At 44.4% G+C, this 57531-nt stretch carries 59 protein-coding genes (1 of these 59 running past the window's edge); 9 read left to right on the top strand and 50 right to left on the bottom strand.

The genetic code is table 11. From position 1 onward, the window contains the following. From sodA to MHB63_15575, 3 genes are all read right to left on the bottom strand, one after another. Window positions 1-61, bottom strand: partial view of a superoxide dismutase SodA gene (gene sodA, locus MHB63_15585; protein MEK3807943.1) — the start only. It extends 548 nt beyond the left edge of the window; 61 of the gene's 609 nt are visible here — the first part of the coding sequence; the start codon lies at window positions 59-61; the stop codon falls past the left edge of the window. 117 nt (window positions 62-178) lie between these two features. Then, window positions 179-661, bottom strand: a complete 483-nt coding sequence (locus tag MHB63_15580; GenBank protein MEK3807942.1) for a DUF456 family protein — start codon at window positions 659-661, stop codon at window positions 179-181. Between the two features lie 96 nt (window positions 662-757). Beyond that, window positions 758-2395 carry a Na/Pi cotransporter family protein gene (locus tag MHB63_15575; GenBank protein MEK3807941.1) on the bottom strand — a complete coding sequence of 546 codons (1638 nt, stop codon included), beginning with the start codon at window positions 2393-2395 and terminating at the stop codon, window positions 758-760. A gap of 207 nt (window positions 2396-2602) precedes the next feature. Here MHB63_15575 and MHB63_15570 point away from each other — a divergent pair, with 207 nt between their 5' ends. After that, window positions 2603-3376 carry a DUF1189 domain-containing protein gene (locus MHB63_15570; GenBank protein MEK3807940.1) on the top strand — a complete coding sequence of 258 codons (774 nt, stop codon included), beginning with the start codon at window positions 2603-2605 and terminating at the stop codon, window positions 3374-3376. Between the two features lie 57 nt (window positions 3377-3433). On the opposite strand, the gene MHB63_15565 is transcribed toward MHB63_15570, so the two are convergent. Further along, window positions 3434-5101 (bottom strand): methyl-accepting chemotaxis protein, encoded by a 1668-nt coding sequence (locus MHB63_15565; GenBank protein MEK3807939.1) that lies wholly within the window; start codon window positions 5099-5101, stop codon window positions 3434-3436. Window positions 5102-5396: 295 nt separating this feature from the next. Between MHB63_15565 and MHB63_15560 the strand changes: the two genes are divergently transcribed. Both MHB63_15560 and ispG read left to right on the top strand, forming a co-directional pair. After that, complete coding sequence (locus MHB63_15560) at window positions 5397-5729, top strand: hypothetical protein (protein ID MEK3807938.1); 333 nt, start codon at window positions 5397-5399, stop codon at window positions 5727-5729. 141 nt (window positions 5730-5870) lie between these two features. Next, a complete protein-coding gene (ispG, locus tag MHB63_15555; GenBank protein ID MEK3807937.1) occupies window positions 5871-6974 on the top strand; it encodes a flavodoxin-dependent (E)-4-hydroxy-3-methylbut-2-enyl-diphosphate synthase in 1104 nt (367 codons plus the stop codon). 46 nt (window positions 6975-7020) lie between these two features. Here ispG and MHB63_15550 read toward each other — a convergent pair whose 3' ends face one another. Further along, entirely contained in the window at window positions 7021-7407 is a 387-nt protein-coding gene (locus tag MHB63_15550) for a DUF308 domain-containing protein (GenBank protein MEK3807936.1), read from the bottom strand. 188 nt (window positions 7408-7595) lie between these two features. Here MHB63_15550 and MHB63_15545 point away from each other — a divergent pair, with 188 nt between their 5' ends. Then, window positions 7596-8177 (top strand): hypothetical protein, encoded by a 582-nt coding sequence (locus MHB63_15545; protein ID MEK3807935.1) that lies wholly within the window; start codon window positions 7596-7598, stop codon window positions 8175-8177. 39 nt (window positions 8178-8216) lie between these two features. Here the strand turns inward: MHB63_15545 and MHB63_15540 are convergent, their stop codons facing one another. From MHB63_15540 to MHB63_15525, 4 genes are all read right to left on the bottom strand, one after another. Further along, window positions 8217-8639, bottom strand: a complete 423-nt coding sequence (locus MHB63_15540; protein MEK3807934.1) for a Fur family transcriptional regulator — start codon at window positions 8637-8639, stop codon at window positions 8217-8219. 2 nt (window positions 8640-8641) lie between these two features. Further along, window positions 8642-9478, bottom strand: coding sequence for a metal ABC transporter permease (locus MHB63_15535; GenBank protein ID MEK3807933.1), 837 nt, complete (start codon window positions 9476-9478; stop codon window positions 8642-8644). A gap of 2 nt (window positions 9479-9480) precedes the next feature. After that, on the bottom strand, window positions 9481-10254 hold the full coding sequence (locus tag MHB63_15530) for a metal ABC transporter ATP-binding protein (protein MEK3807932.1): 774 nt from the start codon (window positions 10252-10254) through the stop codon (window positions 9481-9483). Window positions 10255-10377: 123 nt separating this feature from the next. Continuing rightward, window positions 10378-11262 (bottom strand): YitT family protein, encoded by an 885-nt coding sequence (locus MHB63_15525; GenBank protein MEK3807931.1) that lies wholly within the window; start codon window positions 11260-11262, stop codon window positions 10378-10380. 123 nt (window positions 11263-11385) lie between these two features. Between MHB63_15525 and MHB63_15520 the strand changes: the two genes are divergently transcribed. Beyond that, window positions 11386-11640, top strand: a complete 255-nt coding sequence (locus MHB63_15520) for a DUF2624 domain-containing protein (protein ID MEK3807930.1) — start codon at window positions 11386-11388, stop codon at window positions 11638-11640. A gap of 33 nt (window positions 11641-11673) precedes the next feature. Here the strand turns inward: MHB63_15520 and MHB63_15515 are convergent, their stop codons facing one another. Both MHB63_15515 and MHB63_15510 read right to left on the bottom strand, forming a co-directional pair. Continuing rightward, the gene (locus tag MHB63_15515) at window positions 11674-12570 is read right to left on the bottom strand and encodes a deoxyribonuclease IV (protein MEK3807929.1); all 897 of its coding nucleotides are present in this window, start codon (window positions 12568-12570) and stop codon (window positions 11674-11676) included. Window positions 12571-12581: 11 nt separating this feature from the next. Then, the gene (locus MHB63_15510) at window positions 12582-13898 is read right to left on the bottom strand and encodes a DEAD/DEAH box helicase (GenBank protein ID MEK3807928.1); all 1317 of its coding nucleotides are present in this window, start codon (window positions 13896-13898) and stop codon (window positions 12582-12584) included. A 243-nt stretch (window positions 13899-14141) separates the two neighbouring features. Between MHB63_15510 and vrrA the strand changes: the two genes are divergently transcribed. Both vrrA and MHB63_15500 read left to right on the top strand, forming a co-directional pair. After that, entirely contained in the window at window positions 14142-14873 is a 732-nt protein-coding gene (vrrA, locus tag MHB63_15505) for a VrrA/YqfQ family protein (protein ID MEK3807927.1), read from the top strand. 125 nt (window positions 14874-14998) lie between these two features. Then, window positions 14999-15940, top strand: coding sequence for a 4-hydroxy-3-methylbut-2-enyl diphosphate reductase (locus tag MHB63_15500; GenBank protein ID MEK3807926.1), 942 nt, complete (start codon window positions 14999-15001; stop codon window positions 15938-15940). Window positions 15941-15980: 40 nt separating this feature from the next. Here MHB63_15500 and MHB63_15495 read toward each other — a convergent pair whose 3' ends face one another. The 26 genes from MHB63_15495 to rpsU all read right to left on the bottom strand — a co-directional run bounded on the left by MHB63_15495 (window position 15981) and on the right by rpsU (window position 40390). Then, window positions 15981-17102, bottom strand: coding sequence for a Nif3-like dinuclear metal center hexameric protein (locus tag MHB63_15495; protein ID MEK3807925.1), 1122 nt, complete (start codon window positions 17100-17102; stop codon window positions 15981-15983). Beyond that, on the bottom strand, window positions 17099-17812 hold the full coding sequence (locus MHB63_15490) for a tRNA (adenine(22)-N(1))-methyltransferase TrmK (GenBank protein ID MEK3807924.1): 714 nt from the start codon (window positions 17810-17812) through the stop codon (window positions 17099-17101). Before MHB63_15490 ends, MHB63_15495 begins: the two co-directional genes overlap by 4 nt. 135 nt (window positions 17813-17947) lie before the next feature. After that, entirely contained in the window at window positions 17948-18310 is a 363-nt protein-coding gene (gene cccA, locus MHB63_15485; GenBank protein MEK3807923.1) for a cytochrome c550, read from the bottom strand. Between the two features lie 179 nt (window positions 18311-18489). Continuing rightward, window positions 18490-19629 carry an acyl-CoA dehydrogenase family protein gene (locus MHB63_15480; protein ID MEK3807922.1) on the bottom strand — a complete coding sequence of 380 codons (1140 nt, stop codon included), beginning with the start codon at window positions 19627-19629 and terminating at the stop codon, window positions 18490-18492. A gap of 357 nt (window positions 19630-19986) precedes the next feature. Then, complete coding sequence (gene rpoD, locus MHB63_15475) at window positions 19987-21099, bottom strand: RNA polymerase sigma factor RpoD (GenBank protein MEK3807921.1); 1113 nt, start codon at window positions 21097-21099, stop codon at window positions 19987-19989. Between the two features lie 99 nt (window positions 21100-21198). Further along, window positions 21199-23010: a DNA primase gene (gene dnaG / locus MHB63_15470; GenBank protein ID MEK3807920.1), complete on the bottom strand. Its 1812-nt coding sequence runs from the start codon at window positions 23008-23010 to the stop codon at window positions 21199-21201. A 32-nt stretch (window positions 23011-23042) separates the two neighbouring features. Next, a complete protein-coding gene (locus MHB63_15465; GenBank protein MEK3807919.1) occupies window positions 23043-23495 on the bottom strand; it encodes a YaiI/YqxD family protein in 453 nt (150 codons plus the stop codon). Window positions 23496-23810: 315 nt separating this feature from the next. Further along, window positions 23811-24623: a pyruvate, water dikinase regulatory protein gene (locus tag MHB63_15460; protein MEK3807918.1), complete on the bottom strand. Its 813-nt coding sequence runs from the start codon at window positions 24621-24623 to the stop codon at window positions 23811-23813. A gap of 19 nt (window positions 24624-24642) precedes the next feature. Beyond that, window positions 24643-25281 (bottom strand): helix-turn-helix transcriptional regulator, encoded by a 639-nt coding sequence (locus MHB63_15455; protein MEK3807917.1) that lies wholly within the window; start codon window positions 25279-25281, stop codon window positions 24643-24645. Window positions 25282-25461: 180 nt separating this feature from the next. Then, window positions 25462-27522 (bottom strand): glycine--tRNA ligase subunit beta, encoded by a 2061-nt coding sequence (gene glyS / locus MHB63_15450; protein ID MEK3807916.1) that lies wholly within the window; start codon window positions 27520-27522, stop codon window positions 25462-25464. Continuing rightward, on the bottom strand, window positions 27515-28405 hold the full coding sequence (gene glyQ / locus MHB63_15445) for a glycine--tRNA ligase subunit alpha (GenBank protein MEK3807915.1): 891 nt from the start codon (window positions 28403-28405) through the stop codon (window positions 27515-27517). The genes glyS and glyQ overlap by 8 nt, the downstream gene beginning before the upstream one ends. Window positions 28406-28716: 311 nt before the next feature. Further along, complete coding sequence (recO, locus tag MHB63_15440) at window positions 28717-29475, bottom strand: DNA repair protein RecO (protein MEK3807914.1); 759 nt, start codon at window positions 29473-29475, stop codon at window positions 28717-28719. A 32-nt stretch (window positions 29476-29507) separates the two neighbouring features. Then, a complete protein-coding gene (locus MHB63_15435; protein ID MEK3807913.1) occupies window positions 29508-29651 on the bottom strand; it encodes a YqzL family protein in 144 nt (47 codons plus the stop codon). A 117-nt stretch (window positions 29652-29768) separates the two neighbouring features. Further along, the gene (gene era / locus MHB63_15430; GenBank protein ID MEK3807912.1) at window positions 29769-30677 is read right to left on the bottom strand and encodes a GTPase Era; all 909 of its coding nucleotides are present in this window, start codon (window positions 30675-30677) and stop codon (window positions 29769-29771) included. Further along, window positions 30670-31074: a cytidine deaminase gene (locus MHB63_15425; protein ID MEK3807911.1), complete on the bottom strand. Its 405-nt coding sequence runs from the start codon at window positions 31072-31074 to the stop codon at window positions 30670-30672. Before MHB63_15425 ends, era begins: the two co-directional genes overlap by 8 nt. 106 nt (window positions 31075-31180) lie before the next feature. Continuing rightward, the gene (locus MHB63_15420; protein MEK3807910.1) at window positions 31181-31558 is read right to left on the bottom strand and encodes a diacylglycerol kinase family protein; all 378 of its coding nucleotides are present in this window, start codon (window positions 31556-31558) and stop codon (window positions 31181-31183) included. Beyond that, window positions 31530-32012 carry an rRNA maturation RNase YbeY gene (ybeY, locus tag MHB63_15415; protein ID MEK3807909.1) on the bottom strand — a complete coding sequence of 161 codons (483 nt, stop codon included), beginning with the start codon at window positions 32010-32012 and terminating at the stop codon, window positions 31530-31532. Before ybeY ends, MHB63_15420 begins: the two co-directional genes overlap by 29 nt. Then, window positions 32009-34186, bottom strand: coding sequence for an HD family phosphohydrolase (locus tag MHB63_15410; GenBank protein ID MEK3807908.1), 2178 nt, complete (start codon window positions 34184-34186; stop codon window positions 32009-32011). Before MHB63_15410 ends, ybeY begins: the two co-directional genes overlap by 4 nt. Window positions 34187-34248: 62 nt before the next feature. Next, window positions 34249-35208 carry a PhoH family protein gene (locus MHB63_15405; protein MEK3807907.1) on the bottom strand — a complete coding sequence of 320 codons (960 nt, stop codon included), beginning with the start codon at window positions 35206-35208 and terminating at the stop codon, window positions 34249-34251. A gap of 3 nt (window positions 35209-35211) precedes the next feature. Then, the gene (yqfD, locus tag MHB63_15400; protein ID MEK3807906.1) at window positions 35212-36396 is read right to left on the bottom strand and encodes a sporulation protein YqfD; all 1185 of its coding nucleotides are present in this window, start codon (window positions 36394-36396) and stop codon (window positions 35212-35214) included. Window positions 36397-36412: 16 nt separating this feature from the next. After that, complete coding sequence (yqfC, locus tag MHB63_15395; protein ID MEK3807905.1) at window positions 36413-36700, bottom strand: sporulation protein YqfC; 288 nt, start codon at window positions 36698-36700, stop codon at window positions 36413-36415. Window positions 36701-36760: 60 nt separating this feature from the next. Continuing rightward, on the bottom strand, window positions 36761-37252 hold the full coding sequence (locus MHB63_15390) for a hypothetical protein (GenBank protein MEK3807904.1): 492 nt from the start codon (window positions 37250-37252) through the stop codon (window positions 36761-36763). A gap of 30 nt (window positions 37253-37282) precedes the next feature. Next, window positions 37283-38272: a flotillin-like protein FloA gene (gene floA, locus MHB63_15385; protein ID MEK3807903.1), complete on the bottom strand. Its 990-nt coding sequence runs from the start codon at window positions 38270-38272 to the stop codon at window positions 37283-37285. Between the two features lie 16 nt (window positions 38273-38288). Then, window positions 38289-39539, bottom strand: a complete 1251-nt coding sequence (locus MHB63_15380) for a nodulation protein NfeD (protein ID MEK3807902.1) — start codon at window positions 39537-39539, stop codon at window positions 38289-38291. Window positions 39540-39756: 217 nt separating this feature from the next. After that, complete coding sequence (locus MHB63_15375) at window positions 39757-40203, bottom strand: GatB/YqeY domain-containing protein (protein ID MEK3807901.1); 447 nt, start codon at window positions 40201-40203, stop codon at window positions 39757-39759. A gap of 13 nt (window positions 40204-40216) precedes the next feature. Then, the gene (gene rpsU, locus MHB63_15370) at window positions 40217-40390 is read right to left on the bottom strand and encodes a 30S ribosomal protein S21 (GenBank protein MEK3807900.1); all 174 of its coding nucleotides are present in this window, start codon (window positions 40388-40390) and stop codon (window positions 40217-40219) included. Window positions 40391-40596: 206 nt separating this feature from the next. Between rpsU and MHB63_15365 the strand changes: the two genes are divergently transcribed. Next, entirely contained in the window at window positions 40597-41544 is a 948-nt protein-coding gene (locus MHB63_15365; GenBank protein ID MEK3807899.1) for a Na/Pi symporter, read from the top strand. Window positions 41545-41575: 31 nt separating this feature from the next. Here MHB63_15365 and deoC read toward each other — a convergent pair whose 3' ends face one another. The 10 genes from deoC to lepA all read right to left on the bottom strand — a co-directional run bounded on the left by deoC (window position 41576) and on the right by lepA (window position 54106). After that, window positions 41576-42247: a deoxyribose-phosphate aldolase gene (gene deoC, locus MHB63_15360; protein ID MEK3807898.1), complete on the bottom strand. Its 672-nt coding sequence runs from the start codon at window positions 42245-42247 to the stop codon at window positions 41576-41578. 405 nt (window positions 42248-42652) lie between these two features. Continuing rightward, window positions 42653-44011, bottom strand: coding sequence for a tRNA (N(6)-L-threonylcarbamoyladenosine(37)-C(2))-methylthiotransferase MtaB (gene mtaB, locus MHB63_15355; GenBank protein ID MEK3807897.1), 1359 nt, complete (start codon window positions 44009-44011; stop codon window positions 42653-42655). A gap of 5 nt (window positions 44012-44016) precedes the next feature. Then, a complete protein-coding gene (locus tag MHB63_15350) occupies window positions 44017-44772 on the bottom strand; it encodes a 16S rRNA (uracil(1498)-N(3))-methyltransferase (GenBank protein ID MEK3807896.1) in 756 nt (251 codons plus the stop codon). 13 nt (window positions 44773-44785) lie between these two features. Then, window positions 44786-45724 (bottom strand): 50S ribosomal protein L11 methyltransferase, encoded by a 939-nt coding sequence (gene prmA / locus MHB63_15345; GenBank protein ID MEK3807895.1) that lies wholly within the window; start codon window positions 45722-45724, stop codon window positions 44786-44788. A 20-nt stretch (window positions 45725-45744) separates the two neighbouring features. Further along, complete coding sequence (gene dnaJ, locus MHB63_15340; protein ID MEK3807894.1) at window positions 45745-46860, bottom strand: molecular chaperone DnaJ; 1116 nt, start codon at window positions 46858-46860, stop codon at window positions 45745-45747. A 453-nt stretch (window positions 46861-47313) separates the two neighbouring features. Next, window positions 47314-49143, bottom strand: coding sequence for a molecular chaperone DnaK (dnaK, locus tag MHB63_15335; GenBank protein ID MEK3807893.1), 1830 nt, complete (start codon window positions 49141-49143; stop codon window positions 47314-47316). Window positions 49144-49168: 25 nt separating this feature from the next. Further along, on the bottom strand, window positions 49169-49768 hold the full coding sequence (grpE, locus tag MHB63_15330) for a nucleotide exchange factor GrpE (GenBank protein MEK3807892.1): 600 nt from the start codon (window positions 49766-49768) through the stop codon (window positions 49169-49171). Between the two features lie 85 nt (window positions 49769-49853). Beyond that, window positions 49854-50882 (bottom strand): heat-inducible transcriptional repressor HrcA, encoded by a 1029-nt coding sequence (gene hrcA / locus MHB63_15325; protein ID MEK3807891.1) that lies wholly within the window; start codon window positions 50880-50882, stop codon window positions 49854-49856. Between the two features lie 143 nt (window positions 50883-51025). Further along, the gene (hemW, locus tag MHB63_15320; GenBank protein ID MEK3807890.1) at window positions 51026-52183 is read right to left on the bottom strand and encodes a radical SAM family heme chaperone HemW; all 1158 of its coding nucleotides are present in this window, start codon (window positions 52181-52183) and stop codon (window positions 51026-51028) included. Window positions 52184-52279: 96 nt separating this feature from the next. Continuing rightward, on the bottom strand, window positions 52280-54106 hold the full coding sequence (lepA, locus tag MHB63_15315; protein ID MEK3807889.1) for a translation elongation factor 4: 1827 nt from the start codon (window positions 54104-54106) through the stop codon (window positions 52280-52282). Between the two features lie 428 nt (window positions 54107-54534). Between lepA and MHB63_15310 the strand changes: the two genes are divergently transcribed. Then, window positions 54535-54771: a hypothetical protein gene (locus MHB63_15310; GenBank protein ID MEK3807888.1), complete on the top strand. Its 237-nt coding sequence runs from the start codon at window positions 54535-54537 to the stop codon at window positions 54769-54771. Here MHB63_15310 and MHB63_15305 read toward each other — a convergent pair. The 3 genes from MHB63_15305 to gpr form a co-directional block, all read right to left on the bottom strand. Beyond that, window positions 54765-55106 carry a YqxA family protein gene (locus MHB63_15305; protein ID MEK3807887.1) on the bottom strand — a complete coding sequence of 114 codons (342 nt, stop codon included), beginning with the start codon at window positions 55104-55106 and terminating at the stop codon, window positions 54765-54767. The genes MHB63_15310 and MHB63_15305 overlap by 7 nt on opposite strands. Window positions 55107-55130: 24 nt before the next feature. Next, the gene (locus MHB63_15300) at window positions 55131-56330 is read right to left on the bottom strand and encodes a stage II sporulation protein P (protein MEK3807886.1); all 1200 of its coding nucleotides are present in this window, start codon (window positions 56328-56330) and stop codon (window positions 55131-55133) included. Window positions 56331-56398: 68 nt separating this feature from the next. After that, a complete protein-coding gene (gpr, locus tag MHB63_15295; protein MEK3807885.1) occupies window positions 56399-57517 on the bottom strand; it encodes a GPR endopeptidase in 1119 nt (372 codons plus the stop codon). Window positions 57518-57531: the final 14 nt, after the last annotated feature.

Raw genomic sequence — 57531 nt, 5'->3', positions numbered from 1 at the left:
TATCGATATGCGGTTCAAGTGCATCATATGCGTAAGGCAGTTGCGGTAGTTCGTAAGCCATTTAAATCTCCTCCTCGAATGGTATGTAGTTGCTAAGCCTAAGCTTGTCACATTAAGATTACCAAAATTGACCGATTGTTTCAATTTATATGCACGGCTTTTTGGAATGTTCTGCACGTCAGAGAACGGTATACAGGAAATAACCGATCATAACGAGCTGAATAATCGTTTTGGCAAAAACCCCGGATATAAATCCAATAAGAGATCCCAGGCCGACTTTTACAGATTCATTAAAGTCTTTTTTGTGAACGAGGAGCTCTGCAAGCACTGCACCGACAAACGGGCCAATAATGATTCCCGCTATCGGGATAATAAATGGACCGATCAAAAGTCCAATCGTGCTTCCCCAAATGGCAGCCTTGCTTCCCCCGACTCTTTTGACCCCCATCAAATTTGCCACATAGTCCGCGGCAAATAAAACTGCGACGAAGACTCCCTCAATCAGCCAGAATTGATAGCCGAATTCCTCAAAGCCAAAGAAGGCTCCAAAAAGAAGGAATCCGCCGACAATGAAAAGAACGCTCGGGATAATCGGATAAATCAGGCCTGCAAATCCAATAACAAACATGATAATAATCAGTGTCCAATATAAAGCTTCCAATTCGGAAAACACCACACCTTCTTATTTAGTCATGAAAAAAAGCAAGAGCCGCAGCCCTTGCTTTCATTATAGCTTATTAAGTCTGATTTTAACCCATTATTTGCGGTATCCGAGTACTGCTTCAGCAATGTTGACTGAATGGTCCCCGATCCGCTCAAGGTTGCTGACGATGTCGACAAACACAATGCCTGCCTGACCCGTGCAGCTTCCTTCGTTTATGCGGAGAATATGCTTTTTGCGCAGTGTGCGCTCCATTTTGTCAATCTGTTCTTCTGATTTCATGACTTTTGCTGCAAGATCTGTATCTTTATCGTCAAGTGCAGCAATGGCATCTTTTAACGTGCTTATCGTCAATGTGAACATCTCATCTAAATCCTGAAGCGCAGACCCTGTCAGCTTCACTTTGTTTGAGAGCTGATAATCGACAAGTTCAACGATATTTTCAAAGTGATCTCCAACGCGTTCAATGTCTCTTACTGTATTAAAGAGAGCCGAATGTTCTTCAGACTCTGCTGCCGACATTTCTGTACGGGAAATTAATACGAGGTAATCAGTAATTTTACGGTCGAGGTTGTTAATTGCGTCTTCAATCTGATAAGCCGTATCAGCATGTTTCTGCTGATTCGTTTTTAGATAATAGTTGGCTTCTTCAAGTCCAAGAGATGCAAATTGACCCATGCGGAGAATTTCTTCTTTTGTCTGTCCCAAGGCAATAGAAGAAGATTGCTCAATAAACATTGGATCCAGATGCTTTGCTTTGTATTCCACCAGAGAATCTTCGCCGGGGATTAACTTCGTTACAATATAAGCAAGCACCCCTATGAACGGTAGCTGGATGAGCGTGTTTGTAATATTAAACGTTCCATGCGCAAAGGCAATTGTCATTTCTGGATTTAACCCAAGGTTCGTCTTCAGCATGGTGATAAATGCAGTGAACAGAGGGAGAATCAGCAAGAAAATGGCTGTCCCGATTAAATTGAAGATAACATGTGTAAAAGCTGCTCTTCTTGCAGCAACAGAAGCTCCGATTGATGCTAAAACTGCTGTAATCGTTGTTCCAATGTTATCTCCGAAAAGAACCGGCAGCGAAGCTTTTATATCGATCAGACCAAGACCGTGAAGTTCCTGCAGAATCCCAATCGTTGCACTGGAACTTTGAACGATGACAGTGAATACTGTACCGATTAAAACACCGAGCAGAGGATTGTCGCTCAAGCTGACAGTAAGATCCTGAAAGGCCTGAAGTGACTGCAGCGGCTTCATTCCATCACCCATCAGTTCAAGACCGAAGAACAGGGCACCGAATCCGAAAACAATCTGGCCAAAGTTGTGAATTTTTTTGTTTTTAAAAAAGAAAAGCAGCACCGCTCCCGCAAATAAAACAGGGAGTGCATAGTCTGAAATTTTTATTCCTATGATAAAGGCAGTGACAGTAGTGCCGATATTAGCACCCATTATAACGCCGATTGCCTGGCGCAAATTCATAAACCCTGCGCTGACAAGGCCTACTACGAGTACAGTTGTACCACTGCTTGATTGGATGAGAATTGTGACAAAAACACCTGCCAGAACACCCATTACTGGATTTGTTGTAAATTTATCCAGTATGTCACGCAGTCTGTCACCTGCTGATTTTTGCAGTCCGTCGCCCATGAATTTAATTCCGAACAGGAAAATTCCGAGGCCTCCGACAAATTCAAAGATCATCTTTTGTAAATCGAGATCCAACTTCATTCAACCCCTAACATCTATTATCGACATGTTTCTACAACCTTCCCAATTATTAACGGAATGTATATTAATTGTAAAGGCGTTTAACTCTTTTTCATAAAAAATTTACAATATCTTAACAATAACTGTTCCAATTGCATTATTCCTTGTTTCTTAAGGTCTTGATGGTTAAAATGAAAACTGGATGAATATAGAAGGATGTGCGTATATTTGAATATTTTTAAACAGCTTGCGAAAAGTATTTACTCCCCAAAATCGATCTCTATGTACAGGTTTCAGGGAATCGGCAAAACGATTCTATACGTCTTTATGCTGACAGTACTCATTACCCTGCCTATGGGGATTTATATGTCCTCCGGCATTTCAGCCCTGCTTAAAGGGCTTGACTCAACGCTTAGAGAGGATTTGCCCGACTTTACAATAGAAGATGGAACATTGGTTTCTGATGCGAAAGAGCCAATAGAGCTGACAAAAGACGATCTCTTTATTGTTTTTGACCCGACAGGCGCGTTTACCACTCAGGAAATTGAAAACAAAGAAAATGCGATCGGCCTCCTCAAAAATGAATTTGTCTATGCTTTTGCCGGACAGTCGCAAAGCTATGATTACTCTATGCTGAACACATTGACGAAATCAGATTTGCTTACATACTCTGCTCAATTTGAAAGTGTCCTGCCGATTGTCATCGGAACTGTTCTACTCGTCTTTTATCTTTTTACCGCTGCATCAAAGTTTATCGAAATTACGTTTCTTGCGTTTGTGAGTATTCTGTTTAAGAACAGTCTGCAGAAAAAAGTGAATTTTAAACAGATGTGGGTAATGGCTGCATATTCAGTCACACTCGCTTCCATTTTCTTTATGATCATGGAGTTTTTGCAGGTATCAGTCCCAAGCGGAATTTTCATCAACTGGTTTGTGAATCTGATTGTGATGTATCTGGCATTAAAAGAAATTCCGGGTGCACGGAAACAAACGCTTGAATGACAAAACGAGCCCCAAAGCTTTCTTAAGCTTTGGGGCTCGTTTTATGTACAAGTGTTTTTACACTTTGTATTCTTTGGCGGATTTCGCGAGGCTTTTTGAAAGCTCTGAAACCCTTAAGCCGATTTCATGCGTTCTGCTTACCTGAATCATTTGTTCTTCTGAAGCAAACAGCATCTGCTCTGCGCTCGCAAGCGTTTCCTGAGAGACAGATTCAAAGCTTGCCGAAGATTTTTCCATCACAGGCAGATAGTCATGCAGCTTATTCATTTGCCTCTTCATTCCGGACAGCCTGTCTGTTACTGTTTTGATTTCAATTGAAAGTTCATCGAACAATACCCTTGACTGTGATGCTGCGCTGAGGTGCGAATGAATGGCTGACAGCATTTCATCATATTCTTTTGATGCCTGAACGGCGATATTCTCCATGTTTGAGATGGAATTCCTGATTTTATGAGTGGCATTTGATGATTGTTCAGCGAGTTTTTTCACCTCATCTGCAACAACGGCAAACCCTTTTCCCGCCTCTCCAGCTCTTGCTGCTTCAATTGCTGCATTGAGTGCAAGAAGTTTCGTCTGTTCAGCAATCGTTTGAATAATGGCGGCAACATCTGCAATTGAGATGGAATGCTCTTTAACGCTTCTGATCACAGCCGTCATTTTCTCTGTTTCCCGCTCAAACACATTCATAGTACGTATCATTTTTGATCCCTGCTCTTCTCCGCGTGCTGCTGAAGAGTTCATATCTGATGCACGGCTGAACAAAAATTCCATGTTGCGGAATACATCTTTTAATTCATCTTTCATCCTGCTGAACGCCTCTGCGCTTTCCCCTGAACCTGCTGCTGTCTGCTCTGCACCCAATTTTACGATTTTAATGGCCTCGACAAGCTGCCCATTCTGCATAACCCCTTCATCTGTTGCTTCTCTGAGCTGGTCTCCCTTGTTCGACAGCTCATCTGCTGCATGATTGATATCACCAATTATGCTGCGCATATGATCCATCATGGAGTTAAAGCTTTTCATGACTGAATTTATTTCAGGAACCTTCGTTTTCACATGGACATTTCTTGTTAAATCGCCATCCCTCACATCTTTCATCGCTTTTCTGAGGACGGCAAGAGGATTTGTTAAACTTCTGATCACAAGAATCAGCACGGCCGCTGTAAGCAGGACACTGATTCCAATCATCCAAATGGTAAACGAAGCAAGGGTCTCTGTGGTTTTCATATAGCTTTCTGTCTCTACTGCAATCAGGAATTGACCCTTGAGTTCCTGTACTTTCTTAAAAGACAATGTATAGTCGGTCCCGTTTATCGTCTGGTGGATCACGCCATTTTTCTTTTCGCTGATTTCTTTCAGCTGATCCTCTTCAAATTGCAGCCTGCTGTTTGAACTCACAGAAAAAGGATCAACTTTCCCTTCGCCTACAAGGAAAAAATCCGCCTTCAGCCCGTCCTGTATTAATGCGGAGGCCTGATTGGAGAGGACCACTTTATTAAACCTTTCAAGGAATGAATCCTCTTCGCCTACGTACGCAATCATAAGATTTCCTGCGATTTCGCCTGTCGTGTTAACCTCCCGTACAAGTCTGTCCTCAATCAGTGACATTGTTGCTTCTTTCGATTTTGAATAGGAGATGAAGCCGACAGCACTGATCGATGCTGCCATAATGGTTAATACAAGGAACAGGAGCCTTGCCTGGAGGCTCACTTCTGATATTTTCACAGTCCGAATCTTCCTGTATATATAAGGTAAAGACCCATTCTTTTTGCTTACTTTTCCGATAAGTCCCTTCAATGCGCATACACCCTTCCTCTTAACTCATGAAAATTATCCCAGATTAATGTTAAGAGAGTGTAAATCCCTCATTAATTTATGGAGAATTTTGTCGTATTTATAGGTATTAAGAAGGTTTTCCCATCATTAGATCTTTCTTTGAAAGGAAAAAAGAAATGCATGTCATATTTTTAGTGGACAAGCCATATAAATAATCATCGTGACGGATTGGGAGATGATACATATGAAGCGGCTGATGGTTTTTCTTTTAACACTCTTTCTTCTCTATATTATGTACTATGACATCAGTACAGGAACGATTGCGTTTTCGCCCCCTGCCAAGGATACTGAACCTGCAGCGGCGGTTCAGACGTCCCCCTCTCCTTTTACAGTAAAAGAAATTAAACAGGGTGAAACCGTCTTAACCATCGTTGAACAGCTTCACAGCGGACTGCCCGTTTCTATAGAACAAGTCAGGAAAGACTTTGAAAAGCTGAATCCAAATGCAAAAGCAGATGCGATCCAGGTAGGAAAAGCATATAAATTTCCACTTTATGAAAAAGAAGTTGCTTCTTAATTCTTGTCAATATCGCGCACTCACTGTTACAATATTGTGAGGGAAAGCACAATTTCCCCTGCATTGAATGATGATCAAATAGGTACTATGAAACCATAGGACCATGATTATGAATTAAGGAGCGATTTACACGTGAGTGAAATCATACATCGTACCAAAACCCGTCCAGTTAAAGTCGGCAACCTGACCATTGGCGGAAATAATGAACTAGTCATTCAGAGTATGACAACAACGAAAACACACGATGTGGAAGCTACAGTCGCTGAAATCCTGCGATTAGAAGAAGCAGGATGCCAAGTAGTGCGTGTTGCCTGCCCGGATGAGCGTGCAGCCGATGCTATTGCTGAAATTAAAAAACGCATCAACATTCCGCTTGTTGTAGATATTCATTTCGATTATAAACTGGCTCTAAAAGCCATTGAGGGCGGTGCAGATAAGATCCGCATCAATCCGGGAAACATCGGCCGCAGAGAAAAAGTCGAGGCTGTTGTAAAAGCAGCAAAAGAAAAAGGAATCCCGATCCGCATCGGAGTGAATGCTGGTTCCCTTGAAAAACGCATCATTGAGAAATACGGCTATCCGACAGCAGACGGTATGGTCGAGAGTGCCCTGCACCATATTAAAATTCTTGAAGATCTTGATTTCCACGATATCATTGTGTCCATGAAAGCATCTGATGTAAATCTTGCCATCGAGGCTTATGAGAAAGCGGCAAAGGCTTTTGACTATCCCCTTCATCTTGGAATTACGGAATCAGGAACGCTGTTTGCCGGAACGGTTAAAAGTGCTGCCGGACTTGGCGCTATTTTAAACAAAGGAATCGGAAACACGCTCCGCATTTCCCTTAGCGCAGATCCCGTTGAGGAAGTGAAAGTTGCACGCGAGCTTCTTAAATCATTCGGTCTTGCATCGAACGCCGCGACATTAATTTCATGCCCGACATGCGGACGTATTGAAATTGACCTGATCAGTATTGCAAATGAAGTGGAAGAATATATTTCAACCATCAAAGCTCCAATCAAAGTTGCCGTTCTCGGCTGTGCCGTAAACGGACCTGGAGAAGCACGGGAAGCTGATATTGGTATCGCAGGAGCACGCGGTGAAGGTCTTCTTTTCCGCAAAGGACAAATTGTCCGCAAAGTGCCGGAGGAAACAATGGTTGAGGAACTGAAAAAAGAAATTGACAAAATTGCCGAAGAGCATTATGCAAAGCAGGAAGCTGAAAAAGCTGCTGCTGAAATGTAAAACAAGCCTGGCCAAGTGGCCGGGCTTGTTTCAATTTATCCTAATCCTAAAAGAACGGCAGGATAAAAATTCCGAGGATGAGTGATACGATACCGATACCGATTGCCCATCCGCCAAGAGCTTCTGCCCCTCTGCGGCGTGCGACAAAGCCCACAATAATGCCTGCTGCCCCGAGGATAACCGGGAAAACGAACAAGGAGATGACTGACAGAACAATGGCCAAATACCCCATTCTTCGTCCGTCGGTTCTGCCTCCTTCTTCTTCGCGGCGGTCGTAGTCTTCATCTCTTCTCAGAGTAGCCGGAGCTGCAATTTCGGCAGCCGTTTCCTCTTTATAGTCATCGCGAAAATCTCTGCTGTAGCCAACTTCATCATCACGGAGGTCATATTCCTTGATGTTGCCGTGATAATCATAATGTTTCTCATCTGCCATGCGTGATCCCTCCATTCATATTGTAAGGAACATTTATAGTATGAGTTGATCGGCACGTCAGTATAACTGTTAAAGTTTACTGTGATTGTAACGGCTGATTATGATACACTAAAGAGTATAGTTCATCATTAATCGGTTATGAGATAAACCTTTATGGAAAGGTTTTACAGCAAGGGAGAGAAGACATGATGCTGCGTTTGGGAATTGATATAGATGGCACAGTTACATCACCTGAAACCTTTGTGCCGTATTTGCAAAAATCATTTAATGAATCCATTACGTTTGAAGATATGAAGGAATACGACCTGACGAAGCTTTTAAAGATCACAGAAGCTGAATTCTGGAAATGGATGGATGAAAAAGAACCGCTTATTTACAAAGAAGCACCAATGGCACTGGATGCAAAACTCGTTCTTGATGAATGGAAAAATAAGCATAAGCTTCTCTTCATCAGTGCAAGAAGAAGCCATTTGGAAGAAGTTACGTATGAGTGGTTTAAGCGAAACGGTCTTACGTACCATCAAATCGACTTAATCGGTACACACGATAAGCTTGAAGCAGTGAGAAAAAATCAAATTGATGTCTTTTTTGAAGACAAGCATGATAATGCATGCACGATCAGTGAGGTATTTAATATTCCTGTCATCTTATTTAATACCCCCTACAACCAGGAACCTGTTCCAAAAAACGTCATCAGGGCAGATAATTGGCTGGAGGCAAGAGACTGGGTCAATTCTTATGCACAAAACCGCTACTCTTTAACAAAATAACCACACAGAAAAACGCCTGCAGAAAGCCGCAGGCGTTTTTTATGTGGTCATTTCATGGCATTCAGGGCACGTTCCGTATATTTCAAACTTGTGGCCGCTGATTTCATAGCCGGATAAATTTTCTTTCAGCTTTTCCATCGGACAAGACGAAATTTCCTTTGTCTTTCCGCAGGTCAGGCAAATAAAGTGGTGATGATGATGTTTCGTTGAGCATGAAAAGCGGAAATGCTTTTCGCCTGAGAGTTCTGTCGTTTCAAGAATGCCCATTTCCGCAAAAAGAGAAAGGTTGCGGTAAATCGTATCAAAACTCAAACCGGGATATTCCGGCTTCATTTCTTCAAGCACGTCCCTCGCAGTCAAGTATTTGTTTGACTGTGAAAAAAGTTCAAGCATCTCTTCCCTCTTGCTCGTATATTTATATCCCTTTTCCTTCATTAAAAGGAGAGCTTCCTGTACATTCATTTTTACTGGCCCCTTTTTAATTTAGTCCATCCAATTGTAAGAACGAGAATGAGAACGGAAAGCATAACAATCGTCCCACCCGGAGCTAAATCGAGCTGATAGGCTAACACTAAACCAATGATAACAGATATTTCTCCAAAGAGTACAGAAAAGAAAATGGCCTGCTTAAACCCTTTCGCAATCCGGATGCTTGCTGCTACAGGAAGCGTCATAAGCGATGAAACAAGCAGAATGCCGACAATCCGCATAGACGCTGCAATGACAAGCGCGACTGTTAAAATAAAGATAAAATGGATCCACTTTGAATGGATGCCCGATGCTGCTGCATGCTCCTCGTCAAAAGACAAAAGGAACAGTTCTTTATATAAAGCAACAACGACGATCAGAACAAAGGCAGCAATGGAGATAATCACCCATAAATCCGTGCGCGTTACCGCACTTACACTTCCAAATAAGTAGTTGAACAAATCTGTGTTAAATCCGTCCGCAAGCGATATGAAGATAACACTGAGGCCAACTCCTGCCGACAGGATAATCGGAATAGCGAGCTCCTGAAAATGTTTATAAACGCCTCTGAGCTTTTCAATAAACAATGACCCCGCAACAGAAAAGCCCATTCCGAGATAGATTGGATTGAGCCCTGACATACCGAGGACTTTCTTTTCAAGAAGGAGACTCGCAGCGATGCCGGCGAGTGTTACATGACTTAAAGCATCTGCAATCAGCGACAGTCTCCTGACGACAACAAATACTCCCAGAAGCGGAGCAATTAAACCAATTAATATGCCTGCAAGAAACGCATTCTGCAGGAATTCGTACGTAAATATACTGTTAATCATTTTTACCTTCCCCCATGATCGTGATGATCGTGAGTCAACACATGAACTGAATGACCATAATAGTCAGACATGTCAGAGCTTTTCAGGCTTTCAAATTCCTGTGTATTTCCGTGGAAATGCATATGTTTATTTAAGCATGCAACATGAGTTACCTTATCTGTGATCGTTCCGACATCATGTGTAACGAGAATGAGGGTAATACCCATGCCTTTGTTTAAACGCTGCAGCATTTCATAGAAGCTCTGAACGGTTTGAGCATCAACTCCAACTGTCGGCTCATCCAAAATGAGCAAATCCGGATCACTCACAAGCGCTCTGGCAATAAAAGTCCGCTGCTGCTGCCCGCCTGAAAGCTCTCCTATGTTCCGGTTTGACAGTTCTTCAAGCCCGACTGCCCCAATCGCTTCTTTTACTTTTTGGTGGTGAGCTTGGTTCAGTTTTTTAAATAACCCGAGCTTTGATGTCAGGCCGCTCGCAACCACTTCATAGACAGAAGCCGGAAACCCGGTATTAAAGCTGCTGGCTTTTTGGGAAACAAAACCGATGCGGTGCCAATCTTTAAATTTGCGGATGTCCTGGCCAAAAAGCTTTATATTCCCGTGATCCGGCTTTAAGAGCCCAAGCATGCATTTAAGCAGCGTTGTTTTTCCGGATCCGTTGGGACCGACAAGACCAAGAAAGTCTCCCTCTCTCACTGTAAAATGAATATCCTCAAGCACCGCAGTGCGTTCATATGTGAAAGTCAGACTTTGAACATCAATAATAGGCTGATTCATTTTATTCACTTCCAAGTTTCAGAATGGTTCCGATTTATTTTCGTAAAAAAAGATCAGAAGCCATGTCTGATCTTTAACATAGAGATTATACAAGATTACCCGTAAAAGAGCAAGAATTTCTGCTTAGTGAATCGCAGATTTAAAGTTGGTTCCTTTTGTTTCCTGCGTGTTCATAATCGTGATAAATGCGTTTGTGTCAATCTCATGCACGATGGATTTAAGCTTGGTCACCTCTAGCCTCGTTACAACGACATAAATGACTTCTTTTTCGTCATCCGTATAGCCGCCTTTTCCCTTCAGCTTTGTCGTTCCCCTTCCAAGGCGCTGAAGAATGGCATCAGATACATCCTCATAATAGTCGGAAATAATGATGACCGCTTTTGTTTCATCAAGTCCCTGAATGACCGTATCAATTGTTTTAAACGCAATATAGTATGCCATGACAGAGTACATTGCCTGTTCAGGCCCGAACACGAACGCTGCCCATGTAAAAATGAAAATGTTGATGAACATCACAAACTCCCCCACTGAAAACGGAAGCTTCTTAGTCAGGAGAATCCCGAGGATCTCCGTTCCGTCCATCGAACCGCCATTTCGGATAACAAGCCCTACACCCGCTCCAAGCATCAGTCCGCCAAACACCGTAGCAAGCACCGGCTGGTTTGTAAAAGGTTCTACATGATGCAGCATACTTTCAATGACCGCGAGGAACACAATGCCGAAAATAGACGAGATCATAAATGTTTTCCCTATCTGTTTATAGCCGTAGTACATAAACGGCAGATTCAGAACGACCACAAGTGTCCCGAAATTAATAAACGGGAGGCTGTCAGGGGTTATGTAGTCCAAGATCAGCGAAATTCCGATAATTCCTCCGTCAATGATCTGATTGGGAATCAAAAACAGTTCAATCGACGCTGCTGCAAGAGCAGCTCCGATTACAATCAGGATCATCCTTCTGATAAACCGTCCTGCACTTTCCTTTTTATGCTGTTTTCCTGCCACAATAAAACTCCTTTCTTATAAAATCCCTGTTCCGGATATGTGTAAAAAATTTGCCTTTCTTCTTTCCTGAATAGGCACTTTTTAAAAAACTCCGCCATACATTGAACTGTAGAGGAGGTTATGTACGTGATTTTATTTCAGAAGATTGTCAACCAGAAACTGAATTCCCTTGATACAGACGGCCTGCTTCAGCTTGCCAAGCAGAATAACCTTTCCATCAGCAGACCCCAGGCACAGGAAATTGTGAAAATCATCAGAGGGAAAAACATCAATATTTTTAACGATGCAGAACGAATTGATCTTTTAAAACGCGTGGCTGCCATTACTTCGCCTGCGACAGCCCAGAAGGTCAATCAGCTCCTGCAGCAGTTTATTGGGTAAAAGCTGCCGGTTTCCCGGCAGCTTTTTTTTGTTCTATTCCTGATTGCGTATTAAATCAAGCAAATCAGGGTTATATTCCTGATTGCGGAGCATCTCAATTTCAAAGCGGTACGGAGGCTTCTTGTCTTTTTTATCTTCTCCGACATAAGGCGTTTCAAGAATTTTCGGCACGTCCGAGAGTTCAGGATGATGAACGATCCTGTTCAGTGCTTCAAAGCCGATGTGACCGAAGCCGATGTTTTCATGGCGGTCTTTTCTGGCTCCTGCCGGGTTTTTGCTGTCATTGATGTGAAGAACTTTCAGTCTGTCGAGTCCAATGATGGAATCAAATTCCTTCAGGACGCCGTCAAAGTCATTGATCAAATCGTAGCCGGCATCATGAGTATGACACGTATCAAAACATACGGATAAATGTTCGTTATGAGTCACTCCGTCAATGATCTGAGCCAGTTCCTCAAACGACCGGCCGCACTCTGAGCCTTTTCCGGCCATAGTCTCAAGGGCGATTTGAACATTTTCTTCCCTGCCAAGCACTTCGTTCAGCCCTTCGATAATTTTTTTAATGCCTATGTCAGCTCCCGCACCTACGTGCGCACCAGGATGCAGAACAATCTGCTTTGCGCCGAGTGCGTGGGAACGGTCTATTTCAGAGCGCAGAAACTGCACACCGAGCTCAAACGTAGCCGGATTTGTAGTGTTGCCGATATTGATGATGTACGGAGCATGCACAACAATATCCGAAATGCCGTGCTCCTTCATGTGTGCAAGACCGGCCGCAATGTTCAGGTCTTCTATCTTTTTTCTTCTTGTATTCTGGGGTGCTCCTGTATAGATCATAAACGTATTTGCACCGTAAGAAGCCGCTTCCTCACTTGCCGCAAGGAGCATTTTTTTTCCGCTCATTGATACATGTGATCCAATTTTAAGCATACCTTATCCCCCTACTTGCGTTTTTTGTTCAATCTTCTTTGGCGTTTTTTTATTTCATCCATTTCACGGGACATTTTCTTTTTGTAGCCCGGTTTGACGCCCTTAGGCTTTCTCACCATGCTTTTCGCCATCTGTTCGGTTCCATCTGACGGCTTAGCCCGTTTTTGTCTCCGTTTGCGGTCGTCAATCGTTTTCCACTCGCCGTTTGCAAGGTCCATGTTTTCAAACTGGATGCCAAGCTTTTCAAGCAAGTTCAGAGCATGCTCATTTTCAGGCTCATAAATGGTTGCCGCAATGCCTGAATAGTCTGCCCGTCCTGTACGGCCGACACGGTGGATGTAAAAATCAAGATCGCTCGGCAGTTCAAAATTGATGACGTGGCTGACTCCGTCGATATCAATTCCGCGTGATGCAAGGTCTGTTGCAACAACGTACTGATACTCCAGGTCATTAATCTGTTTCATCATTTTTTTGCGGTCTCTCGGCGTCAGATCCCCGTGGATTCTGCCGACTCTCAGTCCTTTTGCAATCAGTCCGTCTGCAACCTCGTCCGCTTTCTTTTTCGTGTTTGTAAACACGATGGCAAGAAACGGATTATAGCTTTTCAGCATTTCATAAAGCAGATTTGTTTTGTTGCGGTGGCGCAGAGGCACAAGCACATGTTTAATTTTCTTAGCCGCTGCCTGTTTAGGTGCAACATGGGTGAATTTCGGGTTTTCCATGTATTTTTTTAAAAATGGCTTAAGTTTCTCGGGAATCGTTGCTGAGAATACAAGCATTTGAAGCTTGGCAGGCATAGATGCACCGATTTTGTCCACATCTTCAATAAAGCCCATATCAAGCATAAGATCAGCTTCATCGACAACAAGCGCTTTTGCATGATGAACAAGCAGGGCATTTGCTGCAACAAGGTCTTTAATCCGCCCAGGCGTGCCAATGACGATTTGAGGCTGAGTTTTCAGTTTATCAATCATTCTTTGCTTATCGGTTCCTCCGATAAAGCATTTAGCTGTAATCGTTTCGTTTTCAGGTGCAAATTTAATAATGTTAAGGGCATCCTGGTAGATTTGATTTGCAAGTTCTCTTGTCGGTGCGGTAATGACAACCTGCACACTTTCGTCCGCGGCATCAATTCTTTGAATAAGCGGCAGCAGATACGCATGGGTTTTTCCCGTTCCTGTCTGCGACTGTCCGATTGCCGTTTCCCCTTTCAGAAGGGATGGAAATAAGCGTTCCTGTATTTCAGTTGGTTCATAAAAACCCAGCGCTTTAACAGCATCTATAATAAAAGGCTTAAATGGAAACTGAGTGAACTTTGTCTGTTCCATGTTCATCATCTCCTTGATGAAAAATTAAAGTAAGACGGTTTTAGCCATACGAAGGTGAGATCTTCTTTCAAACAAAAACACTGCACGCATCCGGAGACACGCCTGTCCATCAAAACATTATATACGATTTCCGGCAAAAAAACCAATTTGCTTTTTGGCCTATTCTCATAAATCCGCTGACCATCCGCAGGTACCCTGCATATTGTGTAGGTAGGATAGACGTTAGTTTAAAGGAGGGTCATCATGTTTCAGCAAAGACCAATGCCCCAAATGCCTTCAAGAGGTATGCAGCCCCAAAGAATGCAGATGGGCGCACAGCCGTTTTCGGGGCAGCCTATTGGATATCAGCAAGCAAGAGGATTAGGCTCATCCAGATTTCAGCCTTTCGGACCTCAGATGGGATCATTTGGGCCGCAGTTTGGCGGACCGGGGTTTGGAGGTCCTGGTTTTGGAGGTGCCGGTTTTGGCGGACCGGGATTCGGGGGACAGGGATTCGGAGGAGCAGGATTTGGCGCACAGCAATTTGGACAGCAGGCAATCGGAAGAAGCGGAGGGCTAAAAGGTCTTTTATCAAGATTTTTGCCGGGCGGCGGAGGCCAGGGACTTACAGGTGCGGCGAATGCAGCGCAGGGCCTTCAGGGACTCACAAATCCAGCCAACCTTTCCGGCATGCTTGGAAACGTTCAGAAAGTGCTGGGAATGGCGCAGCAGGTCACTCCAATGGTTCAGCAGTACGGACCTTTGGTACGGAACCTTCCGGCTATGATTAAAATATACAGTGAACTTAAAGGCGGAGGCTCAAGTGATGACGGCGAAAGCACAGAAACAGCTGAAACTCAGCCTGCCGCAATCCAGACTGAGGCCGTTTTAACCGAAACATCAGAGCAGGAAACTTCAGCTGAAGTAAAACAGGCTGCGGTGAAAGAAAAAACACCTGCAGTCAAAGGCGCTTCTGCTCCGAAACTGTATATCTGATATTCTTCTTTGTATTCTTCCCCAGTCTCAGCTATAATAATGAAGAGATTACAAGAGCCAAGAGCCTGATTCTTTGGCTTTTTTCTCTTTTCTGTAAAGTACTTCTCTTTAGGGGGCTCTTTTTAATGGAAGTAATTAAGATTGCACCGCGGGGCTATTGCTATGGCGTAGTAGATGCCATGGTTATTGCCAAAAATGCCGCTCTCGATAAAACACTGCCGAGACCGATTTATATCCTTGGCATGATTGTTCACAATAAACATGTAACAGACGCATTTGAAGATGAAGGCATCATCACGCTTGATGGAAGCAACCGCCTTGAAATTCTCGAGAAAGTCCAGAGCGGAACCGTCATTTTTACCGCCCACGGCGTTTCTCCGGAAGTAAGAAAGATTGCATCCGAAAAAGGCCTGGTTACCCTTGATGCGACATGCCCTGATGTAACAAAAACACATGATCTGATCCGTGCAAAAAAAGCCGAAGGCTATCATGTCATATACATCGGTAAGAAGTCCCATCCAGAGCCTGAAGGAGCTGTCGGCGTAGCGCCTGATATCGTCCATCTGGTGGAAACGGAAGAGGATGTTGAGGCATTAACGTTCCAGAATGATAAAATCATTGTCACAAACCAGACAACGATGAGCCAGTGGGACGTTTATGACATTATGGAGCGCGTGAAAGAAAAATACCCTCATGTTGAATATCACCAGGAGATCTGCCTTGCGACACAGGTACGCCAGGAAGCAGTTGCCGAACAGGCCAAAGATGCTGACCTGACGATTGTTGTCGGAGATCCGAAAAGCAACAACTCAAACCGTCTTGCCCAGGTTTCTGAAGAGATTGCAGGCACGAAAGCCTACCGCATTTCAGACATCAGCGAATTGAAGCTCCAGTGGTTTGAAGGAGTGAAGAAAGTGGCCATCACAGCAGGCGCTTCAACTCCGACCCCTATTACCAAAGAGGTCATTCAGTTCCTTGAAAAATATGACCCTGAGAACAGTCTGACGTGGAATATTGAGCATAATGTTCCCCTGCAGAAAATTCTTCCGAAAGTAAAAGCAAAATAAAAAAGTACAGCCGCCGGAAATCCTTTTCCGGCGGCTGTTTTTATACAAGGCTAAATGGATCGGTGTTGATTGCAGACGGGTATATGCCCACTTCAAATTTCTTTTCCTCGCACATTGAAAGCAAGAGATCCGCGACCCCTTTTTTCATCACTTTTTCTGCGTTGTGGCCCGGGTCAATGATGTTCAGGCCGAGCATCATTGCGTCATGGGCAGTATGGTAGTACATATCCCCTGTCACATAAACATCAGCACCCTTGCGTTTGGCGTGATGAATGTATTTGTTTCCGTCACCGCCAAGGACTGCGACTTTCCTGACTTTGTCTTCTTTATTTCCGACAAGTCTCACAAACGGCACATCGAGCGCTTTCTTTACATGGACAGCGAATTCTCCAAGTGTCATTTCCTTTTCCAGTTTTCCAATTCTGCCAAGCCCAAGAGTCTTTCCTCCATTTTCAACCGGGTAAATGTCAAACGCAGGCTCTTCGTAAGGATGTGCTTTCAGCATAGCAGATACAATTTTCTTCTGGCTGCTTGCCGGAATGACCGTTTCAATTCTCTCTTCTTCTGCACATTCCAGTTTTCCCTTTTCTCCGATGTAAGGATTCGTTCCTTCAAGGGGAAGAAAACGCCCTGTTCCTTCAGAGGAAAAAGAACAATTGCTGTACATGCCGATGTGACCTGCACCTGAATCCCCCAGAACGGTCCGTATCCGGCCGGCGTGATCTTTCGGGACATAGACCACCAGTTTCTTCAATGTCTCCTGATAGGTGTCTGCAAGGACTTCTGTGTCTGTTAGCCCGAGAGCGTCTGCGAGCAGATCATTCACTCCGCCTTCTGCGACATCGAGGTTTGTATGGGCAGCATAAACAGCGATATCATGCTTGATGCACTTCTCAATCAGTGCTCCGCCTGGCTGGTCGGTTGCAAGCTGTTTAAGCGGCCTGAAAATGGGAGGATGATGGGCAATGATCAGGTTTGCCTTTTTTTCAATGGCTTCATCCACCACTTCATCAAGTACATCCAGTGCTACTAATACACCTGTTATCGGTTTATTCAGCGTTCCGATCTGCAGGCCGATTTTGTCTCCTTCCACCGCATATTCTTTCTTTGAAAAAGATTCGAAGAGCTGAATGATTTCAAAGCCGTTTGGTTGTTTGCTCATTCTCCCGCCGCCTCCTCAAGCATGGCAATCATGCGAGTTAATTCCTGCTTTTTCCTGCTGTTTTCTTCGCTTTCTGATGCCTTGCTTATATTTTCTAAAATACGTTTATAGTGTTCTTTTTCCTGTGACCACTTCTTTTTAAACGTGCTTGATTGTTTTCGCATTAAATGGGGTCCTACAAGAAGGCCGGTTTCAAGAGAAACATCTTTATACGCAGCTTTAGCGTCTCCTCTTTCCCCGACAAGAATTTCATAGATCTTGCCGTCCTCTTCCAAAATCTCTTCATTCACCAGTTCCCAGCCGTTTTGAAGCAGCCATTCTCTAATGTGATGAGCATGAATATTCGGCTGAAGAATCAGCCTCTGCACACCCTGGAGCTTTTCTTTTCCTGCATCCAGAATCTTTTCGATCAAAGCACCGCCCATGCCGGCGATCGTAATGCAGGTGACTTCATTCGGCTCTATCACTTCCAGCCCGCTGCCGAGACGCACAGAGATGACATCCTCGAGTCCGCTTTTTTTGACCTGTTTCTTTGCAGACTGGTAAGGCCCTTCTACAACCTCTCCTGCTACTGCAGAAGCGGCCAGCCCGTTCAGGAGGGCATAGCAAGGCAGATAGGCATGGTCTGAGCCGATATCAGCAAGCACCGCACCTTCAGGTATATAATCAGCCACTGTTTTCAGCCGTTTTGATAAGTTTACATCGTTCATTTTCTATCACCACATTCTTATGTACTTTAAAATCAGTCTCTCTATATAATAAGAAAAGTCCTCCGCAGATGCAAAGGACTTTTCTCTATCACATTATGTAATGCTTTAAGCGTCATAATATGACCCGGTTCAAGGCTATTTGATTTCTGATACCCATTTGGCCATTTCGTCAAGCTTTTCATCAGGTACAAGTCCTGCAGGCATTGCTCCGCGGCCGTTTTTAATCGTGTCTTTAATTCCGTCAACACCGAGCTTGTCCCCTACTCCTTTAAGAGCCGGTCCTGCTCCGCCTTCGTAATTCTCACCATGGCAGGAAATACAGTTCTGCTTGTAGATTTCCTCCGGTGAAGCGTTTGCAACTTCGCCTGATTTATCTTCTTCTTTTCCTTCACCAGCCATTTCCTTCATATCGCCGAGCCCCTTGATGGATAAGAAAAACATAAGGCCGATTCCGATTACGGCAACTAGAGCAAATGGAATGAGCGGATTGCGATTCATTATGTAACCTCCCCTATGTAAAAATCTTGAAATACAGGTAAACGATAGATTTAAACAATCTCTATTTTACTTGAAAACGCTTTGAAGGAAAAGAGTTATTGCAGAAAGATGGCGTATTTTTCAAAAAATAGACAAAAAAACCTCATCTGTTAAGATGAAGTTCTTCAAATCACGTTCGTTCAGCACCCAATCTGTCTCGCAATAACCATTCTTTGAACTTCACTCGTGCCTTCACCAATCTCAAGAAGCTTTGCATCCCTCAGATAGCGCTCCACCTGGTATTCTTTCATATAGCCGTATCCGCCATGAATTTGGATAGCCTGGTTGGATACCTCTGTGCACATTTCAGATGCGAACAGCTTGCAGTAGGACGCTTCTTTAGTAAATGGCTTTCCCTGATCCTTGAGCCAGGCCGCTTTGTAAACCGCTGTACGCGCAAGGTCGATTTTCATGGCCATGTCAGCAAGCTTGAACTGTATCGCCTGAAACTCGCTTAGCGTTTTGCCGAATTGCCTGCGCTCCTTTGAGTAAGCAAGCGCCTTTTCAAATGCCGCCTGGGCAATTCCGACAGCCATTGCAGCAATCCCGATTCTTCCTCCGTCAAGAGTCATCAGAAATTGTCTGAAGCCGTTCCCTTTCTTTCCAAGGAGATTTTCAGACGGAACCTCGACATCTTCTAAAATCAGTTCTGTCGTGTTGGATGCGTTCAGCCCCATTTTTTCATAATTATCAATGACCTTGAAGCCCGGTGCATCGGTAGGTACAATAATGGCACTGATTTCTTTTTTTCCTTCATTCCGCCCAGTAATGGCTGTTAATGAAAGAAATTTGGCGTAAGATGCATTTGTAATGTAGCATTTGTTTCCGTTTATCGTATACTTGCCGTCCTTTTCAACTGCTTCAGTCAGGGTTCCTCCTGCATCAGAGCCTGCGTTAGGCTCAGTAAGTCCGAAAGCTCCGAGAGACTCCCCCGAGCAAATCTTTGAAAGATACGTTTGCTTCTGCTCTTCTGTTCCAAACATGCTGATTGGCGCCCCTCCTAAAGAAATATGGGCGGAATATGTAATGCCTGTCGAACCGCAAGCTTTGCTTAATTCTTCCGTTACGATTGCAAAACTGGTTGTATCTGCTCCACTTCCGCCGTATTCCTCAGAAAATGGCAGGCCAAGAATGCCCATATCCCCGAGCTGTTTAAAAATTTCGGCCGGAAACTGTTTTGTTTTGTCCCGTTCATATGCTCCCGGTTCCACAACTTCTTCTGAGAATTCCCTGATGGTTTTTTGAATCATGCGCTGCTCTTGTGATAATTCAAAATTCATTTTATCCCTCCGTTTTGAATACGCTTACATTATAAATTATAAATTGAACGGATCTATTTTCACAACTTTTTAAATTTTTTATTTTATGAAAAAATATTTTTTTCATCTTGATTTTTGTCCAAGTGTCCCATAACGAGTATTCAGTTCGAATAAAACCCGCGTATTAAAAGGGGAAAACCCTTATTACTTAGCAGGGAAGAAATAAATGGCCGAAGAATTTTTTTCGGAAGGCAGTTTGCAAAATAAATAACAATTAAGTAAAATAATGAAAAGAAGATGTAAGAAAAAGGGTGTTAGCGCTGCCACGTATGTTACCGTTTTTAAACAACAAAAAAAAGCGGACAAATTGTCCGCTTTCTATTCCAGAAAATCTTTCAATCGTTTGCTTCTGCTTGGATGGCGAAGCTTGCGAAGCGCTTTTGCTTCAATCTGACGGATACGTTCTCTTGTCACACCGAAAACTTTTCCGACCTCTTCAAGAGTGCGGGTGCGTCCGTCGTCAAGTCCAAAGCGGAGACGAAGCACGTTTTCTTCCCGGTCAGTAAGAGTATCAAGCACATCTTCAAGCTGTTCTTTCAGAAGTTCGTATGCAGCATGCTCCGATGGAGAAGTGGCATCCTGATCTTCTATAAAGTCACCAAGATGTGAGTCATCCTCTTCCCCGATTGGAGTTTCAAGAGAAACGGGCTCCTGGGCAATTTTAAGGATTTCTCTGACCTTATCCGGTGTCAGATCCATATCTTCCGCAATTTCCTCCGGTGAAGGCTCGCGGCCTAAATCCTGAAGCAGCTGGCGCTGAACCCGGATCAGCTTGTTAATCGTTTCAACCATATGAACAGGAATACGGATCGTTCTTGCCTGGTCGGCAATGGCGCGTGTAATGGCCTGGCGAATCCACCATGTAGCATAGGTACTGAATTTAAAGCCTTTGCGGTAATCGAATTTCTCTACCGCCTTCATAAGTCCCATGTTGCCTTCCTGAATCAGATCAAGAAACAGCATTCCGCGGCCTACATACCGTTTGGCAATACTGACTACAAGTCGGAGGTTTGCTTCAGCGAGTCTTCTTTTCGCTTCTTCGTCTCCTTCTTCTATCCGGTTTGCAAGCTTAATCTCTTCGTCTGCAGTCAAAAGGTCAACTCGTCCGATTTCTTTAAGGTACATGCGGACAGGGTCATTTATTTTAACGCCAGGCGGCACACTCAGGTCATTCAGGTCAAACTCTTCTTCCTTTGCAAGCTGCTGAATGTTCGGGTCTTCTGTTGATTCGTTATCTCCCACCAGTTCAACACCCTGTTCACCCAGGAACTCATAATACTCATCCATTTGGTCTGATTCAATTTCGAAGCCTGACATGCGTTCAGCAATCTCTTCGTATGTTAAAACTCCACGTTTTTTTCCGATTTCAGTTAATTGGTCCTTAGCCTGTTCCAATGTCAATTCAGAATCATGGGTTTGTTTATCAGCCATTGGATCCCCTCCTTCCAAACTCTTGCAATTAGTGCATTATAGTAATGTTCTGATTGGAAAAGAAATAATCAATCAGCAACAGTGAATCTCATTTCAGTGCTACTTAAGGCTTTGCTTCAGCTTAATAATTTCCATGGCAATGCCGGCAGCTTTGACAAAATCCTTTTTGCGTTCTGCATCGTGCTTTTCAGATTCTTTTTCTTTTATCATTAACCAATTTTGGTGATTCAACACCTGTTTGATATAATCTGACAGCTCCCGCTCAGAAATTTCTTCATTGACGGAAAGCATGGCGATATCTGAAACCACTTGATGAAGCTTATGATCAGGCAGTCTCCTTAGAAAGGAGCTTACATTTGCTTCAAAGCCCTCTTCGTAATAAGCATATAAGTAAGTAATAATGGCTCTGTGTTCCTCAATATTAAACTGCAGCCCCACCCTGTCCAGCACTTTTTGGGCGATTTCTTTGTTTCTCAGCATGTGGGCAATGAGCAGCCTTTCGGCGTTATGATAAGCTTTCAGAAGGCGCTTTTGCTGCGGTTTCCTTGTCTCCGTTTTTGGAGGTGCCGGCGCAGCCTGCTCTTTTTTCGGCTCACGCTGCCTGCTGCCTTTTTGATCTAGCACGCGGCTTTTCAAAACATCCATGGAGAGTGAAAATTCTTCAGACAGCTGTTTCAGATAAAGCTCAATTTCAACAGGATTGTCAAGAAGACTCAGCTCTCTTACTATATCTTCGATGTATTGCAGCCTTTGTCCTTCATCATGCAGGTTTTTGCCTTTTCTGAACATCTGCATCTTAAATGCCATAAGCGTAATGCTTGCCCCTATTACATCCTGCCTGAACTTTTCAGCTCCGTGTGTCCGGATGTAGTCATCAGGGTCTGTACCATGAGGCAGGGCGGCTACCCGCATTTTGCATCCTGCGGCAGCAAGTGTTCTAGAAGCCCTGAGCGTTGCTTCCAGGCCTGCAGAATCAGAGTCATAGCATATGATAACATCTCCAGCATTTCTTTTGATGATTTTTGCCTGGGCCTCTGTAAGCGATGTTCCCATTGTGGCAATCGCATTCGGCACATTTGAACGGACGGCAGATATCACATCGGCAAAACCTTCGAATAAAACGGCCTGCTGATTTTTGCGTATATGTACTCTTGCCTGATGAAAATTGTAAAGGACCTTGCTCTTATTAAAAATCGGGGTTTCCGGGCTGTTCAGATATTTCGGCTGTTCCTTGCCGAGCACTCTGCCGGAGAAAGCGATTGTTCTCCCGGTATGGTCAAGGATCGGGAACATAATTCTGTTTCTGAAGCGGTCAAGATAGGAATCAGAATTGTTCTTCTTAACAAGCAGTCCGGCTCGTTCCATCATTTCGGGACTGTATCCGCGTTTGGTCAGGAATTTCGCAGCAAAATCCCAAGAATCAAGCGAGTAGCCGATTTCAAACTGTTCGATTGTTTCCTTATCGAAGCCTCTGCCAGTCAGATAATCAAGAGCTTCCTGGCCTTCTTTCGTGTTTACGAGCAGGTGATGATAAAACTTTTTCAGCAGTTCATGAGCTTCAATCATTTTTTCATCTTCGCTGTTTGCGTCTTTTGGCTGGGCGGAATGAATATGATCCGGCAGTTCTATGTTCAGCCTGTCTGCTAAAGATCCGGCCGCCTCCACAAAGGAAAGCCCTTCTATCTGCATCAGAAAGGAGAACACATTTCCGCCGGCGCCGCATCCAAAACAGTGGTAGATCTGCTTATCATGCGAGACAGAAAATGATGGAGATTTTTCTCCATGAAAAGGACAGAGACCAAAATGATTTCGCCCCTGCTTTTTCAATTGAACATATTCGCCTACAACATCCACGATATCTGCAGACTTCTGAATCTGATCAATAAGTTCGTCAGGAATACGATTTGCCATAGTAACATCTCCGTGAAACTAATATTCGCGATTTAATCACTAATTCCTGCATCTTTCGACAAAATCTTTTGAAGGGTGCGGACAAAATGCTCCCGGTCTGCTCCGGTAAACTTTTTCGGTCCTTTCGTATGATTCCCGCTTCGCCGTTCCTTTGCGGAAAGATACCTGAACTGAAGAGCTGTTTCAATCGAATCTTCTGTAAGTTCTATACCCCGGGGTGTGATAACTGTAACCCCTTTTTTAAGGAGAAGCCCTGCAAGACCGATGTCCTGAGTCACAACTGTATCGTGCCTCGAGGTGTGATTAACAATGTATAAATCAGCAGCTTCTTTTCCTGTGTCCACGTATACCCAGTCGCATCCATATGTAGTTGATGACTGATGATTGTAGGAAGCAATAAACAGGGCGCGTACCCCGTGCACTGCAGCCAGATCAGCAATCTCCTGTTTAACCGGACACGCATCTGCGTCGACAATAATCTGCATCTTTTTTTCGCCGTCTTTCACTATTCTACATCACTCCGAAGGATTCCTTCTAAACTATCCAGAAAAGATGCCAGAGGAAATCAAGACTGAATTTGTCGAATTATTTTTTAATGATTAACTTGACAGATCACAATAAATAGTTTATTCGTAATAAGTCAAGTCTAAACCTAAAATAAGTAATTTTATCACAATTTTTTATTATAATACAAAGTCTTTCATTTTTCCATTGTTTTTAGCCAATTAAAGCTGTAAACAAGATACATGCAGAAAACTCAGAGTATCAGGCCACTCTGAGTCTTTGAATCTGTTTGAGATTTAATTGTATTTGTTCATGATGTTCTGGATCATGTTGGCTGTCTCTTCTACCGCTTTATTTGAAACATCAATCACCTGGCAGCCTATCCTGTCGATGATCTTTTCGAAGTATTCAAGCTCCACCTTGATCCTGTCAATGTTGGCGTAGATCGCTTTGTCATTCAGCCCCAGTGAAATGAGCCGTTCTTTTCTGATATCGTTTAACTTGTCCGGGCTTATTTTCAGTCCGATGCATTTTTGCGGCGAAACTTTAAACAGCTCTTCAGGCGGTTCAACTTCCGGAACGAGCGGAACATTGGCCACTTTAAACCGTTTGTGCGCCAGATACTGGGACAAAGGCGTTTTCGACGTTCTTGACACACCGACAAGGATGATATCCGCTTTCATTATGCCCCTTGGATCTCTTCCATCATCGTATTTTACGGCAAATTCAATTGCCTCAACTTTTTTGAAGTAATCTTCATCAAGTTTTCTGACTCTACCCGGCTCATATTTGGCTGAGATGCCGTACGCAGATTCCATTTTATCAATGAGCGGTCCGATAATATCGTAATAAACGACGCCCTGTGCATCCGCTTCCTCAATCAGTCCCTGCCTTAGTTCAGGCACAACAAGGGTAAAGCAGACAATAGCCTGTTCAAGCTTTGCATGAGCGATAATCTCTTTAATCGTTCCAAGATCCTCTACATAGGGAATCCGCTTGATTTTGGTGTCTGCAGCGTACCCGTTGAACTGGCTGATCGCAGCTTTGATGACCAGTTCAGCCGTTTCTCCGACAGAATCCGAAACAACATAGACATGACGATTGTACATACCATTCCCCACTCCCCAGTTAGATGATTTCATTCTCCGCTAGTCCGACCAATATCTTTGTCATATTTGTTTTTGTAATTCTGCCTGTTACTTCGAACCCTTTATCTGTTTCTTTAATAACTGGAATGGCATCAATTTGTTTATGAATTAAATATTTCGCTACATCCACGATGTTGTCCTCTCTGCTGCACATCGTGATGTTCGGCATTCTTGTCATAATAATATTGACCGGTATCGATGCAAGCTCCTGCTTTCCAATGCTTGCCCTGAGGAGATCTTTCCTTGACAGCACACCGACAAGGATGGACCCTTGGTCGACTACAAAGAGCGTCCCCACATCTTCAAGGAACATGGTCACAATGGCATCGTAAACAGACACATTTTCATTTACAACGACAGGTATGGACTGAAAATCCTTCACCTGAAGTTTTTTCAGTTTATCAGACAGCATGCCGGCTCCGGTCTTGCCTGTGTAGAAATAGCCGACTCTCGGCCTCGCTTCCAGGTATCCGGCCATCGTCAGGATGGCAAGGTCAGGCCGCAGTGTTGCCCTCGTTAAATTCAGCTGGTCTGCAATGTGTTCGCCGGTAATCGGCCCGCTTGCTTTTACAATCTGCAGAATATGTTCCTGTCTTTTATTTAATTCGATTGTACTCACCACCTTAAGGTTCCAATACATATGTATCTATAGTTCTGCTTTCACTCAATCCAAATAGGTTATACTCATATAAAAATATTATATACTATTTGAGCAGATTGAAAAGAACCTTTTCACAGGCTGCTTTTGAAATACGTAAACAAACGGGACGATTGCCTTAAGGCAACCGTCCTCTTTTCTCTATTTTACAATGACAGCGTTCATGTCCGCAAAGGATTCAATGAGCGCTGCAAGCTTTTTCATCTGGGCAAGGCGATTTGTTTTCAGTGCTGCATCATCTGCCATAACCATGGTTTCGCTGAAATATTTCTCAATGGCAGGCTGAAGGGAGCGAAGAGCTTTAAATGCTTCTTTATACTCGCCGCGGGCTTCGTGTGCAGCGTATGCTTCCGCTGCTTCTGTGTACTTGCTGTAAAGATCTTTTTCTTCCTGATTCTTGAACAAAGAAGGATCTACAGTGTCACCCGTTCCTTTTTTGGAGATATTCTGAACGCGCGCAAAAGCTTCCATTTCTTCTTTAAATCCTGTTTCACCTGCAGCGGCGGCCAGAACTTCCGCTTTGGAAAGGACAGCCGTAAGTTCAAGCTGTTCAGAACCAAGAACCGCATCGACGATATCGTATCTGATTTTCTTTTCATCAAGAACATGCTTGATGCGCATTTTAAAGAATGAACGCAAATCTGCCATCACTTTTGCTTTATCCGAACCTTCAAACGGCGCAAGCGCAGCTTCGAACAATTCATCAAGCGTCACCTTCCACTGCTTAGCAAGAAGAATATGAACAATACCGCTCGCCTGACGTCTGAGTGCATATGGATCCTGCGATCCTGTCGGAATGACGCCGATCGAGAAGAAGCCCGCAATCGTATCCAGTTTATCCGCTAGAGCAACAATCGCACCAGCGGTGGTTGAAGGTGCTGCATCATCTGCATGACGAGGCATATAGTGCTCATTAATGGCCACTGCCACTTCTTCTGCTTCTCCGAATGCTCTTGCATATTTTTCTCCTATGATTCCCTGCAGCTCAGGGAATTCATAGACCATATGAGTGACCAGATCGAATTTGCAGATTTCAGCTGCACGCACAGCATGTTTTTTCTCTGCTTCTGACGCAAAACGGTCTGCCAGTTTTTCAGACAATGCCGTTACTCTTCTCACTTTATCGCCTGTGGAACCAAGTTCTTCGTGGAAAATGATTTTATCGAGTTTCTTTACATTATTTGCAATCACAAGCTTTTGATCTTCATTGTAGAAGAACGCAGCATCAGAAAGGCGTGCACGCAGCACTTTTTCGTTTCCTCTTGCTACATTTTCAATATGGTTGTGATCACCGTTTCTGACAGTCACAAAGTATGGAAGCAGCTTTCCTTCTTTGTTTTTCACAGGGAAATATCTCTGATGTTCTTTCATCGTTGTAATCAGAACTTCTTCAGGAAGAGACAAATACTCTTCTTCAAATTTGCCGAAGAGAGCCGTCGGATACTCCACAAGATTTGTTACTTCTTCAAGCAGATCCTTATCAATCGGAATCTCCCACCCGTTTTCTTCTTCAATATGATGAAGCTGAGTCAGGATCGCTTCTTTCCGTTTTACCGGGGAAGCGATAACGTATTGTGAAAGCAGGGTTTCTTCATAATCAGATCCTGATTGCACGGTCTGATCCTGCCCCAGGAAGCGGTGTCCTCTTGTTTCATTGCCTGTTTTCACACCGGTGATTTCAAACGGAATGACTTCGCTGCCAAAAAGCGCAATCATCCATTTGATCGGACGTGCAAATCTGAGATCCTGGGATCCCCAGCGCATATTCTTAGGGAATGTCAGGCTTGTGATGATGTCTCTAAGCTCTGACAAAAGCTGTACTGTTTCTTTTCCCTTAATAAATTTATGGACATGGGCATATTCAATGCCGCCGATTTCTTTAAAATAAATATCCTCGGGAGACGCTCCCTGGCCTCTTGAAAAGCCGGCAGCCGCTTTGGACCAGTTTCCTTCTGAATCAAGCGCAATTTTCTTAGCCGGTCCTTTAGCTTCTTCTTCAATATCTTTCTGCTTTTCCGCCACATCCTCAATCCGAACGGCAAGCCTTCTCGGAGTTGAGTAAACATGTACATCTCCAAATGAAATGTTTTTCTCTTTCAGCCAGTTTTCAACTTTCCTAGAAAGCTGATTCATCGCATCTGTTACAAATCTTGCCGGAAGCTCCTCAAGTCCAAGTTCAAGCAGCAGATCCTGTTTAGTCATTTGTTTCAGCCTCCTCTTGTTTCAGCATTGGAAATCCAAGCTTCTCCCGTTCATTATAAAATGTTTTGGCTACTTTTCTGGCAAGGTTTCGGACGCGGCCGATATATCCCGTTCTTTCTGTTACGGAAATGGCCCCTCTTGCATCAAGCAGATTGAACGTATGGGAACATTTTAAAACATAATCGTAAGCAGGGTGCACAAGTCCTTCATCCATCTGGCGGTGGGCCTCTTTTTCATAAATGGAAAACAGGTTAAAGAGCATATCTGCATCAGATGTTTCAAACGTATATTTAGAATGTTCGTATTCAGGCATCAGGAAGATGTCACGCACAGTGTATCCTTCTGTCCATTCCAGATCGAACACATTTTCTTTATCCTGAATGTAGGATGCGAGACGTTCAATACCGTAAGTAATTTCAACAGAAACAGGTTTGCATTCGAGTCCCCCTACTTGCTGGAAGTAGGTGAACTGCGTAATTTCCATGCCGTCAAGCCACACTTCCCACCCGAGTCCCGCGCATCCCAGTGAAGGGTTTTCCCAGTTATCCTCTACAAAACGGATATCATGCTTCAGTGGGTCAATGCCAAGCGCTTTAAGAGAATCGAGATACCACTCCTGAATATTGTCGGGAGAAGGCTTAATAATAACCTGAAACTGATGATGCTGATACAGTCTGTTCGGATTCTCGCCGTAACGGCCGTCTGCCGGGCGGCGGGAAGGCTCAACATAGGCTACCTTCCAAGGCTCCGGACCTACAGCTTTCAGGAACGTATACGGGCTCATTGTACCAGCCCCTTTTTCTGTGTCATACGCCTGCATTAATACACAGCCGTGATCAGACCAGTGTTTTTGCAATGTCAAAATCATGTCTTGAATATTCATAACATGCACCTCCAAAATTGATTGTCATTCACAAGATAAGCAACAAAAAAACTCCCGTCTCTATGCTGCTAAATCTCAGCATAGGGACGAGAGTTACCCCGCGGTTCCACCCTAATTGCAAGTGCGTTTTTGCACTGCCACTTTCCGTAAGCGCCGCTCGGGAAACGCCTTTCTTTGCCTGTTGTCACCCGGCTTCCACCGTCCCGGGCTCGCTTTCACACAACTGCAGCAAATACTCTTTTTCCTTCATAGCAGCTCCATATAATTACTAGCATCATAACCTGAATGCCTGTTCAAAGTCAATAGGCCCGTTAATCCGAAAGCTTGCCCCGCAGCGCGTCCATCTGATCAAGAAAGCGCTTGGATTTAAGAAAAAGGCCTGAGTACTCACTGTAGTATGTATCGATGACCATTTTCAGCTCAGCCTTCGTTTCGGATTTTAAAGACACCTGTCCAAGCCTTTCCAGATCAAAATAATAAAACAGCCTCAGCAGCTTGGCAGTTCCCTGCGAGATCTTGAGTCTGTAAGGATCCATTTCAAAGCAGCGATGGCACAAAAAGCCGTTTTCACGAATGGAAAAATGAAACGTCCCATCCCTGCTTCCGCAGTTGACGCAAGAGTCAAGCTGAGGATAAAGACCAAGAACATTCAGCATTTTCATCTCAAGAATGTGCTGCAGAACGTCCGGGTCCACTCCTTCATTTAAAAGCTTGAGAGACTGGCTGAAGAGCTCAAAAAGAAAGGGATTAGGGTCATTTTGTTCCGTGCTTTTATCAAGCAGCTCCGCCATATAGGACGCATATGCCGTCAGAAAAATATCTTCCCTTATGCCTCTCATTGATGCAATCGTTTCTCCCTGCTGAAGACCGCCGAGACCTGTTGATTTTTGAAATAAAAAATACCCGTAAGTGAATAACTGTGTAGAAGCAGTCAGGCGGCTGTTCGGTTTTTTAGCACCTCTCGCCATAACGCCCACTTTTCCAAGCTCACGGGTATAGAGTGTCACAATCTTGTTTGTTTCACCGTAATCATTTGTCCGTATCACAATGCCTTCGCATTTTTGAAGCAATCATTCTCACCATCCAGAAGGATTCGGTCAGATCACGAAATTGGAAAGTCCGCTTCTGTCACCTCATGATCATGTAAATCGGGTCCGTCACCAGTATCTTTTTCCATTTCCTTAAAAAGAAGATAGGTATCAATATTACCTGTCTGAATGAACACTTTCCAGGTAAAATCAAGCATGTTAACCCCGCCTTTCTGTTGTTAAGAGAAGCAAGCTGTTATCCAATTCTATACCGTTATCTTGACCGAACATCCTTCGTTTCATGTTAGATAAAATTTGTTAATTTCAAGGAGCCTTTAATATTCGTCTTCTCTGAAACCGAAGTCTCTGAGCTGATTCATTTTATTGCGCCAGTCTTTCTGCACTTTCACCCAAAGCTCCAAAAATACTTTCGTGCCGAGCAGCGCTTCAATATCCACCCTTGCCCGCTGGCCTACTTCCTTCAGCATTTTCCCCTGCTTGCCGATGACGATTCCTTTTTGTGAATCGCGTTCGACAATAACGGTTGCACTTACATAAATGGACTGATTGTTGTCGCGTCTTTCGATGGCATCAATCACCACTGCAACCGAGTGGGGAATTTCTTCGCGTGTTAAATGCAGCACTTTTTCCCTGATAAGTTCAGAAATAATGAACCGTTCAGGGTGATCTGTCACCTGATCGGCAGGGTAGTACTGAGGTCCCGCTGGAAGATATGATTCAATCTGTTCAAGAAGAGTGTCCACATTATTGCCCTGTAGAGCTGAAATTGGAATAATTTCCTTGAAGGGATAGAATGCGCGGTACTGGTCAATCAGCGGCAGAAGCTGATCCGGATGGATCTGGTCTATTTTATTAATGATCAGAAAAACTGGTGTCTTTGTATGCTGAAGTTTTTCAATGATAAATTCATCTCCGCGGCCGTAGCCTTCTTCTGCATTGATCATAAATAAGACGACATCGACTTCCTTAAGCGTATTCTGGGCTACCTTCATCATGAAATCGCCCAGCTTGTGCTTTGGTTTGTGGATTCCAGGTGTGTCTATGAACACAATCTGAGATTCGTTTGTTGTATATACGCCTTGTATTTTATTACGTGTTGTCTGCGGTTTGTCGCTCATAATCGCGATTTTCTGTCCGATCACGCGGTTTAAAAATGTTGATTTCCCGACGTTCGGTCTGCCGATAATGGAAACAAAACCTGACTTATATTCATTTTTACTCATGCAAATCCTCCGATGAAAATGCCCCGGGCAATAATTCAGCAACTGTCCATTCTTTTACGTCGCCTTTTAAATTTGTCAATATTACTTTCATGTCTTTTGGACACAATTCCGAGATGACCTGTCTGCACGCACCGCATGGGGACACAGGGCCATCCGTATCTGCTACGATGGCAATTGCCGCAAACTCTTTGTCGCCTTCTGAAACAGCCTTAAAAAGCGCTGTCCGTTCTGCACAGTTCGTCATGCCGTATGAGGCATTTTCAATATTGCAGCCTCTGTACACTTTTCCGTCTTTTGTTAATAGAGCAGCACCAACTTGAAATTTGGAATAAGGAACATATGCCATTTCCCGAGCTGCTATTGCTTCTTTGATGAGTTGTTCTGAGTTCAATGCTATTCTCCCTTTCTTAAGCGGCACTGTGTTCTTCTATTTTACCTCTGCCGGAATGAAATTTCACCTGATTGCCGCAAATGTAATTTAATTGTAAGAATTTTCTCATAACTTAAAGGATCTTTGGAAAGAAAATGAGTAACCCTATCATAACCGCAAGAATGGCATAAATCAAAACAGCGCCGGCTGCTGCATCTTTGGCTGCCTTTGCAAGCGGGTGATAGTCGGCGGTTACAAGGTCAACAACACGCTCTACCGCCGTATTCATGAGCTCAAGCGAGAGCATTCCTCCCATTAGGAAAAGAACGATGATCCATTCGACTGCAGACAGGTGAAAGTACAGCCCGGCCCCTGTCACGATCAGACATACAGCTGCATGAATCTGAAAGTTCCGCTCATGAATCAGGGTCATCTTTATCCCCTGCCATGCATAATAAAAACTTTTTAAAAACCGTTCACGCTCAGACTTCTCTTTTAAGTCCATACGCATCGAGAATATCCTTTTGTTTGCCGAACATCTTTTTTTCATCATCTTCTGTCATGTGGTCATATCCGAGCAAATGAAGAAGACCGTGAACAGCCAGAAATCCGAGTTCTCTCGTAAAAGAATGGCCGTATTCTTCCGCCTGTTCCTTTGCACGGGGCACAGAAATGATGATATCCCCGAGGATGCGTGGCATATCTTCCCCGCCGACGATTGAAACCTCGCCTTCACCCAGTTCTTCCATCGCAAAAGAAATGACGTCCGTTACTTGATCTTTGTTCCGGTACTCTCTGTTTACTTCCTGAATTCTCTGATTGTCTACGAACGTAACAGAAAGCTCTGCATCCTGAGGCACGTTCTCTGTTTGAGCCGCGTGCTGCAGCAGATTTTCGACCATTGAAAGCTGGTCCTGTGCGAGCTGTTCTGTTTCATCCTCCATATCGATTATGATTCTGTTCATGCCTGTTTCACCTTCTGTTTTGTAATTTCCGGATATTCGATTCTTGAATGGAATATTCCCTTTAATGTTTCGCTGAATGATTTCGCAATGATGTCCAGTTCCCTCAGTGTCAGATCACACTCATTCAGCTGATGGTCCTGAAGCCTGTCCGCAATAATTCCGCGTATCAGCTTCTCAATTTTATCCGGTGTCGGACTCGACATGGATCTTACCGCAGCCTCTACACTGTCTGCAATCGAAATTATCGCGATTTCTTTTGTCTGCGGCTTCGGTCCGGGATATCTGAACTCTTCTTCGTATATGTCAGGGTGGTTCTGCTTAGCTTTATGATAGAAAAACTTCAGCAGGGTTGTCCCGTGATGCTGTTCTGCAATATCCACAAACTCTTTAGGCATTTTGTGTTTTCTCAGCATTTCCGCACCGTCTGAAGCATGTGCGATAATCACATTTTTACTTAGCTGAGGAGACAGCTTATCATGCGGATTCTCAATATTCATCTGGTTCTCAATAAAGTACTGAGGCCGTTTTGTTTTTCCGATATCATGGTAATAGGCTCCCACGCGGGCAAGCAGTCCATTCGCGCCGATTGCCTCGCACGCTGCTTCTGAAAGATTTGCGACCATGACACTGTGATGATACGTCCCAGGTGTTTCAGTCAGAATTTTTCTGAGCAGAGGGTGATTCGGGTTCGACAGCTCGATCAGTTTCATCGTGGAGAGAATGCCGAATCCCGTTTCAAAAAACGGCATGAATCCAATTGTCAGCACAGACGATATGAGTCCGGAAGCAAGAGCCATTATGAAATAAGAGCCAAGCTCAATATTCGAGTAGCTTCCGTTTTGTATCAGGGTGATGGCTGTGATGATCATGATGTTGATCAGCGACACAAACAATCCTGTCTGCAAAATTCTTGATCTGACGTTCTGGTCGTTCAAAAAGAGGACTCCTGCTATACTGCCGAACAGGAAGTAGATTCCGATGGTGAAATTGAATGTCCCCGTTACGCCTTCATTAAAGATAATGCTGCCGCACACAGCAAATATAATGCTTGTCAAAATGGCCAGTCTTTCATGGAGTAGCAGCTTGATCAGCATGGCTCCCATAGCGACAGGAACGAGATACCCTACGTTATTATAATTGATTTCCTGAAAGAAGCTGATGATTTTAATCAGCAGAATTGTAATGCTGAATATCAGGACATACAGAATGAGAGAATGATTTTTTCTGTGCGGCTGCCTGTCAGGAGCCTCAAAATAATAAATGAGCGCCGCAAGGATCAGCAGAATCACAAGCAGAAGACCCGCAAACGGCTTCAAAGCAAGCTTATTGTCTAGAAGACCTACAAGATCAAGCTTGCGGTAGATATCCCTGCTGATGTAACCGCCTTCTTCAACAAGAATCTGCCCCTGTTTAATCTGTACTTCATTTACATCATCGTATGCCTGCTGCTTTTTCTCTTCTGTCGCATCAAGATCAAAAACATAGTTCGCTATAACGGCATATCTTCCGAGCTCAATCGCTGCTTTCAGTAAGTCCGCCCTTAAATTTGAGGATGTAAGGTCCTCTTCAACCAGATCCTTTGCCTCATCCTGCTTCTGCAGGGGAATTTCCTCGCTCATCACCCTGTTAACTGCGGTGACCGCTGCATCCTTGGCTATGTTCAGCTCATTATCGGAGGATTCAAGAAGGGCAGTGAATGTATCATCTGAAATTTTTTCTCTGATATCTTCTGTAAGCTTGTCCTTCAGCCGAGTGAGCTTTTCGTCAATTGATATTGTGTATGCCTCTTCGCCTTCAGTCACACTTTCATTTTGCAGCTTTATTTCATCTGCCGTCTCTTTGTTTGTTTCTTTTACAAAGTCAAAAATCGATGTTATGACTTCTACGCGGTTTACGACATAGTCTTTTCTCAAGACATATTCATCTTGAACGGCATCGTACGCTTCCTGCCGTTTGCTCTCTGTTTCAAACGTATCTTCCGCCTGAGTCGGAGCTATGATTGTCTGATCAGAGTAAGTAAAAAGTTCAACATCAACCGTTTCCGGCTTTACATTGCTGTAAAGTGAGACAAAAATGACAGCAGCAAGCAAAAAATACATGGAAATATGTATAAACTTATAATGCTTTAACGTTTCAATGAGCTGACTGAGCTTTGCACTTCGCTTTGTTTTCATAACATCACCCCCGCTCCCCTTTGCATTCCTGAAAAAAGTGACCCGAAAACGGGCCGCCCGGGTCACTTTGTCTTGTCATATGCTTCAATGATTTTCGCTACAAGCGGATGGCGCACGACGTCTGACTGCTGCAGTTCATTAAACGCTATACCGCTTACAGAACTGAGTGTATCCCTTGCTGCAGCAAGACCCGACTGGACGCCTCTCGGCAGGTCAACCTGTGTAATATCACCGGTAATGACCATTTTCGAACCAAATCCGAGTCTTGTTAAAAACATTTTCATCTGTGCCGGTGTTGTATTCTGGGCTTCATCCAAAATAACAAACGCATCATCGAGCGTTCTTCCTCTCATATAGGCAAGAGGCGCAATTTCGATGGTGCCTCTCTCAATCAGCCGCTGCGTATGTTCCGTTCCGAGAACATCGTGAAGCGCATCATAGAGCGGGCGCAAATACGGATCGACTTTTTCTTTGAGGTCTCCAGGCAGGAAGCCTAGACTTTCTCCTGCTTCAACAGCAGGCCGCGTGAGAATGATCCTTTTTACTTGATTATTCTTAAGCGCACTGACCGCCATTACAACGGCGAGATACGTTTTGCCTGTTCCTGCAGGGCCGATGCCGAATATCAGATCCTTATTGCGGATAGAAGACACATAATGTCTTTGACCGAGAGTTTTGACTCTGATGGATTTTCCCTGCGCATTTTTGCTTACTTCCTCAACATACAGGGCTTCAAATTCGTCAAGCTTGTGTTTTTTTGCCATTTCAATACCATAGATGACGTCGCGTTCGCTGATGGCTATTCCTCTTTTAAGGAGAACCTGAAGCGACGCAAGCACATCACCTGCTATATTTGCATTCTCTTCTTCTCCATTTACATAGACAGCTTCGCCTCTTGATACGATTGTCACGGAAAGCTCATCTTCCATCCGCTTCAGGTGTACATCATTGTTTCCAAAAAGAGAGGCTGCTTCGTTTGGATTTTCCACTTGCAGATTTATCGTAATGAGTTCTTCTGGCATGATTTAGTCTCCCTGAACAATTGGTGTTGTTTTTACGATATTTTCTATAACTTGGTAGAGCACTGTTAGTTTTACTTTACCATTCTCGTTCGTCTGGTGCAAAACTTTTTGACCCTTCACCTCTGCATCTTCTCCTAATTGTCCAAGGAGCTCTTTTTTGCCCTGATCAATCGCAGCAGCGCGCGCCTCTTTCTCTGTATATTGTTTTTCAAAAACTTCTTTTTCACGGTAGATTTTTTGGCCGAATCCGAGCGGCAGAGTCCATTTTAAAAATCGGAGCGGCCTGATATCATTTTCCTCTTCATATTTTGCGAAAAGGTCCTGATTAAATCCCCAAATCTGGAGATCAGCTGAACCAACTGAAAGGTACGTTTTTCTTACTTCGCTGCCGGAATAAAGCTGAAATGTCTGTTTTGACGGAACCGTAATTTCAGATTTGTACCAGGTTTCACCCAGAATTTCCGCTTTAGCCGCAACAAGCTGCTTCTTTTTTTCGCCGCCGATTAATCCGGAAACGAGCAGCTGCCCTTTTTCAACATGATCATGAATGGTCACGGAAGGCTGTCCTTTTTCAACATACATCTTTGTAATGACCGCTTTCTTTTTCGCTACAATATGCTGAGGTCCTGCTTCTGCTGTTTTTTCAGGTTCATTCTTTTCGACAACCTCAAAGTGGAAACGCGTACCCCTGAGCTCAACACCCACCCATGTCAATTCGCTTATGTTGTCTGTCAGCTTTTTCTGGATGGAATCAGGATCAAGCGTCATGAACTGCAGCCTTCCTGTTTTCACCCCCATTGCATCCAGCTCTTTCATGATTTTATGCTCCGTGCTCGGCTTTGCGCCTTTCACATCGATCCCCCAAATCATATTGGAGAGGAGCAGGATGACAGCAAAGAACAGGGTGAATCCGATAACAAAGCCGCTGTTTTTAAGTGACTTTTGGATAAGAAACGGGAGTCCCGACACTTTTTGAAGCGAACACTTGCACTCGCTTTTTCTTGCCGCCCGCCTCAAGGCATGTACATCTTTCAGGCGAATAAAAAAAGAGAGTCCATTCTCTTCTTTTCTCACATTCCAGACAGGGATTCCCTGTCTGATGCAGTCATTCACAAACCGTTCCGTTCCTCTTCCCGCTGCTGTTACTTTTATCACGCCGTAAAAGAAATGCATCCATTGATTTTTCATCGTCATCCCCCGATTTTTAAGATTGTTCCAAGTAATTGACCTGATCAATTTTCCCCTGCAGAAGAATCTCTTCAGGCAGAATCGTTTTAATGACAAAAGCTTCTCCCTTTATTTGAAGCTGCCCCTGTTTTAACAGAAGCCTCAGCTCATTGTCTGTAAATGTAAGCAGCCCTCTGTGATTTTCTATATAAATATGTATTTGGCCGATCATCGTGATGCGGGGAAGATCCATCATGACATCCTGGGGTATTTCAATTGTTCGCGTGATCCATTTAGCAACGTTCTGCCGCCATTTTTTCGCCATAAAAAAGAACCCCCTCTCATCTCATGTGTATGAGTTTAAAGGGGGTTCTAACACATTTTTTTAAAGTTGCCGCCTTGCTGCCCTGTGCGGCTTTTTAGATCGCGGCGGTCCGATGATCTCGCTCCAGATAATTCCCCGGACAATATCATCTCTTGCAGCTGCAGGTGTTTTCTTAGGAGCAGCAGGAGCCTTTTGAGCTGTCTGCTGCATAAACTGATCCGCCTGCTCCTTTATTTCTGTCACATTCTTTGAAACCGTACCGCCGTCTGCATTCGGCAGGGTGCTTTTAGCAGACTTATATCTTGCTTCAATTGTTTTAGCCGCTTCTTTCATTCGTTCCTTTGCTTCTTCAAACGATTCCCTGCCCGTTTTTTCAGCCTCCGCTTTATGCGGGGCGGCAGACTGATTTGGTACAGATGCAGGTTTTCTTTTTCGATCACGCTGCGCTTCTGCTTTTTTATCTCTCGCTTTTTTTCCGAACAGGGAGGAAATAGCAAAGATAAGACCTGCTATCACAAGCGGGTTGTTTAAAAGAAAATCGATCCATTCCATCCATCAGCACCTCCTGATTTGGGCTGATTCCTATTCTTCATGATCAGGCTGATCTTTCGAAAGCTTACCAATTGAATCTCTCATGCCTGTATCAGCATGTATATTTTCAAAATTCATATAGTCCATCACGCCGATTTTTCCATTGCGCAGTGCTTCTGCCATAGCAAGCGGGACTGTAGCTTCTGCCTCCACAACCTTCGCTCTCATTTCCTGCGTTCTAGCATTCATTTCCTGTTCAAGAGCGACCGCCATCGCACGGCGTTCTTCAGCTTTTGCCTGGGCAATTTTCTTATCTGCTTCAGCCTGGTCAGTCTGCAGAATCGCCCCGATGTTTTTGCCGATATCCACATCCGCGATATCGATCGACAGAATTTCAAAAGCAGTCCCGGAATCAAGTCCTTTGTTTAATACCGTCTGAGAAATCCTATCCGGGTTTTCAAGAACTTTTTTATGATTGTCAGATGAACCGATTGTACTTACGATTCCTTCTCCTACCCGTGCAATAATGGTGTCTTCGCCGGCACCCCCGACAAGTCTTTCAATGTTTGCGCGGACTGTGATGCGCGCTTTTGCTTTTACTTCGATTCCGTCCATAGCAACCCCTGCAATAAACGGCGTTTCAATCACTTTTGGATTTACACTCATCTGAACGGCTTCAAGAACATCGCGTCCAGCCAGGTCAATAGCTGCACAGCGCTCAAATGTCAGTTCGATGTTGGCGCGCTCAGCTGCAATCAAAGCATTTACAACCCGGTCTACGTTCCCTCCGGCAAGATAATGGCTTTCAAGCTGATTGATGGTTACTCCGAGTCCAGCCTTATGCGCTTTAATGAGCGGATTAATGATTCTGTTCGGACTTACTCGGCGAAGCCTCATCCCAATCAGGGTGAAAATACTGATTCTTACCCCTGCAGCAAGTGCTGAAATCCACAGTGCAATCGGCACAAAGGTAAATAAAACACCTAGTACAATGACACCTATAACAATTAAGCCTAACGTGAGCAGCAATGATGGATCCATTTTGTTCCTCCTTCAATTAAATGATTTCTCTTACGACGACCCGTGAGCCCTCTACTTTAATAACCTTTACTTTCTGATCTTTTGCAATAAACGTTCCTTCTGTAACCACATCAATGCGCTCATCTTCGATCAGAGCTGTGCCCGAAGGCCTCATTGAAGTTAAAGCCACACCCGTTTTGCCGATCAGCTCGAGCCTGCTGCGGCTCGAGACATATCCGCTTTCCGTATTGGTTGAATCACGCAAGATGATTTTTTTAAAGATATTCATACGTTTTCCAAACACCTTTACAAATATGATGGCTGCCGATACGGCAACTAAAAGCGCAATCCCAAGCGAAAAGGCCATATAGCCTATGTCATCTGTGGCGATGAAGAAACTGAGCAGGATTGCTCCAAAACCAATAAATCCTATAATGCCTCCCGGTACGAAAAACTCAGCTGCCACAAGAATGATTCCGGCGGCAAAAAGAATGATGGTCTCAAGTCCTGCAAGTCCCGCAATATAGTGTCCGTAGAAGAACAGGAAAAGAGAAGACAGTCCCATAATTCCCGGCAGTCCGAAACCTGGACTGTAAAGCTCAACAATCAGCCCGAGGCTTCCAATAGAGAGCAAAATAGGGATGACAATCGGGTTTGTGACAAACCGCGCAACCTTCTCAGCAAAGCTTACTTCAATATCAATCACATCAGCCGACGCAAGATTCAGCTTTTCAAGCAAACTGTCCAGATTTTCAGCCGTTCCCTCGGAATAACCGACCTCAAGCGCCTGTTCAGAATTCAGTGTTAGAAGATCACCTTTTCCGGCTCCGTATTCAGGCACATCCACATCAGGATCTGCCATGGCAAGGGCATATTTGGCATTACGGTTATTTTGCTCAGCTGATTCCTTCATTTCGGCAAGCCAAAGCGATTCTGCCTTTTTATCTGCTGTATTGCCTTCCAGATCAATGATGGCGGCAGATCCCATTTTCGCACCCGGAACCATATAAATCTGATCTGCATTCAGGGCAATATACGCTCCGGCAGACAGCGCCCTGCGGTCAATAAAAGCGGTTACAGGGATTTTCGACCCTCTGATTGTATCGGCAATTTCAAGAGCAGCATCAACCGCTCCCCCTGGAGTATTGATGTCTAAAATAATATGGTCTGCATTTTCGGCAGCTGCTTCCTTAAATGACCTCTTGATAAACTGCGACAATCCTTTTTCAACCGTCTCTTCAATGGGGATAACCGCAACTTTATCTGGTGAATTGTCAGCTGCGGGTATATAAGCACTTCCGAAAAGCGAAAGGAAAAGAACAATGCCGAAGAAGATATGAAAAAGACGGTTATGATGACTCCTCAATGTTCAGCTGGCCCCCTTCCATTTACAGTCTATCTGTAATACGTTTCTACTTAAGTATAGGTTTCATTTTTAATAAAAATTCTCCGGAAAGACCCAATAAAAAACACTCTGTTCAAATGAACAGAGTGTTTTCCGGTTTTTATGATAGCTGTCCAGCTACAGTTTTATTGACAAGCGCACCGTCAGCCTTACCTTTAACCTTAGGCATGATGGCGGCCATAACTTTCCCCATGTCTGCTTTTGACACAGCATTCACTTCGGCAATCGTTTCCTGAACGATGGCCGTAAGCTCTTCTTCTGTCAGCTGCTTAGGCATGTATACAGTTAAAATATCAAGTTCAGCCTGTGTCTTTTCAACTAAATCTAAGCGATCAGCTTTACTGAATTCCTGGAGGGAGTCTTTACGTTGCTTTAATTCGCGAGAAAACACAGTCAGTTCCTCTTCAGCAGACAACTCCTGTTTACCCAGTTTGATGGCTTCATTCTGTAATGAGGCTTTCACCATACGGATAACAGCCAGTTTGTCCTTCTCTTTGTTCTTCATCGCTTGTTTCATATCTTGATTCAAACGCTCAAGAAGACTCATAAATCCACCCTCTTTAGAATTTGCGTTTTCTAGCAGCTTCAGACTTTTTCTTACGTTTTACGCTAGGTTTTTCATAGAATTCGCGCTTTCTTGCTTCTTGTATAGTACCGCTTTTTGATACTGTACGTTTGAAGCGACGAAGAGCGTCCTCAAGCGACTCGTTTTTACGAACGACCGTTTTTGACATTCTTATTCCCTCCCTCCGAATACAACCAATCGACATCATCTGTTTAATAAACATGTTTAAAGAAAACATGTACTTTGCCATTATAATATAACGTGCCTCAGAGGTCAACTTATATAAATAAACTTCTAAAGAACAATCGTTTGTCCCTGGTGTTTCTGTCATGTTTCTGCGCGCTTGTCCATATAGTGGTAAGAAGAGGTGAGCACATGGCGGCTGCAGGGTTCTTTTTGTTATATTTACTTTTCTTTCTGACAGGTATGCATATACTTAAAAACGGTCTTTCCATTTTATCAGGGAGCACCATGAGAAGCTGGGTGTTTGCCTGTATCGATCACCCGTTCAAAGCGTTTCTTGCAGGCATTGTTTTTACCGGCATTCTGCAGAGCAGCTCAGCAGTTATGGTCATTGTGATCGGGCTGGTTTCCGCTGGTGTCATTACTTTCAGACAAACAATCGGAATCATACTGGGGACAAATATTGGATCCACTTTTACGACTCAGCTGATCACTCTTGACCTTGGATCGCTGATTATACCCATGATAGGCGGGGGATTTCTTTTCTTTTTAGCGGGTGCGATGATGAAAAGGCAGTCCCTTGTAAGGATCAGCGGCATCCTATCAGGACTTGGCCTGCTGTTTTTATCCATGTCGGGGTTCGGCAAGCTTGCAGAACCGCTGTCGCATCTTGAGGCAGTAAGTGAACTGCTGATGTATTCGAACACCCATGCATTTGCAGGAGTGCTCGGCGGCACGGTGCTGACTGCCATCATTCACTCAAGTGCTGCAGCCGCAGGCATTATTATGAGCTTTATGAATGCAGACCTTTTGACTCTAAGCGCCGGCATAGCCTACATTCTCGGAGCCAATATCGGCACGTGCATCACCGGTCTGATGGCATCTGCCGGAGCGGGGCATGAAGCCAAACTGACCGCCTATGCCCATGTATGGCTCAATGTACTTGGGGTCGCAGCCTTTTATCCTTTCATCGCTTTGTGCAGCGGGATTGCAGAGCATTTTGCAGCCGAGCCTGATTTGCAGCTGGCCCATTTCAGTCTCGTGTTTAATGTAGTCAGCTCGATTGCCGTCCTTCCTTTTGCTGAACCCTTCGGAAGATTTGTGGAGTCTTCCGCCAGGTTTTTTAATAGAAAGCATTAAAAAAAGCTGCCGGTGGCAGCTTTTTCCGCTATTAATAATCTGAAGTTGAAGTTTCACCATTTACAATGGCAATTCCTGCACTTGCACCGATGCGTGTTGCGCCGGCTTCAACCATTGCCATTGCACCTGCACGGTCACGGACACCGCCTGAAGCTTTTACGCCGATATCAGGGCCTACTGTTTTGCGCATAAGAGCGATGTCTTCTACAGTTGCTCCGCCAGTTGAGAAGCCAGTAGATGTTTTAACAAAATCAGCTCCTGCTTTCACAGAAAGCTCACATGCTCTGACTTTTTCTTCGTCAGTCAGAAGGCATGATTCAATGATTACCTTCGTAAGCGCTTTTCCTTTAGCTGCATCGACAACTGCGCGGATGTCACGCTCAACAAGCTCATCGTTTTTGTCTTTCAGGGCACCGATGTTGATGACCATGTCTACTTCAGTTGCACCTTTTGCAATCGCATCGCCTGTTTCAAATGCTTTCGTTTCAGGAGTAGATGCTCCCAGCGGAAAACCGATTACTGTGCAAACTTTTACTTCTGTGCCTTTTAGAAGGGCTGCTGCTGTTTCAACCCAGGTCGGGTTTACACAGACAGATGCAAATTTATATTCTTTCGCTTCTGCGCATAATGTTTCGATTTGTGATTTAGATGTTTCAGGCTTTAAAGCCGTATGGTCGATCATACTGCCAATGTTTACTGACATATGTACTACCCCTTTTCCATTATTATAGTCGTCTGACCTCTTACATCTTATCATTTTTTTGATTGAAATACGAGTACAAGTTTAATTTACACCGGGAAAATAATTATAAACCTGCTTTCGGTAATTCTTTTCGTTTGAATTGGTTTTGTACCCGTTCCCTTTCGCTCCAGTCACTTGCTTTCCGCGGGGAGTGCCTGGAGCCTCCTCGCTTCGCTTGCGGGGTCTCCAGTGCCCTCTTCATCCCGCAGGAGTCAAGTGCCTTCCGCTGCAGTCCACTGGAGTGAGAAATAGCGCCAAATATGTTAGTCTGGTGCTCAAATAACTTAATAAAGCTTTACTATGTAAAAGCATTTCATAAAGAAAAAAACCCGAACTGATTCCCAGTTCGGATTTTTCTTTTGCTGTTTATGAAATCTGGCGGACCGCTTCAGCTGTGGTGTCTTCGTCCATGACACGGACGAATTGTCCTTCTGAGTACGGATAGCCTGCTTTTGTGATTTTTACTTTTACTATTTTGCCAACCATTTCTTCAGAAGCCGGGAATACGACTTTCAGATAATTGTCAGTATATCCTACATAAAGGCCGCTCTCAGGAGATTCTTTGTACTCTTCTTCAGGAATAACCTCAAGAACCTCTCCTTCGTAATCTGAAGCATATTCTTTTGCAAGCTGGTCAGACAGCGCAATAAGCTGATGAACGCGTTCGTTTTTAATCTCCTCGTCCACCTGATCTTCCATTCTTGCAGCAGGTGTTCCGGTACGTTTCGAGTACGGGAATACGTGAAGCTCGGAAAATTTGTGCTCTTTAATAAAGTTGTAGGTTTCCTTGAATTCTTCTTCTGTTTCGCCAGGGAAACCAACAATGACGTCAGATGTAACCGCAAGGCCCGGCAGCGCTTGTTTCAGGCGAGTCAGACGCTCTGCGAAAAATTCCATTGTGTACTTTCGTCTCATTCTTTTCAGCACTGTGTTCGAAGCGGATTGAATAGGAATGTGCAAATGACGGACAATTTTGTCCGACTGATCCAGTACTTCAATCACTTCGTCCGTAATTTGGCTTGCTTCAATAGATGAAATACGGATGCGTTTCAGTCCTTTAACCCGTGCGTCAAGATCGCGTAGAAGCATCGCGAAGTTGTAATCTTTCATATCTTCGCCGTATCCGCCTGTGTGAATGCCGGTCAGAACAATTTCTTTGTATCCTGCATCAACAAGCTGCTGAGCCTGATTGATGACTTCCTCCGGGTCACGTGAACGCATAAGTCCGCGTGCCCATGGAATAATGCAGAATGTGCAGAAGTTATTGCAGCCTTCCTGGATCTTAAGGGAAGCACGCGTGCGGTCTGTGAAGGCCGGAACGTCCAGTTCTTCATAGACGCGCGCCTTCATGATGTTGCTGACACCGTTGATTGGCTGTCTTTCTTTTTTGAACTGCTCGATATAATCAAGCATTTTAATGCGGTCGGATGTTCCAACTACAATATCGACTCCCGGAATTGCCATAATTTCAGCAGGAGAAGTTTGTGCATAACAGCCGGTTACACAGATGACGCCGTCCGGATTTTTTCTGATGGCGCGGCGGATGACCTGCCGGCTTTTTTTATCGCCCGTATTTGTAACGGTGCATGTATTAATAACATATACGTCTGCTTTGCTTTCAAAATCAGACCGCTCATAGCCTGATTCTTTGAACAGCTGCCAGATCGCTTCTGTTTCGTAATGATTTACTTTACAGCCAAGTGTATGAAAAGCTACTGTTGGCATGGGATTCACCTCGATAATTCAAAATGATAGGAAACAGCAGACAAAAGGTATAGAGGAGCCGTTTCCGTCCTTAAAATTCTTGGCCCAAGTCCGCAAAGGTTAAATCCTGCGGCTGCCAGCTGCTCTGTTTCTTCTTTCGTCAGGCCGCCTTCAGGTCCGAACACAGCAAGAACCGACTGGCCCGGACTGCAAGACTGCAGCACCTTCGCAAGGTTCGACATCTCGCCTGTTTTGGCTGATTCCTCGTAAGCGGCAATTTTATAATCATAAGACTCTGAAAGTCTTAAAAGTTCTTTAAAACTTTGAGGCTCAGAAACATCGGGAATCACATTTCTGTACGATTGCTCTGAAGCTTCTTTCACGATTTTTCTCCAGCGGTCCGCTTTCTTGCCTGCTTTTTTTGCATCAAGTTTAACAACGGAACGGGCAGCATTAAAAGGGATAAACGAAGAAGCACCAAGCTCAGTGCCTTTTTGAAAAATCCACTCGAGCTTATCCCCTTTAGGCAGCCCGCTCGCAATCGTGACCTTCACAGGCAGTTCATTGTCCGCATCCTGCCATTCCCGAACAGAACATACAACCGCATCCTCGTGGAGCTCTGCGATTTCACACAGCGCAGAAAACCCGTCTGCTGTACAGCATACAATTTCATTGCCTGGCTTCATACGCATAACACGGGAGATGTGATGAACATCGTCTCCCGTGATTGTTATTCTGGATGAACTGTTTTCTTTTTTTTCCTCAATAAAATAACGCTGCACAGATGAGCACCTCTTATTTTTTTCTGGCGATAAAGGCCACCCAGTCTTCCATGACCACTGTTTCCTCAATCTCAAACCCGGCTTCAATCAGACCGTTCCTGACTTCTGCCTTTTTATTGAGAATAATGCCTGAAGTAATGAATAAACCGCCCTGCTTCAGGATATGATTGGCGTCATCTGCAAATCGCAGAATGACTTCAGCCAAAATATTCGCAACAACTACATCAACCGGTCCTTCGACACCGTTTAGAAGGTTGTTCTGTGTAACCGTGACTGTCTGATGCACTTTGTTGAGTTTCGTATTAAGCCGCGCCGCATCAACTGCAACCGGATCAAGATCCATTGCCTGTACATGTTTTGCCCCAAGCATTGCTGATGCAATGCTTAGAACGCCTGAACCGGTACCTACATCGACAACCGTGTCATTTTCTTTTACAGAGCGTTCAAGCGCCTGAATGCATAAAACGGTCGTCGGATGCGTTCCTGTACCGAAGGCCATTCCGGGATCAAGCTCGATAATGAGTTCATCCGAATGGACAGGAGTATAGGTTTCCCATGTTGGAACAATCGTGAACCGCTCTGAAATTTTCACAGGGTGGTAGTACTTCTTCCATGCTGTAGCCCATTCTTCCTCATTCACTTCACTGATTGATATATCATTCTTCCCTAAATCAATGTCATGAATAAGCAGATTGTTCACAGCTTCTTTAATTTCTTCCACCGTTTCCCCGAGAAAACTGTTTACTGGAAGATATGCTTTAATAATAACACCTTCATCAGGATAATCATCAGAATTGAGGTGGTAGATTTCTCCATACACACTTTCGCGCTCTTTTAACAGATCCATCTGATCTTCAATTACGACTCCGCTAGCTCCCGCCTCATGCAGGATATTGGAAATCGGCTCAACCGCTTCCTGTGTTGTATGAATACTTAACTCAGACCATTTCATTCTACCAGCTCCACTTCTGTTTATTCACCCTTGAAAGCACGTTTCACTTTATCAAAAAAACTTTCTTCATGCTCATCCGGTCTGCCGCCGCTCATTTCAGCAAATTCGCGCAGCAGTTCTTTTTGTTTTTCATTAATATTAGTAGGTGTAAGCACCCGGATAACAATGTGCTGATCGCCCTGGCCATAGCCTCTCACATTCGCGACACCTTTTCCCTTCATGCGGAATTTGGTGCCGGTTTGTGTACCGGCAGGCACTTTCAGCTTCACTTTGCCGTGCAGAGTCGGAACTTCAATTTCATCTCCAAGAGCAGCCTGTGCAAATGTCAGAGGCATTTCGCAGTAGATGTCATCACCGTTTCGTTCAAAGAATTCATGAGGCCTTACATTAAAGACAACATACAGGTCTCCTGAAGGACCGCCGTTTACGCCTGGCTCACCCTGTCCGGATACTCTCAGCTGCTGGCCGTCATCAACACCGGCAGGAATCTTAACCGAGATTTTCTTGCGCTTCTGCACTTTTCCGGCTCCGCCGCATGTTGAACATTTGTGCTTGATTTGTTTGCCTGTCCCGCTGCAGTAATGACATACTCTGCGGTTGACAATTCTTCCAAATGGCGTGTTCTGTTCAACGTTCAGCTGGCCCGAACCGCTGCAGTGCGAACAGGTTTCAGGTTTTGTTCCGGGCTTGGCTCCGGATCCGTCACACGTATCACATGTTTCTTCACGAGGAATTTCAATCGTTGTTTCTTTGCCGAATACAGCTTCTTCAAAAGCAATCGTCATTGTATACTGCAGGTCTGCACCCTGTCTCGGCGCGTTAGGGTCGCGTCTTCTGCCGCCTCCGAAAATAGAGCTGAAGATATCGTCAAAACCGCCGAATCCCCCACCAAAGTCAGAACCGCCAAAGCCCTGATTTGGATCAGCATGGCCGAATTGATCGTATTGAGCCCGTTTTTGGTCGTCAGAAAGGACTTCGTATGCTTCTGTAATTTCTTTGAATTTATCTGAAGCGTCTGCTTCTTTATTAATATCAGGATGATATTTTTTGGACAGCTTGCGGTACGCTTTTTTCATTTCATCCTTAGACGCGCTCTTACTTACTCCAAGCACTTCATAGTAATCACGCTTGCTCATAATTGCTCACTCCCGAATTCTCACATAAAGTAAATTGTATCACTCGATTTGGCATGATTGCAAGATAATGTTTGTGGGGGTCATTCTGTACCTATACATTATTCTTGGCAGCTGAAAGTGTCTTTGTATTTTGTCGGTTTCAGCATAAATTGCTCACTCTGCAATTGTACCCGCTCCCTTTCGCTCCAGTCACAAGATTACCGCGGGGAGCCCCGGGAGCCTCCTCGCTTCGCTTGCGGGGTCTCCCGTGTTCTCTTCATCCCGCAGGAGTCAAGTGCCTTCCGCTTCAGTCCGCTGGAGTTTTGGTGACATATGAAAAAAATCGCCATTTACAAATAGATCCATTATTAAAAACTATCCTGCTTTTGGCAAACCTCAAATCACATGATCTTTCTTCATCAAAAAAAGCCAAAGTCAAGACAAGCCTGACTTTGACTTTCGGGATGCCGACACTTATTTCTTGTCGTCATTTACTTCTTCGTATTCTGCATCAACGACATTGTCGTCCTGGTTAGAAGCGCCCTGTGCACCTTCAGCACCCTGCTGCTGTTTTGCAGCTTCTTCGTACAGTTTCATTGACAGCTGCTGAACGATTTCCTGAAGCTCATCTTTTTTCGCTTTGATTTCTTCAAGTTCGTTTTTCTCAATGGCTGCTTTTAAAGCGTCTTTTGCTTCATTTGCTTTAGCAACTTCCGCTTCGTCCACTTTGCCTTCAAGATCTTTCAGTGTCTTTTCTGTTGAGAAGACAAGCTGATCTGCTTCATTGCGAAGTTCTACTTCTTCTTTGCGCAATTTATCCGCTTCAGCATTTTCTTCTGCTTCTTTTACCATGCGTTCGATCTCATCATCGCTTAGGCCTGTAGACGACTTGATTGTGATCGCCTGCTCTTTATTTGTTCCAAGATCTTTTGCACGCACGTTTACGATACCGTTTTTGTCAATATCGAATGATACTTCGATTTGAGGCACTCCGCGAGGTGCCGGCGGAATGTCAGTAAGCTGGAAACGGCCAAGCGTTTTATTATCTGCTGACATTGGACGCTCACCTTGAAGAACGTGAATGTCAACAGCTGTCTGGCTGTCGGCAGCTGTTGAGAACACTTGGGATTTGCTTGTTGGAATCGTCGTGTTGCGCTCAATTAGTTTCGTGAACACGCCGCCCATTGTTTCAATTCCAAGTGAAAGCGGAGTTACGTCAAGAAGTACAACATCTTTAACGTCTCCAGTAATAACGCCGCCCTGGATCGCTGCTCCAAGTGCAACTACTTCATCAGGGTTAACGCCTTTTGACGGCTCCTGTCCAAGCTCTTTCTTGATTGCTTCCACAACGGCCGGAATACGCGTTGATCCGCCGACAAGGATTACTTTATCGATTTCTGATTTAGATAGACCTGCATCTTTTAGAGCCTGGCGAACCGGTCCCATAGTTCTTTCAACAAGGTTTGAAGAAAGCTCTTCAAATTTAGCTCTTGATAATGTTACTTCCAGGTGAAGCGGTCCAGCTTCTCCGGCTGTAATGAATGGAAGTGAGATTTGTGTTGATGAAACGCCTGACAGATCTTTTTTCGCTTTTTCAGCTGCATCTTTAAGGCGCTGAAGAGCCATTTTGTCTTTAGAAAGGTCGATGCCGTTTTCTTTTTTGAATTCAGCTGCAAGGTAGTCAATAATCACCTGGTCAAAGTCATCTCCGCCAAGACGGTTATCACCTGCAGTTGAGCGTACTTCGAATACGCCGTCGCCAAGTTCAAGAACAGAAACGTCAAATGTACCGCCGCCAAGGTCATATACAAGAATTGTCTGATCCTGATCTGTTTTATCCAAACCGTATGCAAGTGCAGCTGCAGTTGGTTCGTTGATAATGCGCTCTACTTCAAGACCAGCGATTTTACCTGCATCTTTAGTAGCCTGGCGCTCTGCATCATTGAAGTATGCAGGAACCGTGATAACGGCTTTCGTTACAGGCTCGCCAAGGTAGTCTTCTGCATAAGCTTTCAAATGCTGAAGGATGATTGCAGAGATTTGCTGAGGCGTATTTTCTTTGCCCTCAACCTCTACTTTGTAGTCTGTACCCATATGGCGTTTAATGGACATGATTGTGTTAGGGTTTGTGATAGACTGACGCTTTGCAACTTCCCCAACCTGACGCTCGCCGTTTTTGAATGCAACGACTGAAGGAGTCGTGCGGTTGCCTTCTGCGTTTGGAATAACCTTAGGTTCGCCGCCTTCTAATACAGCGACACATGAGTTTGTAGTACCTAAATCGATGCCGATAATTTTCCCCATCGTAGAAAACCTCCTGATATGTAGTTTATTGATTCACTTTCACCATTGCTGGTCTGATAATGCGGTCTTTTAGCTTATACCCTTTTTGGAACTCTTCAATAACCGTTCCCGCTTCAAAATTCTCATCTTCCACTTGCATGACAGCCTGGTGAAGATGCGGGTCAAACGGCTGGCCTTCTGCCTGAATGGCTTCAGCGCCTTCGTTTTGAAGTGCCTGGATCAGCTGGCGGTATACCATATCCATGCCTTGCAGCAGAGACTGTGTTTTTTCGTCATCTGTATCTATTTTTAACGCTCTTTCAAAATTATCAAGAGCTGGCAGAATGTCGGTAATGAGATTTTGAGAACGATACTTTTGAGCAGATTCCATATCAAGGCGGGCACGTCTTCTGAAGTTATCTAAATCCGCCTGAAGACGGTACATGCGGTTTTCTGTATCGCTGAGCTTTGCTTCAAGCTCTTCGATTTTCGCTTTCGCTTCAGATAACTCGTCAGAACCCTGCTCCTGAACAGCTTCCTCCTGGCCGGCCTGAGCTTCAGCTGCCTCTTCTTCCTGGCTGATCACTGTTTCTTCCTGCCCGGCTGCCTGATTTTCTTTTAAGCTTTCTTTTGCTTCGTTAGTCAATTTCTTTCACCTCCCTTAAAGGATAAACATCATGGAAAGGAGCGGAAAACGGTTTTTCCGCTCTCTTACAATATGGACAATTGTTTTACGAGTGATACAAATTTGTCAGCGCCTTCGACATGTCTTTTGTCACTCTCTGCAGCAGGCTGATAACCCGCGAATATTCCATTCTTGTCGGGCCAAGCACGGCAATGCGGCCGATCTGCCTGTTGTCAACGGAGTAGGTTGCGGTGATCAGGCTGCAGTTTTCCATTGCGATATTTTCATTCTCTTTTCCGATTTTAATCGTTATGCCTGAATCATTGGCATTTAAAATATTGTAAAGTTCCTGCTCCTGTTCAATCATCGTAAGCAGCGTTCTGACCCTTGAGATGTCATTGAATTCAGGCTGACTGAGCATGTTTGTCTTTCCGCCGAAATAGATCTTTTCATTGCTGTTCAGCGTAAACGTTCCGGTAAGCACCTTCATGACAGCGTCATAATTCTGGATATGATTTTTCAGGAGACTGACGATTTCTTTATAGATTTTGTCATGCAGCTCCACAATCGGCACATTAAAGAGCCGCTCATTTAAAATATTGACCATCTTCTCAATATCCTGGGGAGCTATGCTTTCGGGAAAGGAAATCGTTCTGTTCTCTACATGTCCGGTATTTGTCACGATAATGGCAACAGCCGTATCGTCATTTATCGGAACGATCTGAATGCGCTTGAGCCGGTTTTCGTTCACCTTTGGACCGAGAATAATCGATGTATAGTTCGTCAGATCCGATAAGATCTGCGCTGATTTCTGAACGACCTTTTCAAGTTCAAATATACGCTCTGCAAAAACGGATTTGATTGTGACAACATCCATATTTGATAGCTTCTGCGGTGCAAGAAGGTTATCGACATAGTAGCGGTATCCCTTTTCAGACGGAACCCTTCCCGAGGAACTGTGGGTTTTTTCAATAAACCCCATATCCTCAAGATCTGCCATCTCATTGCGGATGGTAGCCGAACTGAACGTGATCGAATCCTTCTTGGACAATGTCCGGGAGCCTACAGGCTGTGCAGACTGGATAAAATCATCCACAATGACCTGAAGGATTAAAAGCTGACGATCTGTTAGCATTATCATCACCTCTGTTAGCACTCTGTATGTGTGAGTGCTAAATCTATAATAAAAAGTATCAAATCACTCGTGAAATGTCAATTATTTAGACGAAATTCCCGTGTCAGGACAGGCAAAAAAACAAAGAGGAAGAAAAGGACTGATTACTGCCCGTCCTTTTCAGGAATGACCCCTAAAAACGCCTGGAACACTTCGTTTCCAAGAAGCTTGCCCTTGTGTGTGAGCGAGAGGAAGTCTCCGTTTTCTTCAATCAGCCCATTGCCAATCTGTTCCTTTATCTGCTGTCCAAAAACCTGCTCCATGCGCATGCCAAATTTTTCATAAAACCTGGCACGGCCCACTCCTGCGGATTTTCTCAGGCCAAGAAACATTTCTTCTTCCATTGCTTCCGCTTTAGACACGATGTGCTCACTCGTATACGGAAATCCTTCGTCTGCAACTAAAGCCATGTATTTTTTCAGAGGTCCGGCATTGGCACGGCGTACTCCTCCTCCATAGCTATGGGCGCCTGCACCGATTCCGAAATACTCTTCATTGTTCCAGTACGTCAGATTATGCATGCTTTCATAACCGGGCTTTGCAAAATTGCTGATTTCATACTGTGCGAAACCGTGCTTGTCCATTTCCTCCATTAACAGCTCATACATGGCTGCCTCTTCTTCCTGAGGAGGAAGAAGTAGTTTTCCTTTAGACATTAAATTATAGAAAACGGTTTTAGGCTCCACGATCAGCGAATAGGACGAATAGTGCTGAACATCAAGACTGAACGCCGTGTGAAGGGTTTCCTTAAAATCTTCAATCGTCTGCCCCGGCAATCCGTACATTAAATCAATGCTGATATTATCAAAGCCCGCTTTTTCTGCAAGTCCGATTGTTTTCATCACATCCAGAGACCTGTGGCTGCGGCCTATTTTTTCAAGCAGCCTGTCATTAAACGTCTGCACGCCAAAGCTCAGTCTATTTACTCCAAGCTCTTTCATGATTTTCAGTTTTTCTAAGGAGACTTCACCGGGATTTGCTTCTGCAGCATATTCATGAAGATTTCCAACCGGAAATTCTTCGGCAATGGACGTAAGCAGCTTTTCCATCTGGCGTTCATTCAGGGCTGTCGGTGTGCCGCCGCCTATAAAGATGGTTTTGAGGCCGTCTGCCGGCGTTTTCTTTACTGTGTTTTTCATTTCCTTGTGCATGCTGTCCAAATACTCATCTACAGGCTGATTTTTTAAAAAGACTTTATTAAAATCGCAGTAGTGACAGATTTGTTCGCAGAATGGAATATGAAAATATGCTGCCTGTACCATAGTTCTCACCTTCTAATAAAGAAGCCGCAGTACACGACTGCGGCAGTAGTTTTTTCTTACAATATCACAGTTTTCCGGTGACTCAAAATCATTTGATTAATTGTCATCCATTTTGAGGACTGCCATAAAGGCTTCCTGCGGAACTTCAACAGATCCGACTGTCTTCATCCGCTTTTTACCTTCTTTTTGCTTCTCAAGAAGCTTACGCTTACGTGAGATATCCCCTCCGTAGCACTTGGCAAGAACGTTTTTGCGCATCGCTTTAATCGTCGAACGCGCAACAACCTTCTGTCCGATCGCCGCCTGAATCGGCACTTCGAACTGCTGGCGGGGGATCAGTTCTTTCAGTTTTTCAACAATGATTTTCCCGCGGTCATAGGCTGAATCATTGTGCACAATGAACGACAGGGCATCAATTTTTTCGTTATTTAAGAGAATATCCATTTTCACAAGCTTGGATGCTTTGTATCCAATCAGCTCGTAATCGAAAGAGGCATATCCTTTCGTGTTGGATTTGAGCTGGTCAAAGAAGTCATAGACAATCTCTGAAAGCGGCAGTTCATAAATAATGCTGACACGGTTTTCATCAAGATACTGCATATCAATGAAATTGCCGCGCTTAATCTGGCAAAGCTCCATTACCGCTCCAACATAATCGTTAGGCACCATAACGGTTGCTTTTACATACGGTTCCTCAATCCGGTCAATCTTCTGCGGATCAGGCAGGTTTGACGGATTGTCAACACGGACGTCAGATCCGTCTGTCAGGAAAACATTATAGATAACACTCGGTGCAGTTGTGATCAGGTCAATTTTAAATTCGCGTTCAATCCGCTCCTGGATAATCTCCATATGAAGGAGGCCAAGGAATCCGCAGCGGAAGCCGAAACCAAGCGCCTGTGACGTTTCCGGCTCAAATTGCAGAGCAGAATCGTTCAGCTCAAGCTTTTCAAGAGCTTCGCGAAGGTCATTGTATTTTGCTGTATCAATCGGGTAAAGTCCGCAGTATACCATCGGATTCAGCTTACGGTAGCCCGGAAGCGCCTCAGTGGCACTGTTCTTTGCATCCGTAATGGTATCACCGACACGTGTGTCTCCCACGTTTTTGATCGCAGCTGTTAAAAATCCTACGTCTCCAACGTTTAACTCATCCATAAGGACAGGTTTTGGCGTAAATACGCCTACCTCTGTAACTTCAAATTCTTTGCCGGTCGCCATCATCTTAATTTTCTGACCGACTTTAACCGTTCCTTCAACGACACGGATATAGGCTACAACTCCGCGGTAAGCATCATAAAGCGAATCAAAGATCAGCGCTTTAAGAGGAGCTTCAGGGTCGCCTTTTGGAGCCGGAACCTTCTCCACAACCTGCTCCAAAATTTCTTCAATACCGATGCCAGCTTTAGCTGAAGCAAGAACAGCCTCTGAGGCGTCAAGCCCGATCACATCTTCAATCTCCTGACGCACCCGCTCTGGGTCCGCACTCGGAAGATCGATCTTATTAATGATCGGCAAAATCTCAAGATCATTGTCAAGCGCCAGATAAACGTTTGCAAGCGTCTGAGCTTCAATACCCTGGGCTGCATCTACAACAAGAACCGCACCTTCGCACGCAGCAAGGCTTCGGGATACCTCGTATGTAAAGTCAACATGTCCCGGGGTATCGATTAAATGGAAGATGTACTCTTCCCCGTCTTTTGCTTTATATCGCAGCTGAACAGCATTCAATTTGATCGTAATGCCGCGTTCCCGCTCAAGGTCCATTGAGTCAAGAAGCTGATTTTTCATTTCTCTCTGAGTCAAAGCAGACGTCTTCTCAAGAATCCGGTCGGCTAGCGTTGACTTCCCGTGGTCAATATGAGCAATGATTGAGAAGTTGCGGATCTTGGACTGCCTCTTTAATTTATCGTCTTTATTCATCATAATCGTTCTATCACTCCTACTAAACTGGCCAATGCACTAACTTTGATTATAACAATAGGGGGGGGAACATTCAACACCGAAAAGCGGAATCGCCCGGGCAGCTCCGGGAGTCAGATAAGGAAACGGCGGTAAAGGCGCTTTTTGCCTTTGCCGACGGTTCCGTTCTGACAGAGGAGTTGGGCGATGGAGCTGGACAATGAGAAAAGCGGAGCCTTCCGGTTAGCTCCGAAAGACAGATAAGAATTCACCCGAAAAGGCCGGTATTGCCTTTTTCGGGGATTTTGTTCAGACAGAAGGTCTGGGCACCGGAGCTAGACATCACCGAAAAGCGGAATCGCCCGGGTAGCTCCGGGAGTCAGATAAGGAAACGGCGGTAAAGGCGCTTTTTGCCTTTGCCGACGGTTCCGTTCTGACAGAGGAGTTGGGCGATGGAGCTAGACATCACCGAAAAGCGGAATCGCCACAATGTATATCCGGATTATGCCCTAGAACTTACTTCCGCTTCTCTGAAGGGCACATTCTTACTTGGTTTTCGCCCTTCAGCAATCATCAAGCATCTCAAGGGCTCAATACACTTTTCACTTCTGCCCTTCATAATCCCCAAACAAAAAAAGGAAAGCAGCATCCCCGCTTCCCTCCATCATATGCAGTATCCCGCTTATTGAAACAGGCTTTCAACCAGGCTTGCCAAAAAGCTGATCAGGCCCGTAATGACAGCACTCGCAAACGAGGCAAATGTCTTTCCCAGCTGGGAAAAGAAGTTGAATGCTTCCATGTCTTCGAGCTTTTGCTGCTTTTCTTCAAGGTTGTGTGTGTTTCCGAGGACAGAAGCTTCGAGTTCGCCTGATGCATCATTTTTCACCTCAAAAGCGCTGCTTAAATCCGGGTCTTCATAGCCTTTCATTTTAACGAGGCCGTGGTTTGCCTGCTGCATGCCGAACAGGACTCCAAAAAGAAGAATCGAGCATAAGACAAAGCACTTCAGCATGAATTTTATCATCGTACGTCCCTCTAATCTGTTTGCTTATTTTTTCTCAGCGGCAGGCGCTGCATTTACTTTTTCAGCCTGCCAGTAATAATCGGCAAAAATGTCGGCCACTGCATCCGCTGTTCTGTTCAGTTCTTCAAGGTTATTATCGATTCCGCCAAATTCGATGAGCATGGCATTTTGCGAAAGATCCTGGTTATAGAGGCTGTTTGACCCCTGAGATTTTTTCACAAGTACACCTCGGCTGAGTCCCGGATACTTGCTTTCGATCGACTTATGAAGCTCTGATGCTAGCTGTGCATTTTTATCATGAAAGGGGTTTTTCCCTCCGATAATAAATGCTACTCGTGCATATTTTTTGCCGCCGATGGTCGCAGTTGTAATATTGTAAGGCTGTGAATCCCGGTGAATATCAATGACATACTCAATTTCTTTGTTTGATGCCATTGCTGTTTCGACTGTCGGTCTTGACATTGAGTATGCTTTGGTGAAGGACCATCCCTTTTCATTCAGCTTTTTCATAAAATTCGTTTTATCAACATTTGTCCCAATTCCCTTGTCTTGAAGTGCTTTCCCAAGCCTGTCGCCTACAAGGGTTACATTAGCTTCTGAGTGATAGGCGCTGTTTGGGTTCTTCACATTTTTCAGCATGGGCAGATAGGATTCCGTTGTATGAGTGTGATAAATATAGACGACTTTCCGGTCACCTGTCGTTTCGACCGGAGGGGTTTTCGCCTGGTCAGGCTCGTCGCCTGCTCCCTCCAAGTCAGCTATGGAAGCCTCCCTCTCTTCAAGCAGCACTTCTGTTGGAGGCGGAGATTCAATTGGCATGGTCGTATAGTCGGTTCCTTCGCCTGCTACTAAAATTTCACTGTCAAAAAGAGTGAAACCGGGCAGCTCTCTTCCTAGAAGACTGCGGGGATCATCCGGATTGATGCTTGTTGCTGCTTTAAAAAACAAGGAGGACACGCTCGGAAGCTTCGTTTCTTTAGGAAGATCCTTTATAAAATAACGGTTTTCAAAACCAAGAAGGTGAATGAATGCCTGTCCGTTAATATTGCTTGTCAGTTCGTTAATTGATTTTGAGGTAATCCTGTATTCAGGCTTGAGCGAGGTCAGTGCGCCTGAGAGCAAAAACACGAGCATAAACAAAGTAAAGCCTAGTACGAATCCTTTTTTCAAGCTTGTCCCGTTTAAAGTGACAACAATACCGCGAGTTTGACGAAAGTGCTTCATCTTTCTTTTTCCTCCTTAAAGCCTGCCTGCTGAATTATATGCAGCAGAAGGAGAAAATAGACTGCTTTTTAATGGGTGTACGATCGTGCATTTCCTCTGTCAACCTGCTGATGAAGCGCTTCGTTCAGACCATTGGCAACAACCGTCGCCATATCTTCTATAAATGTGTCTACTTCTTTTGGTGTTACCATCAGGTTATGTCCAAGCGGCGACAGAACCTCATGGATCAGCCTTCTTTTTTCTTCATCTTCAAGCGTGCCGATGACACCGAGAAATTGTTGTCTGTGTTCATCAGACGGCATATCCTCATCTGTAAGAACTTTCTTTTTTCCAAACGACATTCCTGCGGGAGTCAGTGCTTTGGAAGGTTTATCCCCTTCTCTTATCTCCCTGCCGAAATGCTTCAAAATAAAATCGATGGTATCGCTTGTAATCGAAACGGCATCCACAACCGTTGGAATTCCGAGTGCTATAACCGGTATGCCAAGCGTATCCATGCTGAGTTCTTTCCGCTTGTTGCCCACACCTGAACCAGGATGGATGCCTGTATCTGAAATTTGAATCGTCGTGTTCACACGTTCAATGGAACGTGCAGCAAGTGCATCGATGGCAATGACAAAATCAGGCTTGCTTTTCTCGATGATGCCAGTAATGATATCACTCGTTTCAATGCCTGTAATCCCCATGACTCCGGGGGATATGGCGCTGACCGGCCTGAACCCTTCCTGAACATTTTCAGGCTGCAGTTTAAACAGATGACGGGTCACCAGGAGATTTTCCACCACCTGCGGTCCAAGGGAATCAGGCGTCACATTCCAGTTTCCGAGTCCGACAACAAGACAGCTTGCGTCTTTGGATATGTTCAGGCCCTCCATAAACTGGCTGAACTCTTTTGCAAAGACATCGACAACCTGATCCTGGAGAGCTGTATCTTTCTGGCGAATTCCCTGAACTTCAAGCGTCAGATAATTGCCTGGTTTTTTGCCGGTCAGCTCTGCTCCCTGTTCTGTTATTTGGAGAGATGTGATTTTAATCCCGTTCTCATCCCTCTCTTTAACTATGACACCTTCTATTTCAGGAGATTTCTCCTTTTGTTCAGGAGTTCTTGATTCTTGGGCCATTCCCTTTGCTTCGATGGCTAAATCTGTCCGGACTGAGTACTTGCTTAAATCCAATGATTCTTTCACGTGTTTTCCTCCTG

The sequence above is a fragment of the Bacillus sp. FSL H8-0547 genome (assembly GCA_038002745.1).
Lineage (GTDB): Bacteria > Bacillota > Bacilli > Bacillales > Bacillaceae > Bacillus_P.
This window is presented reverse-complemented; position numbering and strand designations above follow the sequence as displayed.

Bases quoted from the DNA above. Each gene is read 5' to 3' on its own strand.
- MHB63_15575 (MEK3807941.1), bottom strand. From the start codon at position 2,395: ATGAAGTTGGATCTCGATTTACAAAAGATGATCTTTGAATTTGTCGGA.
- MHB63_15560 (MEK3807938.1), top strand. From the start codon at position 5,397: ATGAAGCGGCTGATGGTTTTTCTTTTAACACTCTTTCTTCTCTATATT.
- MHB63_15550 (MEK3807936.1), bottom strand. From the start codon at position 7,407: ATGGCAGATGAGAAACATTATGATTATCACGGCAACATCAAGGAATAT.
- MHB63_15545 (MEK3807935.1), top strand. From the start codon at position 7,596: ATGCTGCGTTTGGGAATTGATATAGATGGCACAGTTACATCACCTGAA.
- MHB63_15540 (MEK3807934.1), bottom strand. From the start codon at position 8,639: ATGAATGTACAGGAAGCTCTCCTTTTAATGAAGGAAAAGGGATATAAA.
- MHB63_15535 (MEK3807933.1), bottom strand. From the start codon at position 9,478: ATGATTAACAGTATATTTACGTACGAATTCCTGCAGAATGCGTTTCTT.
- MHB63_15530 (MEK3807932.1), bottom strand. From the start codon at position 10,254: ATGAATCAGCCTATTATTGATGTTCAAAGTCTGACTTTCACATATGAA.
- MHB63_15515 (MEK3807929.1), bottom strand. From the start codon at position 12,570: ATGCTTAAAATTGGATCACATGTATCAATGAGCGGAAAAAAAATGCTC.
- MHB63_15510 (MEK3807928.1), bottom strand. From the start codon at position 13,898: ATGGAACAGACAAAGTTCACTCAGTTTCCATTTAAGCCTTTTATTATA.
- vrrA (MEK3807927.1), top strand. From the start codon at position 14,142: ATGTTTCAGCAAAGACCAATGCCCCAAATGCCTTCAAGAGGTATGCAG.
- MHB63_15500 (MEK3807926.1), top strand. From the start codon at position 14,999: ATGGAAGTAATTAAGATTGCACCGCGGGGCTATTGCTATGGCGTAGTA.
- MHB63_15495 (MEK3807925.1), bottom strand. From the start codon at position 17,102: ATGAGCAAACAACCAAACGGCTTTGAAATCATTCAGCTCTTCGAATCT.
- MHB63_15490 (MEK3807924.1), bottom strand. From the start codon at position 17,812: ATGAACGATGTAAACTTATCAAAACGGCTGAAAACAGTGGCTGATTAT.
- cccA (MEK3807923.1), bottom strand. From the start codon at position 18,310: ATGAATCGCAATCCGCTCATTCCATTTGCTCTAGTTGCCGTAATCGGA.
- MHB63_15480 (MEK3807922.1), bottom strand. From the start codon at position 19,629: ATGAATTTTGAATTATCACAAGAGCAGCGCATGATTCAAAAAACCATC.
- rpoD (MEK3807921.1), bottom strand. From the start codon at position 21,099: ATGGCTGATAAACAAACCCATGATTCTGAATTGACATTGGAACAGGCT.
- dnaG (MEK3807920.1), bottom strand. From the start codon at position 23,010: ATGGCAAATCGTATTCCTGACGAACTTATTGATCAGATTCAGAAGTCT.
- MHB63_15465 (MEK3807919.1), bottom strand. From the start codon at position 23,495: ATGCAGATTATTGTCGACGCAGATGCGTGTCCGGTTAAACAGGAGATT.
- MHB63_15460 (MEK3807918.1), bottom strand. From the start codon at position 24,623: ATGTACAATCGTCATGTCTATGTTGTTTCGGATTCTGTCGGAGAAACG.
- glyS (MEK3807916.1), bottom strand. From the start codon at position 27,522: ATGACTAAACAGGATCTGCTGCTTGAACTTGGACTTGAGGAGCTTCCG.
- glyQ (MEK3807915.1), bottom strand. From the start codon at position 28,405: ATGAATATTCAAGACATGATTTTGACATTGCAAAAACACTGGTCTGAT.
- MHB63_15435 (MEK3807913.1), bottom strand. From the start codon at position 29,651: ATGCTTGATTTTACCTGGAAAGTGTTCATTCAGACAGGTAATATTGAT.
- era (MEK3807912.1), bottom strand. From the start codon at position 30,677: ATGAGTAAAAATGAATATAAGTCAGGTTTTGTTTCCATTATCGGCAGA.
- MHB63_15420 (MEK3807910.1), bottom strand. From the start codon at position 31,558: ATGCGTATGGACTTAAAAGAGAAGTCTGAGCGTGAACGGTTTTTAAAA.
- ybeY (MEK3807909.1), bottom strand. From the start codon at position 32,012: ATGAACAGAATCATAATCGATATGGAGGATGAAACAGAACAGCTCGCA.
- MHB63_15410 (MEK3807908.1), bottom strand. From the start codon at position 34,186: ATGAAAACAAAGCGAAGTGCAAAGCTCAGTCAGCTCATTGAAACGTTA.
- MHB63_15405 (MEK3807907.1), bottom strand. From the start codon at position 35,208: ATGCCAGAAGAACTCATTACGATAAATCTGCAAGTGGAAAATCCAAAC.
- yqfD (MEK3807906.1), bottom strand. From the start codon at position 36,396: ATGAAAAATCAATGGATGCATTTCTTTTACGGCGTGATAAAAGTAACA.
- yqfC (MEK3807905.1), bottom strand. From the start codon at position 36,700: ATGGCGAAAAAATGGCGGCAGAACGTTGCTAAATGGATCACGCGAACA.
- MHB63_15390 (MEK3807904.1), bottom strand. From the start codon at position 37,252: ATGGAATGGATCGATTTTCTTTTAAACAACCCGCTTGTGATAGCAGGT.
- floA (MEK3807903.1), bottom strand. From the start codon at position 38,272: ATGGATCCATCATTGCTGCTCACGTTAGGCTTAATTGTTATAGGTGTC.
- MHB63_15375 (MEK3807901.1), bottom strand. From the start codon at position 40,203: ATGAGTCTTCTTGAGCGTTTGAATCAAGATATGAAACAAGCGATGAAG.
- rpsU (MEK3807900.1), bottom strand. From the start codon at position 40,390: ATGTCAAAAACGGTCGTTCGTAAAAACGAGTCGCTTGAGGACGCTCTT.
- MHB63_15365 (MEK3807899.1), top strand. From the start codon at position 40,597: ATGGCGGCTGCAGGGTTCTTTTTGTTATATTTACTTTTCTTTCTGACA.
- deoC (MEK3807898.1), bottom strand. From the start codon at position 42,247: ATGTCAGTAAACATTGGCAGTATGATCGACCATACGGCTTTAAAGCCT.
- mtaB (MEK3807897.1), bottom strand. From the start codon at position 44,011: ATGCCAACAGTAGCTTTTCATACACTTGGCTGTAAAGTAAATCATTAC.
- prmA (MEK3807895.1), bottom strand. From the start codon at position 45,724: ATGAAATGGTCTGAGTTAAGTATTCATACAACACAGGAAGCGGTTGAG.
- dnaJ (MEK3807894.1), bottom strand. From the start codon at position 46,860: ATGAGCAAGCGTGATTACTATGAAGTGCTTGGAGTAAGTAAGAGCGCG.
- dnaK (MEK3807893.1), bottom strand. From the start codon at position 49,143: ATGGGGAAAATTATCGGCATCGATTTAGGTACTACAAACTCATGTGTC.
- hrcA (MEK3807891.1), bottom strand. From the start codon at position 50,882: ATGCTAACAGATCGTCAGCTTTTAATCCTTCAGGTCATTGTGGATGAT.
- hemW (MEK3807890.1), bottom strand. From the start codon at position 52,183: ATGGTACAGGCAGCATATTTTCATATTCCATTCTGCGAACAAATCTGT.
- lepA (MEK3807889.1), bottom strand. From the start codon at position 54,106: ATGATGAATAAAGACGATAAATTAAAGAGGCAGTCCAAGATCCGCAAC.
- MHB63_15310 (MEK3807888.1), top strand. From the start codon at position 54,535: ATGGAGCTAGACATCACCGAAAAGCGGAATCGCCACAATGTATATCCG.
- MHB63_15305 (MEK3807887.1), bottom strand. From the start codon at position 55,106: ATGATAAAATTCATGCTGAAGTGCTTTGTCTTATGCTCGATTCTTCTT.
- MHB63_15300 (MEK3807886.1), bottom strand. From the start codon at position 56,330: ATGAAGCACTTTCGTCAAACTCGCGGTATTGTTGTCACTTTAAACGGG.